Genomic DNA, 57671 nt, shown 5'->3' with positions numbered 1-57671 from the left:
TTAAAGAATGGTGGAACTCCAGCTGCTGCTGATGGGAGTGTTAAGATCAGAAGCGGAGCCATTGAAGGCTCTAACGTGAATGCTATTGATCAGATGGTAGAAATGATTACCTCAGGACGTGAATATGATGCGCATATGAAGGTGATATCCACTGTTGAGGACAATTTCCAAAAGCTGGCACAAGTATTGCAGGAATGATAACCAATTTAATTGAAAAATAAAAATAATTGCGGAGGGAGCTCCATGGAACCAGCATTATGGGTAAGTAAATCAGGCTTGGAAGCACAAGAAAAAAATATCGCTACTATTGCTAATAATTTGGCAAACGTTAATACAACTGGATTTAAAAAAGATAGAGCAATATTTCAGGATTTGCTTTATCAAAATTCAAGCCAGGCTGGTGCCCAATCTTCAGAGAACTCGTTAATTCCAACAGGAATAAATTCAGGTGCAGGCGTCCATTTAGCGGCTACAGAAAAAATATTTGAACAGGGAAGTGTACAAAATACACGTAATCCTTATGATTTGATGATCCAGGGGCAAGGATTTTTTACGATTTTAATGCCTGATGGTACTCAAGCTTATACGCGTGATGGTACTTTTACAGTGGATAACACGGGTCAGCTTGTTGATATTAATGGATATCCATTGCAACCTGCAATAAATGTTCCTACTCAAACAATAGGAGTCACAATTAGTACTGATGGAGTAGTCAGTGCTACTGTGGTTGGAAGCAATACGCCAACGGTACTTGGAACCATCCAACTCGCTAATTTTACTAACCCGACAGGGCTTCAACCTATAGGACAAAACCTTTTTATAGAAACTGCTTCGAGTGGTGCCGCAACACTGAATAATCCAGGAAATTCGGGTGTAGGTACCTTGTTGCAAGGCTCTTTGGAGGCATCGAATGTGAATGTGGTTGAAGAGTTAGTCAATATGATTCAAGCTCAAAGAAGCTATGAAATTACCGCAAAGGGTATCCAGACAGTGGATAACATGTTGCAATACTTGAATCAAACGGTTTAAGAAGATTTCATTAATGAAATTATTTAATTTGCTTGTTGTAAGCTCAGTTGTCATGCTTATGAGTGGATGCGAACTGTTTAATCCTCCCCAGCGTGGGAAGGATCCTGATTACGCACCTACATATCCTACAACACCGGATCCAAAGGAGTTGAGGAAAGAGTCCGGAGCTATTTATAGCGCTGAAACGGCATTGCCTCTTTTCGAAACACCAAGGGCAAGGCACGCTGGCGATATCATTACCGTTTTTTTGGTTGAAAGCACCAATGCATCAAAAAATGCAACACTGCAACAGATGAAAACAGATACTAACGTAGTCAAAAACAATCTCTTTTTGGGGCGGCCAATATCCTTTGGTAGTGGTTACAGTATGGATTTTGACTTGAACAATCGGCGACAGTTCAATGGTTCTGCGCAGGCAGTACAGAATAATAAGTTAGCAGGGAGCATTTCCGTTACTGTGGCTCAAGTGTTGGCAAATGGCAACATGGTAGTTCAGGGGGAAAAGTGGGTTAAAATCGACCAAGGTGAGGAGTATGTACGTGTATCCGGTATTATTCGTCCTCAAGATGTTCGGGCTGATAATTCCATTACCTCAGATCGTCTGGCTAACGCTCGTATTGCCTATGGTGGCACAGGACAAGTGAATAATACGAATGCTCAGGGATGGTTAGCACGAATTATGTGGGGGCCCTTATTCCCAACCTAACCCTAATCTGTAATTTAAATAAAGGTAAATATAAATGGAGTATCTACTTGACTACAGCTTCGGTTTATCATGAGAAAGGGATTTGTATTTATAAGGTGCTTAATTAAGGAATTGTAATGCGGCGATTGCTGATAATTACATGGATGTTTGCGATAAACTTGATATCAAATCATGTTTATGCCGAACGCATTAAAGACATTGCTACTTTGGCTGGTGTGCGCACGAACCAGTTGGTTGGTTATGGTTTGGTTGTTGGCTTAAATGGTACCGGAGATAAAACAGGTACTCGATATACTGAAGATACCTTTGCAAACATGCTTACTCAATTAGGTGTTAACATACAACCAGGAACCAAGCTTAATTCAAAAAATATGGCTGCAGTTATGGTGACAGCAAGTCTGTCTTCTTTTATGAAAAAGGGACAGGCCCTGGATGTCAATATTTCGTCGATTGGTGACTCAAAAAGCTTATTAGGCGGTACCTTGTTAATGACCCCATTGAAAGGAGCGGATGGACGAGTTTATGCTATAGCTCAGGGAAATGTGATTGTATCAGGTGTAAGTGCTGCAGGAAGTGATGGTACAAGTGTTACGGTAAACGTTCCTAGCGGAGGGCGAATCCCGAACGGTGCAACTATTGAAGCAGATATACCTAATCCTTTTTATTTTACAAAAAATTTGACCTTTAATTTACATACTCCGGATTTTACAACCGCGAAACGTATGAGTGATGCCATTAATGAAATGATGGGACCGGGAACTGCCAGAGCGTTAGACGCCGCTTCAGTAGTTGTTACAGCGCCTAAAAAAATGGCACAACGTGTGGATTATGTTTCCGTGTTGGAAAATATAGAATTTAAACCCGCTGAGGCAATGGCTAAAATTATTATTAATGCACGTACGGGAACAGTGGTTATATCTTCTAATGTCATTGTTAAATCTGCTGCGGTTTCGCATGGTAATTTGGTGGTTAGCGTGACTGAGACCCCCGTGATAAGCCAACCTAATGCCTTTGCAAATGGACGAACAGTTTCAACACAGCAGTCACAAGTGTCGATTGATCAAAAAAATAACCATGCTTTTGTCTTGCCACGTGGTGTGACCTTAAAAGATATTGTTCGAGGTATTAATGCTGTTGGCGCAACTCCAGCAGATGTGATTGCGATCCTTGAAGCATTACAGCAAGCAGGTGCATTAAATGCCACATTAATTGTGATATAGGTGTGTAGTCTGATGAAAAATATGAAGCATCATCGATTAAGATAAAGGATTAATATGACCGTACATGGAATTGCAACGAGTGATTTTAATGCATTAAACGAACTAAAAGTTCAAGCTCAAAATAATGCAAAAGAAGCGCTGCCTGATGCAGCCAAGCAATTTGAAGGAATATTCTTACAATCCATGTTGAAAAGCATGCGTATGGGGCAGCACTTTCTTGATGAATCTAGCCCATTTAGAGGCAAAGATCGGGAAACTTTTCAGGATATGCTAGATGCTCAATATGCGAGTACTATTGCAAATTCCAAGAGTATTGGTTTGGCCGACATGCTTGCAAAACAAATGGAACATAATCTGCCTACCGCAGAACAACCAGCAAAGAGTATACCTGCTAAGACGGAGCTTCCTTCTTCTTTACCTGCTATTCCAGTTAAGGCTGCAGAACAGGAGATACCAGCAACTACTACAATTGATGAGTTCGTCAAGTCAATTTGGCCCCAGGCAAAACACGCTGCGTCACTTATTGGTTTGGATCCTAAAATTTTAATGGCACAGGCAGCTTTGGAAACAGGATGGGGAAAATTTGTCACTAAGGATATTGATGGGACCAGCAGCAATAATTTGTTCAATATCAAGTCGACTAGTGGTAACGAGTTTGACTCAGTAAATGTTAAAACTACAGAGTATATTGCCGATACACCAATTAAAGTCAATGCATCGTTCAGAAAATATTCGTCAATTGAGCATAGCTTTAATGATTATATTTCTTTAATCAAAGGCAGTGAGCGTTATCAAAATGCTTTGGCCAGTACCGGAAACCCAGAGCTTTATGTCAATGAGTTACATAAGGCAGGATATGCGACTGATCCTGAGTATGGTACAAAAATTTTATCAATTTATCATGGCGATGAATTAAATCAGGCAATTCAACGCTGTGAGTTATTAGAACACGTTTGATGGACATTTGAATATTAGGTCAGGGAGTGAGTCACTATGTCAATACTAAGTATTGCTTATTCGGGGATGAATGCTTTTCAAAACGCTTTGAGTGTTACTGGAAATAATATTGCAAATATTAAAACTCGAGGTTATTCAAGACAAAGCATTCAATTTACTGCAACTCCCACGCGTAAGTTTGCGGGCTCGTTTATTGGTACTGGAGTAGCGGTTAATAATGTTTCCCGTAACGTGGATCAATTTGCTAATGCACAAGTGAGAAGTACCCAAAGCATTAAATCTCAATACGATACTTTTTACCAACAAGCCTTACAAATTAATAAGTTACTTTCTCAGGATGGCAGCAGCCTTTCCTCGTCTTTGCAATCCTTTTTTGATTCGTTAGGCCAACTAAATAATGCGCCAGACAGCGTTGCGTCGCGAAATGTTGTTATGAGCCAAAGTCAATTATTAGCGAGCCAATTTTTGTTCTTACAACAAAATCTCGATCAATATCAAGAAAACTCCACAGCCCAGATAAAGGAAATAGCAAATAAAATCAATCAAATAACATCAGATCTTGCCGCTGTGAACGGACAAATAATGAACTCGCCTAATTCACCTGAGTTGTTGGATCAACGGGATGAATTACTCAAGCAACTGTCCGAATACTCTGATTTAACTGTTGTGGAGCAGAATAATGGGATGGTCAATGTGGGTATTGGCAGTGGTCAAATGCTGGTGATTGGAGCAACACAGCGTGCTTTGTCTGTGAGTTATGATCAATTAACAGCACAAGGGACTCATATTTCATTGGATACAGGTGCAGGACAAACAGATATTACAAATCAACTGGCAAGTGGAACATTAGGTGGTTTACTGGATTATGAACGAAATATTTTATCTAAAACCAGTCAAATAATAGGTCAAATGGCGATTGGTTTAGCACAGACATTCAATGCTCAAAATCGTTTGGGTATGGATTTGAACAATCAATTAGGGCAGAACATTTTTACTGATTATAACAGTCAAGCTTTGCAACTGAAACGCTCGATTGAGGCAGCAACAAATGCAGGGTCTGGAGTATTGTCCGTGAATATTTCTGATATTTCACAAACCCAAATAAGTGATTACCAATTAGTTGTTACCAATGCAGGAGCAAATCAGGTAACACTCATTCGTGATTCTGATGGTTCTGCTGTCACTTTAAATTGGACTAGCAATCCACCAACTCCTCCTGCAGGTCAAATTGTAGTTGATGGGATGACTATTACTGTAGATAACATAGCTAATTTGGTAAATAATGATTCTTTTACACTTATGCCTACCCGTGGAGCTGCTGTAAATTTTGCTCTATTGATGAGTGATCCTCGTCAATTAGCACTTGCATCACCTGTGCAAACCAGCGCTTCCTTAAACAATACAGGGCAGGGAAAAATCGACTTGGGCTCTGTAATAAATACGACAGAGGTTACAAAACAATATACTGTTGATTTTATTTCTCCAACTCAATTCAATTTGATTAACGTTACTGATGGTATTACAACTGGCCCAATTACATTTGTTCCCAATACAGATAATGTGATTGAGATTCCGGACAATATCAATCCGTCTTACTCTATTACTCTATCCGGAGCCCCAAATACTGGTGATCAGTTTACAGCCCAGTACAACCAGGGGGGATATGGTGATAACCGTAATGGGTTACTTTTAGCCGGAATTCAGCAACAAGATATTTTTTCTAACGGTACAGAAACACTTTTTGACGTTTATTCTGATTTACTTTCTGATTCAGGAAGTCTAACGAATGAGGCTAAAAATCGCAGTGATGCATTTCAAGTTTTATATAAACAATCTGTAGATTATCAGGAAAGTATTAGTGGAGTTAATCTGGATGAGGAAGCGGAAAATTTATTGCAATTCAAGCAAGCATATGAAGCTGCAGGGAAGCTGATGGAAATAGCCAATCAAATGATGGAAATTCTTTTTCAAATAATGAGGTGATAAATGCGTATTTCAACAAATCAAATTTATCAGAACAGTTTGAGCAGTTTATTACTCAAGCAAGAACGAGTAGCGAAACTGCAAGAGCAACTAAGCGAAAATTTTTTAAAGGTACGTTATTCATCTGATGATCCCATCGCTTTTGCGCAAATCGAACTAATGAACCAGCGTATAAGCATCACCGAGCTCCTGCAAAAAAATCGTGAAAGCGCTGATAGTGCGCTGAGTATGGAAGAATCCATTTTGAATGATTGCACAACCAGCTTACAGCGTTTGCGGGAAATTCAGGTTAAGGCAGGTAATGCAACATTATCTGAACAGGATCGTAAGGCATTAGCAATCGAAGCGAATATCATTTTGAACGAATTGCTTGATTATGCAAATACAAAAGATATTCATGGTGATTATATGTTTAGTGGTGCTCAAACTACAACCTTGCCTTTTTCAATTAATTCATCAGGGCAATATGTATATAATGGAGACAGTACACAGCGTTTTCAGCTTGTTGCCAGTAGTTTACAAATGGCTGTCAATGATCCAGGTGATGCTCTTTTCATGCGTATACCCAATGGGAATGGCAGTTTTACGATTAAACAAACAGGTACTCCTAATACAGGAACTGCATCATTAAATACGGGTTCGGTAACTACTCCCTCAGCTTATGTGCCTGATAATTACACCATGAGTTTTGCACTAAATTCACAGGGACAGCTAGTCGTCATGGTTAGTGGACTAGTAAGCGGGAATGTAATTCCTCCCACAGGTTTGCCTGATGATGCCCCTTTATACGAGGAGGGGATGAGTGTTAGTTTTAATGGTATGGAAATGAAAGTCTCAGGAGTGCCAAATCCAGGTGATGCTTTTTTAATTAGCCCTTCTCAAAATGAGTCAGTTTTTGCAACGATCCAGAATATGATTAATAATTTGAATCAACCCTATTCCAGTGCTACGGAAAAGGCAGCTGCAACAACGGTAAACAATCAAATATTGGCACAAATAGATAGTTCATTAACCACTATTTTGGATGCTCGGGCCAACCTGGGAGCTCGCCTAAATCAGTTAGAACATGCTGAAACAGCAAACTCTGATTTAATTGAACAAAGCAAAATTATTTTAAAACGGTTACAAGAGGTTGACCCATTAGCTGCCGCAACTGAATTCAAACAGGAATTGTATAATTTAGAAGTTGCACAACAAAGTTTTGTACTGATTCAGGGATTATCTGTTTTTAATTTCATTTAATTTGTAGTTTGTAGCCAGGGTGAAACGAAGTGAAACCCGGGTTTCGCTGCGCTGCACCCAGGCTACATTTTTAGCTATAGAAAGGCTGGGCTAAACATAGCAAGGTGGTTGTGTCTATTTTGAAAAAAACAAAGCATCAGTTCGTTATTCAGGGGGTGATTTTTCCAACCAAAATTGAGCTATATCAATTCGTCTTGCTATCCAAACATCCTGATATTGTGTTACATGCTCTAAAAAGTGTTTTAACATAAGACAACGTTCTGGCTTTCCACTCAGGCGTGGGTGCAAGCCTATAGTCATTAGTGCGAGACGTTTTTCTTGATAAAGATAATGAAACGTATTCATTAATCGTTCATAAAATGCCTTGGCGTCGGTAAAACCTGGTGTCGTTGTAAATCTGAAATCATTGCAGTCAAGAGAGTAGGGGATTATTAAATGCTTTTCACTATAATATGGCAATTCATCCGCATAGCTGTCTGAATCATAGAGAACCCCCCCGATTTCAAGCAATAATTTTCGTGTGCTTTCACTTCGTCGTCCTGTGTACCATCCTCTGGGTTTATGTCCGGTTAATTTTTCCAGAGTTTCCATACATAAAAGAATATGTTTCTTTTCAACTTTTCGTGGGATGTTGGCGTAATTTATCCAGCGCCATCCATGTCCTGCTATTTCATGGCTTTGTTGTGCCAGATAATCGGCTAACAAAGGATTCAATATCAATGCTTGTCCGGTAACAAAAAATGTAAGCGGTATTTTATAATGGTCAAATAAGCGCAATAGCCGCCATATGCCTACGCGGCTCCCATATTCATAAAACGATTCCATGCTCAGATTTCGTTGTCCTTTGGCTTTGGGTATAAAAGGAAAATCTGCACCACTAGTTTCCGCATGTGAATCACCATGGATGGGGCTTAATTCTGCCCCTTCTTCATAATTAATCACGAAATTAATGGCAATTTTTGCTTTATTGGGCCAAAAAAAATTGTTCCCTTCTGATCCATAACCCACTAAATCACGCATGCTTATCCTAGTTCAAAGGTGGTAATACCATAAATGCCTTCAATAGATAGTTTAGGTGTTCCTTTTAAATACATTCGTGCAGTTGCAAATACTTTAGACATCTTATATTTGTTTATTAGATTAACTGCTAAGGGATTATTTTCAGGAATATCGAGATAAACAGTTTCACCTTGAGCATATTCGACCAATTGCTCAAACAGTTTTTCAGCGATGAAAGGGGTATCAGCGAATAAGGGGCCTATTTTATATCCTTCAAAACATTTCCTGATTACTCCATAACCTTTTAATTGTTTTTCCTGCACATAACCAAGAGCCAAAGCAGTATTTTGTTTTATCCACTCGGAGAGAAATTTCGGTCTTGGGGCAGGAAAATGGTGACGATCGTATTGAGTTAATTGGTCAAAAGGAACAGTCTTTAATTCAACCAAATTTGGATCAGGCTTTGGAGTCAGTTGGACATGTTCTAAAGCATAGCGTGCATTACTGTGTGCAAACTGATAACCAATATGCGCATAGTTATCGACCATATCGAGTACTCCATCAATACCCGCGTTTCGATCACCAACATACAGCAGCCGAGCACGTGTTAATTGCATCCCATAGCCTTGGGCTCGATATTTTTTATCTACCATATAAAAACCACAAAAAGCAAAATGTTGGTCATAAACTACAGCAGAACCGACAGCAATAATTTGACCATTTAATTTGCCAGCGAAGAAACCTTGCGGATCAGTATGATAAAAACATTCTGCATCATTTAATCCTGGATTCCAACCTTCTTTCCGTGCCCATTCTACAGCAATTGAAACTTCTTCCTGCGTCATACGTTCGATATGATATTGGGACATGATATTCACTTTTTAGAGTGTGTATACAATAAATTAAATATTAAAGTAGTAACTAAAGCAAATAGATACTCGTTTTATTAGAAGGATAAACAGCATCATTTCTTGTTTTTACTTTTCGCTTTTATCCGTTAATTAAAAGGATACTAAATAAAAAAAATTCCTGTATTATGATCTTCTTGAGTCTTTTAAAAATGTAAGGAAGCATTTATGAATTTCAATATTAGGAATACCTTAGGCCCCTTATTTCTTATCCTTTCATGCCCTATTTTTGTCATGTTAATGTGGTACACCAATACCCAACTTCAAGGGTCTTTGTCTGCTCTGTGGGATTTAATGCTCCAAAACGGTTTTTTGCAAACAATAGTTTCAGTCTGGACGCCTTATTTTTGGGGATCTTTTATTGCTTGGAAAATTATTTTAATTTTTGCTGTATTTGAACTGGCTTTAATGCGTATTCTGCCAGGAAAATCATTTAATGGTCCGATTACGCCTAAAGGGAATGTCCCGGTTTATAAAGATAATGGTGTTTTGGCGTTTATTGTCACGATGACAACCTTTTGTATTGCATCGTTTGGCTTCAATTTATTCTCAGCCTCTATTCTTTATGACAATCTCGGAGCTCTTTTCGGAGCATTGAATTTGTTGAGCCTTATCTTTTGCATATTTTTGTATCTCAAAGGACGTTTTTTTCCTTCTACAACCGATTCGGGAATAACCAAGAATATATTATTTGATTACTATTGGGGAACAGAACTCTATCCTCAAGTTCTGGGGTGGAGTATTAAAAAATTTATTACATGCCGTTTTGGCATGATGAGCTGGGGGCTTTTTCTTATTTCTTATTGTGCCAAACAAGCAGAATTAGGTGGTTTATCGAACTCAATGTTAATTTCCGTTTTCTTGCAATTTGTCTATCTGAGTAAATTTTATATGTGGGAAAAGGGTTATTTACGTTCTCTGGACATCATGCATGATCGCGCAGGTTTTTATATTTGCTGGGGGTGCATGGTATGGGTTCCGTGCGTTTATACCTCGCCAAGTATGTATCTTGTACTCCATCCGATTCATTTATCTTTTGTATGGGCAACCCTCATTTTGGTCTTAGGTTTTGCCAGCATTATTATTAATTATCTTGCAGATAAACAAAGACTTGTTGCACGAGCGACTCAAGGCGAATGTAAAATCTGGGGCAAAAAACCCGTCATGGTGTTGGCTCGTTACGAGACTACGGAAGGAGATAAAAAACAAACCATATTACTTGCTTCTGGGTGGTGGGGAATCGCTAGGCATTTTCACTATATTCCAGAGCTTGCAGGCACATTTTTTTGGTCTGTCCCAGCTTTATTTGATAATTTTGCACCGTATTTTTACCTTTGCTTTTTAACGGTTTTGCTCTTTGACAGAGCATTTCGTGATGATAAACGTTGCTCTGCTAAGTATGGTTATGATTGGAAAAAATATTGTGAACTGGTGCCCTATAAAATTGTTCCTCTTGTAGTGTGACATGAATTAACATTCATTTCTTTTTCTAATCTATAAACCCTGGGTGAGAGCAGGGCGAGTATAGTAGCCTGGGTGCAGCGTAGCGAAACCCAGGTTCCGTTGCGCTGCACCCAGGCTACACGCTCGTTAAAAATTAGGAATTGACGCATAACACGCAAATAAAATACCCAATAGATGAATGTAATCCCCAACTAATATATTTTTAAGATACCATTTGGGTAAGCGTTCATTTCGAATGTCGCTTTGCAAGTATTTGATTATGGGTACAAATGCGACAACAAAAAAAACTATAAACACATGATAAAGAAACACCAGTTCTTGGGTATTACTGTATAAATATGTTTTATATCGCATTTGCCAAAGCGTAATACAGATAACGATGAATGAAAAGAAAAATACTTTAATAATACTGTTTAAATCAGTCATAAAAGGAAGTTTTTTGCGATTCGATACAATTTCTTGTTCTGATAGGTCGAGTGCATTAAATGACATCGATTCAATCAAGGCACATATTAAAAAAAATACACAATAAATGTAAATGCTGATTGTTGTTAACGAGGACATGTGTAAGTATTATTAATATCATCTAAAAGCCAAAAGTGTATATAATTTTACCACAATACGTCTTGGGTCGTCGATAAAGCCCTTTGCAATTTTGTCTCGAACGTTATCTGTACCAATAGTTATTTTTAGTGTAAAAATTTGACCATTAAAATCTAAATAAAATGAAAATTATGTGAGTCAAGACTGTTTTTTTATTCTTTATTTGTTAAGATAGCTACGTCTAATTCTTTTTTTAATTATCCAGTATCTGTGGATATTTATTTCACTTCGTGTCAAATCATCATCTATTGGTTATGAGAAAGTCTTTACGTACTTATCCTCTTTTCTTTTAAAAACAAAATAATCCTTTTAAGTTACTCACATTTTCTGTGGATAAGTCTGTTTATAGTCTGTCAAACCCTTGTAAACTTTTGCAATAAAAGCGATGACGTCATTTTATTCAATGTACTTTTTTGTGTTTTTAATAAGGATACAACAAGCATGCCCCTAAAGTGACAAGTAGTGCCCCAGACCATTGTAGGGGAGAAATTTTTTCTCCAATCCAATAGGCGAATATTTGTGCAAATACTACTGATGTATTCCGTAAGGTAATTGCCAGACCTGCTTCTGAATAACGCAATCCCAATAAAAACAATAAAAAAGATAAGGCACTTAAAGCCCCACCAAATGACATGCCTTTCCAGCTAATTTTGATTTTCTCACCAAGTATTTGACGTTGCTTTTTATTCATTAACAAAAATATGCCAGGTAGCGCAATCCACATCGCCGCTGCAAATAAAGCTGCTGGATTAGCGCCATGAGCTAAAGAGCGTCCATAGCATAGGTGATATCCCGCAATACAGATCCCACATATAAACGGAAAGAGTATTTGTCTTGAATGGCCTGCTTCAAAGGTTTTTCCAGTCAATGCTAGCCCAAAAAAGACAGCAAATATTCCAAAAATATTGAATAAGCTAATCTGCTCGCCTAAAAACTCTATGGAAATAAACCAAACTATGATCATAGCGATTCCACGCATAACAATGTAGGCCTTACCTAGAGATGATTGCGTTAAACTAATGGCTAATGTGATCACATAGCCAGCCTCAAATAACCCAGAAACTAATGACCATAAAAATGAGTTTACATTGGGAAATAAAGGGGCATTAAAAAAAGGAATAAAGAGTAAGGAAAAAACTGTGGCAAAACTCATTATCCCTAATATTTCAAAATAAGGTTCTGATGTTTTCTTTGCAAATGAATTCCAGGCAGCATGAACAATTGCAGATAAAATAATAAGGGCACCTGATCCCATAGTGTTTTTTCCTACTTAATCTAAAAAATGCAGATGCGATTATATCTAAAAATAAATAGAAATTGGTTGCAGGTTATAAAGAAATCATTTTCTTATTTTTATTTAGTAAGTATTCTTATTATTTATAAGCTCCCAACATTTGTTGAAAAGAGACAAGTAAAAACAACAAAATTTAAATCTTCCCCTGTACAGGTAAATAAAACCCCTGTTGGTTCATTCGAATGTTCTGATATTAAGATTTTATGCATTAATTTCATCCCGCCAGCAGAATGACAGACATTTGATAACGTACTAAAAACATTATTTATTGTTTTAATCTGGCCAGAGCTTTCATACGCTTGTTCGCATTGAGGTGATTGTCCGCTTGGTGGAGAAAGTGGTTTTTCAGCATAAGCGCTTTGATAAATTAATGAAAAGAGCAGCAGTAATCCACGAAAAATTTTCATAAGAATCGTCCATGTAATATTAATTCTTTTAGTATAGGTTTGAATTGAAAAAAATGAGAAATATGTTTTTCGGGATGGAGATAGATTTAGAGTATAAGTGAAAGCCCATACTTCGCTATGCAAAATACGGGCTATGTTTCGTTATAGCATCTGACTGCCAAAATAAATACTTGCAGCAGTTAATCCTGTTGTAACAACTACTTTCGTAAAGAAACCACACCATGATCCCGTGGTTTGTTCTTTCTTTAATTCATGATCTTTTTGCTGATGAGGATTTTCAATAGATTTACTTCCTAACTTACCACTAATGAAAGGGCAGACATCCATTGTTTCCAGCTCACTACTTGCCTTTTCTACCTCGGATTTTGTTTGCAATACAGGAGTAGGAGGAGTCCTACCAGAAAGTTCATCATATAGTGAAGGGGCAAGTTTTTGTATTACTAAACTTAATCCCCCATTAATTCCTCTTGAGTTGGCTTTGGCGCCTGAGGTTCCTTCAAGTTGCTGTAGGGTTACACCAATGGTAAATAAGTTATTAAGAGCGGTTATTGCATCAGGATTAATATCCATTGACTCTCCACTCTCTAATTGGCGAACGACCTCAATAAGGTGATTCGTACCAAGTTTTTCTCTGAGTTGAGTAATGATTCCTTCGCAGTAAGTAAATTGTAATCCTAAAATTGGCCCATTTTCATTAGTGGGTAAATTTGATGCGTCTTCTCTTAATTTTAAAAACAACTCATCATCATTTAATATGGCTTTAAGTGCTCGTGCATTAGGATGTTCTTCTCCATAATGAACTGTATCTCGCAGCAATTGTTCCATGAGCATTTGCTCTGAAACAAGAACTGCAATGGATAACAATCCAGCTGTATGCTTAGGGTTTGTTAAATCAGGATTCGCCAACTGTCCGTTAATTCGCACATCAATTAATCCTTCATCCGTTGAAATGGGCATCTTCCCATCTAAATAGAGAGCGGGACTATCATCTTTTTTCTGCAAATCAAAAGCATAGATAATTGCTTTAAGCGTGTTTTGATTTACTGCATAGGAGTTAGTCAAATGCTTTAATAAAGGGTGTCTTACACTTTTTGCTAAGGTTGCCTTTAAAGGCTGAACCATTTCAAATGCAAGATTCAATGTTAAGAGATCTTCTACGATATCTTTTTCTTGTACATTGCTTTGCATTTGTTTATATACATTTTTTATGATGGTAGAATCCATTAATTGTGACGGATCAAAGCCATATTCCTTTTCTAAAATTTCAAGAAGAATATCCATCGCATTGAATGAGCGGTTTTGTGTATGCAGAATATGTTCGTTACCTTTCATTAAACCAAGCATTAATAATTTTCCTTGGTCTTCCGGTAAGCGGCGAAAACCACTTTTTGAAATTCGTATTACTCGAATTATATCTTCTGCATGCTCTGGCTTGACTAATTTTTTATTACTTTCTTTAATAATCCAACCCATAGGCGCAAGCCGATCATTTACATTAACTACAAAACCATTATCTTGATATGTTTGAGTATGCTCAGGATCAAGATCGATTTTAGTATTCGATGGGATGCTTGATGTTTCTAATACCATTCCCGAATGTGTTTTAACAATTTTTTTGTCATGTTCTGTGATAATTTCAAATTTGCCTTTATCTAACTCTTCAGTAATAAGTTGATATTGCTGGGAGTCAACTCCTTTTGGATGACAAAGATATAGAAATCCTTGTTTTGAAAGTTTGCTACTGAGACTGATTCCTGTTTGCCAGACCGAAAAATGAATGGTATCCCAAATTGATTCGCCGCCATGCAGATTTTCTGTGTTTGGATATTTAAGCGCTTGATTGCGCTCATTTAATATTTTCCCTTTTCCAATACTATAATGGCTGGATTTTTCCAACAATTTCGTATTTTGTGACACTGTAGAGCCTCCCTTGGAAAGACCAAACACATCAGATTGATTTTTCCCTTCGGCGGTATGTTCAATAGAGTTTTCCTCATAGTTCTCTTCGCATACTGGCTCAATCAAAGCAGAAAACTGGGCTAAACTCAATTGGAATCGTATGGCTAAGGCGCCCATTTCGGAGAAATTTTTTCGCAATGCTTCCATTCCATGAACAGAAACATCTTCCTCTTTAAATTTTACTCCCGTATATTTAAGTGTGAAACCTTTTATTGAGTCTTGCTTTTGGAACATTCTGCACCTGAATTCAATTTGAACTAAAAGTCCTTGAATTATACGTATCGATTATTAACAAATTATTAAGGGTTTATTAAGTACATGAATTTCCCTTATGCAGAAAATATTTAAAGATTTCGAAGTTTTTTTAGAAGAATATAAAAAATTAGGTGTTTAAGAGTGGTTGGTTCTATCTTCATTGGAGCAGGCGATTACATTCGCAATTCTTCTGATTTTTTTTGGGAGACGTTTGTAGATTCTAGAGATTGTGTTGATTCTATAGAAGGTGGTTCTGATATTATTGTTAAATCATTTGCTGCTTTATGTTGAGGTTTACTAGGAGTTGTTGTTTGTGAATGGAGGATGGGACCCATTGCGTTTGAGTAACTGCATCCATGGTCATACTCATCTAATGCTTCTTCAAGTATTATCCCTTCATTCTCTTTTTCAAGTTTCCGCATGAATTTCTCGTCTTGTCTCGTCGCATAAAGTTCTATTCCCCACTTAACTACCCCAAATATAGCCAGCCCAATACCAAATCCGAATAAAATGGGTCCCATTATAGGAGGCGCTGCTACGGCACTTAGAAAAATCATTAAACCAATCGTTGATAAAATCACCCCCGCTCCACCTAAAGCAAAATTGGTAAAGGATTTGAGTATGGCTTCATTGGTTAAGAGATCATTTCGTTTCAATTCATGCAATGGCTCCGTTATGAGTTCAATGTCTTTATCAATTTGGGCAATTTGATGTTGAAGCTTGCTTACTAGATCAATAAGTGTTGAATCACTTGTCTGGTCTTTTTTATCAATTTGTTCTGTGTTCCATGCCAAATAAGTGATTAGATCTTTACGATCTTGATATAATTTTGAAAGTTTGGTTACCGGAGGATCATCAGGGGGTAATTCAGGCCATCCTATTTTACTGCGAATCGCATTGATAAACCGCAAAAGAATGCTATCCATTTGGGGAGCTACATAGGCTTTTTTACTGCGAATCGCATTGATAAATTCCAATTCTTCTTTCAGTGACTCATCGGTTGATTTTTCAAGCATGTGCTTTAGTTCTAAGGCTCGAATTTCCAATCGCTCACGATACTTATCATTCTCTAAAGCATCAGAATCACGCGAATCTAATAAATGATTAAATTCCTTTTTTTCTTTATAAGCACTCCGCGTTTGATATTTATTAATAAGCGAGATTGTAAATGATATTACTTCTATAAACGTAGCAAGAGAAGCCAAAGCCAACCCAATTTTCGCAGCGATTAGTCCCCCTAGAACAAAAGCAGTAATGGCTAAGGCTGTTATGCCTAAAAGAAAACCTAATGCCAAAATTTTAGCCGGTATCGAACTTTTCTTGTCCGTTATCATGGCAATCGAAGCAGGAATAATGGAGGCAATTTGAAACACAAATCCAATGTAAGGGAGTTCTTTTGCGGACGAAAAAGCAGAGGCAATCAGACCAAAAAATTTTTGTCCACCTTCAAGTAGACGTTGGAATAACTTCCCCTTTTTATGGGCAATTTCACTATATGACTTCTGTTCTTTCTTCCTTTTGTTTATTGTTTTTTTTAAATCATCCATTTCTTCTGACAGAATGACATGTTTTTTGTGGGAATACGTCATAGTTGCTTTTCAAAATGGTATATATTAAGTATAGGGTAGCATTTATTATGTACATATTAAGTACATTGCGTTATTAATTATCCATGTTGTTCTCATTAAAAACAATAGGGTGGGGTGAAAATTACCAGGTGAGACATTGATGGTAAAAATAAGAAATTTAGTTATAGTGCTCCTTTTCGGGTTCCATGCTTCACTTTTTGCATCTGCGATTGAGCAACCTTGGCTTGATAATAAAGTTCGATCATTTATAAAAGGCAAGCCTGTAAAAGCTATGGTTTATGGCCTATGGATCAATGGAAAACCAATTAGTATTCAGGCTATTGGAAATTCCATGACGGCTGTGCCCGCAACAAAAGACATGCATTTTCGTATCGGCGGAGTAACGGAAACATTGTTAACAACGGCTTTGATGCTGTTAGTAGAAAAAAAGGATTTAAGTCTTGAGGATAAAGTGGGGCGCTGGTATCCCAATTTGCCCAATGCAGGTCAGGTTGATTTAAAAATGCTTGCTAATGGTACCAGTGGTTTTCCCGATTATGTTTATAATGAGGAATTCATTAAAGTAGTCATTGACCAACCATTTAAGCAGTGGTCTGATAAAGAGTTAATTGATTATGCGTTTATGAAAGAACCTTTATTTAAGCCAGGCACCAGTCAACACTATTCTCATACTGACTACGTTATATTAGGGAGTATTTTAACTCAGGTAAGTCATCAACCGCTTAATCAATTATTTCATTCCTTAATTTTTAAACAATTGGGGATGGAAAAGACTCAATTTGATCGTACAGCAACGATACCTTGCCCTGTATTGCATTCATTTAGTCAAGACAGAGGTGTTTATGAAGATGCAACTTTTTGGGATCCTTCCTGGACTGCAAGCTCGGGTGCAACGACTTCTACCATAGAAGATTTAGGAAAATGGGCGAATGCTTGGATGAATGGTAATTTACTAACAGACAAATCGACACAGCAATTAAGAGCCCCAGATACTGTAGGAAAAGGGAAAAATACAAATAAGCTTTATTTTGCAATGGGATTTGGCATAGCCAATCATTGGCTCATACAAAATCCTAGATTTGGTGGTTATAGTGGGGTTTTTGCTGTTTTACCGGAAAAGCAAATTGTGTTTGTTGCATTTAATACCTTAAAGCCCACAATAAAAGAAACCAATAATTTAAGCGTGGACTTATGGAAAGAACTCGCATCTATTTTAGCGCCAGATTATCCTGTTCCCGATTTCAATTAGGGCTTTATCCACGAGTACAAGAGTGATACTCGAATTATTGATGGTATGCGCTATGCTAATTAAAGAACCTAATCAATTGTGAGTTACCATATGGATTTTTACACACCTTCAGGATTATTACCTTTGATCAAGGAGCTTAAGCAATTAAATATTTTAGAGCATAATAATCATGACAATATGGAAAAGGTTTCATTAATTTTAAGAAATTGGGTTAAAAAAACAGATTGGCTTGAGGCGCATTTTTATGCAGTTGATCCAGTGAACGGATTTACTTCCTGGTTAATTTTTGAAGAGCCGGATCATTCCTTGGCGGTTAATTTAGTTGCTTGGGAGCCGGGACGAGAAATTACGCCACACGATCATAAAACCTGGGGTGTAGTAGGTTGTGTTGTTGGTATAGAAAAAAATTTTCTTTGGATTCGAAGAGATGATGGCTCCCAACCTGGATATGCGGATATCAAAAAACAAAATAACCCCATTACCTGTTTTCCCGGAGATGTTATTGCTTTTAATCCTGATGACATTCATAGCGTAGTAAATGTATCCGACTCAGTAGCTATTTCGTTGCATGTGTATGGTAAAAATTTAAATTATACCAATCGCTTTCAATATAATCCCCTGACCAACACTGCCGAACCTTTTATTGTTGATTTCAATTAATGCTCAATGAGTTGTGTGGGTACGTATTAAGAATTCTTTATGTATCTAATTGTGGTGTAGTTTTCATGAATTTGACTATATTTTCTTATTTTTTATAATAAAACTTATCTTGCCAGTTCGTTCTAGGTAGGCTTCTTTTATTTGATCTAAATCATCAGTCTTTAGCTTATCTCGTATGATTTCTAACAAATCCTCTTTAGATATCTGATTTTCTTCCAGCACATCCCAAATAATTTTCCCATCTTTAATTAGAATTCTTGGTCTGCCTTTTATTAATTTACCAAATTCATGGTATTTAAAAGAAAGTTGAGCAAATGTCCAATGTAAAAAAATAAGTAAAGCACTACCCGCCATTGCTTGTATCAATGTTGAAGGACCGTTAATTGTTCTGCTTAGTACTGCTCCAATAATAATGATCAGAACGAAATCGATGGTCGTATCAAAATGAAATCGCTTGTTGCCTACTCGGATTAAAAAAATAGCGTAAATATAAATTATAAGCGTTCTTATAAGAATATAAGAAAGGTCCATACTTGAATTAATTTTCTCGAGATAATAAAGCCACACTTATATCTCCCTAAATACTCATTTCTAATCAAGTATTGATCGCTTCTTAATTAAAATTTAGAAGCGATCTTAGTTCCGACCATTTAAGCTGGTGGAGGAGGACCTCTGCGGCCAAGAACAATAAAAACAATAAATAGGACCAAGAATATAAAAAATAGTATTTGTGCAATACTCGCTGCGGCTCCAGCAATTCCTCCGAAACCAAAAGCTGCTGCAATTATCGCAATGATAAAGAAAAGAATAGCCCAACCCAACATACATCCTCCTTAGGAATAGTTCCACTGGACTCATGATGAGTGTGTTTTGAGTATAGATAGCATAAATTTAAATTCAAGTTTATATCAGAAAAATCCCCTATGAGTTCTTGTTGGAAAAGATTTGTTGTCTTCTTTTGCTTTGGCAAAATAAGGGAAATAGGGGGGGGGTATAACAATCTACATGATAAAACTAAAGGAAAGCCTTAGATTGCGATGTTAAAAAGAAGACTATAATTGATCCATCGTGTCTAATATTTTGATATGAGCGAGACAAGAGGTTCTCATAGAGGCACGACATCATTAAAAAGAGGTCTATGATTATTTGTTCATTTTTGTTCTTTAAAAGGGCTTATCTAAAACAAGGAGAAAATCATGAAAGGAATAATGAAAATGATTGTTTTAAGCAGTATGTTTGTGATATCAAGTTATGTAATCGCTGATAACTCAGCAAGCACTTCGACTACCACTCAGCCAGCAGCAAATACGCATCCAGGCATGTGGATATGTACTACCAATGCGAGTAGTCCAACCTCAGGTTCACCTGATGAACAGGCGGATCAGAACATGTCTAAAAATGCGGCCAATGGAAATTCTGCATTTGATTTTGCCTTAAAAAATTGCCGTGACTGCACAAAAATTACCTGTGAACTGCAAACAAAACCTGCAGAATAAGAAAAAGTTTTCTTGTTAAAAAAATCCGGTGCTTTTTATGCACTGGTTTTTTCTCATTAACTAACATATAGGTACAGGAGGTTGCTATGCCATGGAATAAATCAAATTATCCGGCTTAAGGGAATTATTACTTTATCTTATTTTCAATTCGTTTATCAGGAATAAACCAGATTATTGCAACAATTACATAAAGTATTTGAGCAATCCATGTGTAAACATAAGCCAGAGGAATTGCTAGGGCATATAATACGATGGAAATGTTTCCTTTAAAGTCCTTTCCAATTGCTTTTGATACTAATGACTCTTTTCCTTCATGTGAAATAAGCGTATGCACGAGTATAGAATAGGAAATAGCAGCTATTAAAAGTACTATCCCATAAAATGAAGTCGGTGTGGCAGTATAGTGATTTTCTCCCATCCATCCTGTTGCAAAAGGGAATAGGGAAATCCAAAATAAAAGATTTAGATTTGCCCAAAGTACCTTACCGGAAATACTCTCCGCAGCGGTAAATAAATGGTGATGATTATTCCAATAAATACCAATATAAATAAAGCTTAATAGATAACTCGAGAAAATGGGGACAAGAGGGGCAAGATTGGCGAAGGTATCTCCGTGTGGGATTTTAATCTCTAAAACCATAATTGTAATAATGATTGCGAGCACACCATCGCTAAATGCTTCTAATCGCGTCGTTTTCATTTTTTCTTCCTAATTGAACCCATAAATCCATTTTTTATCACAAATATTAGTTTAATTGATGATGAATCATTTAGATACAAGCAATTGTCCTTGAATAGAGGTAAGTCTAATAAAAACAATAAGTTATTTGCTTCAAGAAGGTGCATATTTCTTTCTATTTTGGGGAGCAACTTGTTCTCACTATTTTTTTAGATAGATTTTGTATTTGGACCTATTGACGTTGACTGAAAAATATGCAAAATTTATATTTTGTTTTCACTTATTGTGAGATGTGTCTTTATTAAGGTAATTGATTATGGGTTCAAGATCTAAGCATGCCAAAATTTCATTATTTAGCGCAACAGCACTATCCGCTACTGCTATGGTGGGTTCCGGATGGCTCTTTAGTGCTCAGTTAAACGCTAAAATTGCAGGAAATTACTCTTTCCTAGCATGGGTTCTGGCAGCATTACTGGTAATGGCGGTGGGATTATGTCTTGCGCAAGTTGCATCAATTTACCCGGTGCGTGGCGCAACTGCTCGGTCCAGCGCGCTGTCACACAATAGCATTTTTGGTATGCCTTTTGCCTTTGCCAATTGGTTTGGATTAATGGTAACGATTGGTACTGAAGCTCAAGCGACGACACAATATTTAGCTGCTGCAATTAAAAGTGATGTTTTAATAGCGGACAATGTCTTGACGGTTTACGGCAAACTATTTGCATTGAGTATCTTGGTCATTTATTTATTTATTAATTATTTCGGTATTAAGTTATTAGCCAAAATTAATAATACAGTGACGGTAATAAAAATTCTTAGTCCGATTTTTACTATTGTTATTTTCTTGATTATGCGTTTTGACACCAGCAATTTTACCTTGGGTACAAATTCTCAATATGGAGTTGGCTCAGCAATTACTGCAATCATTTCCGCTGGATTAATCTATTCTTATAATGGATTTCAATTAGCAGTAGCCTTTGCCAGCGAGATTGAAAATCCAAAACGAAATATTCCTCTATCAATCATTCTTTCAATAGTCATTGTGATGTTTGTTTACATGCTGTTGCAATTATCCTTTATGGGCTCAGTGCCCCATAGTATGTTATCAGGTGGTTGGAGTAGCCTTAATTTTCATTCACCTTTAATTAACTTAGCCATGTTGCTTGGAGTAAATTTCTTAGCAATGATCTTGATTGCTGATAGTATCGTTAGCCCATCAGGTACAGGGTACTCTTATTTAGGCGGTGCTTCACGAATGTTCTACGCTATGGCTAAAGAAGGTCAAATGCCAAAGAAAACCATTGGTGAATTACATCCTGAATATAATCTGTGTCGCCGCTCCTTACTCATTAACTTCACGCTCACCGCAATATTTCTCTGGAATTCCGATAGTTGGGCCTCATTAATGGTCATTGTCACCGGGTATCATTTAATTGGATATATGGCAGCTCCGATTAGTATGGGGGCGATTAAACCAAAGACTAAATTATTTGGATTAATCATCTTTTGTATCCTTGGCCTCATGATGAGTACATTGCCTGCCAATGATTTTCTAAAGATGAATTTGTCGATTTCTATTTTGATGGTAATTTATGGAGCAATACAGATCGCACGGCGAATGAAAGTAACCACATTATTAGTATTATCAACGCCTTTTCTAACTTATTTGTGGTTAATTTATTTCTATCAAAATATGTATTACATCTTGCTTGTGTCCGCTCTTTTCTATGCATTAATTACACATAAAGAATACGTTAAACTATGTAAAGAAACTCAATTCATTGCTGATGATGCTGCTGATATTGCAGTAAATGTCAATCAAGCTCAGAGTGCATAATATACACCGTCCGTATTAACTGGTTTAATACGGACACCCCCGTATGGGTTAACATTTTTCGGCTACAACAAAGTACTTATGCCAATGTTTCATAGAGTAACCTAATGCATCTGCTTCATCACGCTCTTCTTCTTCAAGCAATTCGATTTTAAATGAAAGAAATAACTGATGTAATTCTTTGTAACTCAAAAATGTCATATCGGGTCTTTTATTTTTACACCAATCATCATTTATTCCAAAAAAGGTTCCAGCAAAGAGTCCGCCGGGTTGTAGTGTTTTTATAATCAACTTCCAAAATTTATAAAAAAGCTCGGGTTTTAAAAAGGGGAGACTATAACTTGCGTTAATTAATTGGGAAATTGGAAGGGAAGTTAATGTCTCAAACGAAGCGACTTCTGTCTTTAATTTCTTTTTTAATGGTTGAGGGCAGGAAGAGAGTAAAATAGATATTGCTTCAGCTTGAGAATCAATCGCTAGAACGGACCAGTCATTTTTTAAAAGTTCAAGAGAGTCCGAACCGGAGCCGCACCCAAGATCAATCGCTAATTTGGGAAGGTCAAATTGATTCCTACAATGAAACAACTCAATTGCTTTCATTAAAGTTTTTCTAGGAAGAGTCTTTTGCTTCGTAATTTTGTAATAATTTACCCAATTTTCATTATTCATATTATGTTCCCTAGCTAGTTACCAATTGGTAACTAATTGACTGATTCATAATGCTTTTATACTCTCAATAATGATTTGGAGCTAACAAGGAGAATCATTATGAAAGAAAAAATTATCAAAAAAATCGTTCGTAAAAAAGTATTAAAGAAAAGTAAGGGATGGTGTGGCCCTGGTACCTGCATTGGATAATTAAACAGCATGCATCATATTGAACATGAGTATGATGCATTGATTAAACTTTATCGGGCTAAATTATGTACTGTCCTAACCTTAATGACTTAATACATTATAAAAACAGCAAAATTATTTATCGCTACAATAAGGATTATCCTCATGCGACAATGCATGCGGAAGATGCTTTAAGAGAATTAATGAAATTTATTTGGCTCTGTCTAAAGCACAAGTCCGATAAGGAAAATAATCCAGAGAATGAATTACTCGACTTTCCTTGTGCCATCCATCCGGAAATGGGTGATATTGATAATATGTGGCATACATTTCTTTTATTCACGAAAGATTATCATGAATTTTGTAGTAATTATCTTGGTGGAGTTTTCTTTCATCATGAGCCAATTGTGGATAGGAATGACAATCGCTTGGATGAGCGCTATGAACAAGAATTGACCTTATATTTATCCTATATATATGATAATTTGGGTGAAGAGACATTGATGAAATGGTTTGACCAATAATTTACACATCGCGCATTTCTACAAACTCATTTTCGGCAAGCATGATTGCATCCATATTTTTCTCAGTCCATGTTGTTAGTGAATTAAGAATAATACCTAATTCATTCCCTAATGGAGTTAATGAGTACTCTACTTTCATGGGTAATACTGGAAATGAATGTCTCACTATAAAACCGAAACGTTCTAATTTCATTAATGTTTGTGTGAGCATTTTGGGAGAAATTCCTCCAACTTCACGCTTTAATTCTCCGAACCGAGAGGTTTTATTTAATAAGATATTAATGATTAAAATGGACCATTTATCACTAATTTTTTCTAGCACATTATGAGAGGGACATCGTTCATTATATACAGAGAAATTTTTTTTAGGCATGAAGAAAAACCATTAAAATAGAGTAAATAGTCAAGCATAACTCGTATCGCAAAAAAGATACACGTTATGCCTACTGTGGTGTTTGAGACTTAAGGAGTATGACTCCCATTATCAGTTTGAAGCTGAGAACTGTTATGATCTGTTTTTCCTAAAATAACTGGCTTATCAAAAAATCCATCCTTTCCTCGTTGTTTTGGGCTTAAACTAAGACTCTCCACTTTTTTTTGTTCCAGTAACAGATTTACAACATGCGTGAGGCGAGAAACCATATTATGAATATCATTAAATTGCGTATACCCATAATGTGCAGTAACACGAATATTGTTAGGAGGACGTACATCGATTTCGAATAGTCCTAACTCACTTGCTTGTTTCAACACAGTTTCTATCTGCCTGACATCACTGATTCCTTTAATACGAAAAACCAGCATAGCGCCTCGTCGCTTAGGATCGTCAGGAGTAATCCACTCAATTTTATCACCCAAAGACTGCTGCAGAAGCACGTGCATATAACGAGTGAGACATTCTGATTTGGCAATTAACTTATCCCAGCCAATTTGGCTCATTGTTTTCATATAGGTTTTTACTGGAGCAAGAGCAACAGGGGAGGGATTGCTGCATCTGAATGCCCAAGCACCTTTATACATCATAATTTTGGCATCATAATCATCGATTACTTCGAAGACTTTCTCTGATGCTGCTGCTTTCCATCCTTGAATTGGTGGGTATTTTTCCAAATCTGTATTCTTATTAACATAAATACCGAATCCACTGCCTGCAGAGCCACAAATATGTTTATAACCACAGCCTACAGCATAGGTAACGGGTAATTCCTGTAGATTTAAAGTCCTATTTCCTACTGTATGAGCTAAATCGAGGCCAACAATAATATGATGCTGCGTGATTACATCCTTTAATTTATTTAAAATATAGGTGATATCAAGTCGTTGTCCTGTACTAAACACCAGATCAGATAGGTGTAAAATCTGAATTTGGCCTGCATTTTTTTTGACAAAAGCAATAATTGCCTCTTCGCTATAGAGTCCTTTTTCATCCGGAAGAATTTTTAGGGTAAGCGATGCGGGATTAGGGATAAGACTGGAGTTGTTAAAAACGCCAAATTGCTTTGCAGTTTGTATTCCTCTTTTTAAGACGGAATTAATGACTGCTTGATCGGAGAAAAATTCTTTTCCTAAATGACAAATACCTGTTTTTCCTGATTGCCAATCAGTATGAGAGGGGCGATAAAAAGTATCAATCAGTCTCCCTAGATTAGAAGATAAACCTTCCTGAGTATAGAGAAATTCACACGGCTCAGAAAAGCCTAACATTGCCTGCATCGCCTTAATTGCGTCCTCCTCAATATCGCAATCAAACCAGTTGCCGCCTCGTTCACGAGTTTCAGAAAAATGTCCTTCATGTAAATGAGTTGACTGTAACTTATTAATTCGCTTTATTTCTTTCACAGCAGGTTTGAATACTGGTCCTAAAGAATGGCCGGCAAAAGGGGTTAAAGCACCATATTCGAATAAATCATGTAATTTTAAAGGGTCAATAGAATCCAAATAAGCAGCATCTTTTGGGGAAAATATATCTAAGTTCGCAGAAATTAAACGAATAAATTCATCTGGGTTAGATACCATAGCGTCTATGAGTTCTTTCATAAATACCTCTAAAATAGATTTTTTAGGCACCCATATTAATCCTTTCTTTTATGTGATTCTATGGTCTGAGTTAAAAATAGACCCTCGTTCAAAAAGCCAATTTCCTATGATTTAAATAAGTATTTTTATAGTAATTAATTAAATATGATTCCAATATTTCAATGCACGCTCAATTCTTACGTCAAGTTGAGGTTAGATAAGTTATCATTCAGTAAATGAGGGTATTGTTGTGCTATATATAAACAATAAGCTTATTAAATTACGGTATCAACATGCCATCACTACCACAAGAGGTATTAATAGAAAAAGCGAGCAAATGGCAAGGACGTTTTAGGGGAGATACTGCTAGCTTTAATAAAGAGGTCACTAACGAAGGGGTTTGTTTAGGGTTAGGAATCTGGCGTTTGTATTGCACATTAACAGGAAAATACAAGGAATATGAAAAGATATTAAAGCTCATTTATGATTCTGACCCTCTTGCAGAAAATATTAGCCCTGAAGTCCATCAGGCATATGAGACCTTTATTCAAAATACTCTGTGGCTGCATCGAACGTTACGTGTTGAAGCTGGAACGCAGCAAGATCGAATGGAAGGGGCCTTAGAAGCTCTATTTGAACGGGAAGGAGAGCCATTTCCCCTAACTTATCATCAGCAATTTGCAGGCATTATTACCGTTGCAGAACTCAAAGAAACTCTTGCAACTTATTTAACACTCGATCCGAGCAAACAACAAGGCGTAGGATTTACTCTAAGTTGTAACAAACATTCTATATCGATAACACGTGTTGGCGACCAAATTGAAGTGATTGATCCCGCTTATGGGGAGTCCTGGATCATTAAAATACCTCAAAAAGAAACCGCAGAGGAAAATGCAGCGGCACTTAAATCGGCTGTAAGTAAAATGTTTGATGAGGCAATTCATAGCGCTTTGCATTTTGATGAAGCAAAGTTTCAAGGTACATACACGGGCGTACGCATGCATGTGTATTCACGATTGCATGATCCGAATCCTGAAGTATTGCCAACTATTTATCCGTCTGCTACGGAATTAGTAACATCCATTTATGAAAAAAGAAAAGACACGCTGGACCAGCAGGATAATTTTACAAAGCTCGATGCATTAGCTTATGCAGTACAAAACGGAGATAAAAAGCTAGTAGAATATCTGGAACGAACGTTAGGACCGGTGAAACTTGAAGCGTGTAAAAAACAAGCATTTAAAAGCGCTGTATCCTATGGACAGCTTGAATTTGTAAATCGTTATTATAAAAAAGAATATGTGGATCAAAACGTACTGATTCATGCGTTCTCCAGCGGTGACAAACAAGTAATTAATTTTCTCCTCGAAAAAGGACACCGTTTTGAGAAGAAGGCATTTGAACACGCGCTTGCTGATGCTGTACGTCAGGACCAAGGATATACTTTTAATTTACTTTTAGAATACTATGATCAATTCCGTAAAGAGAAATCCGATATAGTTAATCCTACAGAATTAATCTATTCCGGTTCATTATATAAAACACCCACTCCATTATTGAATATCGCTGCGCAAAATAATAGTGTCGAAGTGATGCGTATGTTATTAGCCAGAAAGGTCAATTTATTATTAACTGATGAAGCAGGGCGAAATTGTTTGCATTATCTTACTCTTCATCAACCAGAACTTTTTGCTGACATTGCATCACGCAATCCTGCTTTATTATTCGCCAAAGACAAACAAGGTGAGCGTCCTATCCATCGCTTGTATCAGGCAGGCGGGTCGTTAAGCGAAAAGATTTATCCCATACTCATAAAAGAGGGACAATGGTATGAAGCATATATCTTAGCGCTAAAAAATAATAACCAGAGCATGATTAAGCGGTGCCAAGAAAATATTACTTTTGCCGCAATGCTTCAGCATGAAGCGGGTGCAGCAAAAAATCGGTTTGTTGAACTGTGTGAAACAGGAACATTTGATGACGGACGAACGCTTCCGTTCATTCAAGCATTAGCGGGTATAAATTATACGGAACAAACTCAAGACACACTCCATAGCATTTATTTACTGGCACTCAAACAGGGCAATGTAGAAATTATAAATCCAGTGTTGCAAGTTGCTGCACGTACTCCCAATATGCTCTTTAAAACAGGTTCAGTGGTTGCCTTATCTCCCTGGAAAGTTCTGACTCAAAAACCCGAATTATTTGAGCTTGTTGCGAACAAAGTGGATATTAAAAAGCTAGATAAAGAGCAGTTAATTGAATATTATCTCGTTGCGTTACATCATAAAAAAATCGATCTGTGCAAAGAGATTAGTGTTCATATTCTCGATAAAAAGGATCTATTACTCAAGAGTCCACGGAGCCAAACTGATCCCTTTATGTTTTTTGAAAAAGATGAAACTGCATTTAATCAATTAATAAGTCCCATCGCTTTAGATGGTTTAAAATCTGAAGCGTTAAACCAAATGTATCTATTAGGACTATTACATAACAACGAAGAGGTATACATAAAGTGCATTAAAAAATTGAAAGAAGACCCTGTTTTTCTTGCACGCACAGATGATCTTGAATTGTATTATAAAAGAAATAATAACGTTTTATTTAAAGAGTTATTTTCAATAAAAAATGTCAGTGAAGAATGGTGCAAAAAAATCTTTATCAAATCACTGCATGATAAGAATTACGAGATAGCAGATGCGGTTTTAAAAAAATTTCCTCAATTGGTCAATGCAGAAATCGATAACATTAATGGCGGGCGTCAATATCCTTTGTGGGTTGCAATTCACCAGAGAAGTATGGACCGATGCCAGTTTTTATTGGCGCATAATGCAAATCCTTACGTCATAAGAACCGGGATGCTTAGTGGTACATTAATGAAAGAGGCGCAAAGATGTGGTGATCCGCTAAAAAAATTGTTCGAATCCTATGATACAAATATTAAGATCATGCAGAGTCAATTTTCAGAAGTATTTGAACAATTAATAGAACATAAGAAATGGAAACTCACTAAAAAATATGGGCTTTTCGGTGATTATACGGATACGACTGTCTTAAAGATTGGCGATAAATCAGTACATTTTCCCAAAGAATTAAAAGCAATTTTTGATATCATACAAAAAGCAATTAAAGAAAACAGTATTCCTGTATTGAAAGAACAGATTCATAAATTGACTGAAGGAATTCATTCAATACCTGATAAGGTTTTACCTCCGTCATTAAAACTAAAGCTCACTGAAACAATAAACTCTGCCAAGCCCAAATTAGTGGCAATCGAACCTTTGCAATTTGCTCCTAATCCTTTTCTTTTAGAAGCTCCTGCTTATGCTTATAAGGAGAATCTACAGCAAATAAAGTTGAGTAGTGACAAACAGGGCGCTGTGGTGCATTCGCCAAGATAATGGAGCGTATCAACGGAGTGGGGAGATATTAATTTATTTGAGGGAATGACTATTCATAATGAATCAACTTATGATCCTCCTGTTTTTTCCCCTAAATAACATAACAATTGTATTTTTAATTAAAAATCAATGGAATCTGCTTTAGTGAGATTCCATTGATTTTTTATAAAGTGAATTTATACTGGAGCTAACTATTTATAATAGACTTTTTCCAGTTATGGGTTGAGTATAAACCCCGCTTTTATATTCTTGCCAGTTATCGGCGGGCTTGATGTCACATTTTTTTGAAACCATGTGCCATCCTGGTTCATTTTTATAACATGCTGCATGGATTGGTCCAACTGCTGCCATGAAGGTAGTTGCGAGTATTAATCCAGCTGCTGATTTGATCTTCATTTAGATCTCCTTATAACAATGTTACAACGCTGTGACTTAAAATACATCAATATGATTATATATTGAGCACGCAGGATGTGCAAATTTATTTGTAATAATTAATTGAAAAATAAGTAAATTTAAATTTTAATCTCATTAAAAACTGTGTGTCATTGCAGCAATCTGAAGGCATTGAGTCATTTTATGCTTTTCTAAACGATTTTCTTCATAGAATTCGACGTGCAACTGACCAAATCTGTATCCAGCTCCTTGGACGGCACAATCCTTTTAACTTTAAAAGGCTTAGAGGCACCATGTTTAATGTGTTCTACTGGTTCACTGAATACAGCATCCTTTATGAAAACTGGAGCTGGTTCTGGCGGCGTTACTTTTATTTCAGGTAAATTCAAAGTTTTTTTCAAAATGGTTTTTTTACGCAATATTAAGTTAGATAATTGTTCTAAATATAATTTTTTATTATCCATTGATAGTAGTTCTAAATATTCATCGCGGATAATAATTTTTTTAATGTATGCATCATCTAAACTTACAAATTTTGCTAACTCATATTTAAGTTTTTCTTTATCAATGTCATGAAAAAACTCACTAAAATGTAAATTGCCCAGTATGCTGTTAGGATTATTGCATACTTTGCTGAAAGAAAAGAGGGAATATATTAAAGGATTGTCACAGGATAAATTCGATTCAAACTTAGCCAAGGTGGCATCAATCTTATCTGATGGGGTATCAAATATAGAATCACTGGGATCTATTTTTATAATCTGGTGTTTACCCAAAAACTTAATAAGGCCTATATTACGTAGTCCTGCCCCTAAAACATCCAGATCCTCTAAGATAATCGCTGCGGCAAGTAAACTTTCTTTTCCTTTAATTGATAAATCACGTTCAAATTTTTTGTAGGCGTCGACACATTCATCAACTTTATTATATTGCTCAATTTCTTCTAATGCATTTTTGTTGTTAAGCCATTCAATAAGATCTTTGTAACCAGGTAAGACTTTTGAGATTAAAGCAAGCATTTTTTGATAGTATCCAATATATAAATTTGCTGTACGTACCCCAAATACTTGATAAATAGAGTTGGAAATATGGTCGTGTATTGCATTTATCTCTGTGAGTTCTTCAGCTCCTTTTTTTAGCTTCACTACAAAATACTCTTCATCTGCTGCATCAGACCAAAATGAAAATTTTGTTCTTGCCATCTTGTGCCTTAAAAAAAGTAATGTCGATACAATCCAATGGTGAGCAATATTCTATAAAATGGCAACTATTAATCCCTAAACCTGCCTGTGCAGGGATGACAGAGCTTGGACGTATCTGCTCTCCCTGTTATTCACCCCCATATTCTGTCATCTCTGCGAAGGCACCCTACTGTCCGGTAAAAGCAAAAGGAATAGTTGCACGTCCTTGATAAAACACCAAGGATGGCATCCTAAATCCCTATTTAGATCAAAGATGTACTGTGAAAGATATCGTTTTTCAAGAACCATTAAAATTTAGGGACATTACCTATTGCAGGAGAGCAAAATTTTTACCGGACAGTAGTGTGCGAAGGCAGAGGATCCATTCATCACAATAGTTCATAACTCAAATTAATCCACTCATCGATTTTATGAGGATCTATCAGATACAAATGTGGGGTACGTAGATAATTGGAAAATCAGATGGGGTTTATCCTGGTGTTATGAGGTCAAGGATGATGCCTTAATAAAACCTTAATGTTATATGTATAAAATATATGCTATAAATTCAACATTTGAACATTTTATTAATGTCATTAAGGATGCAACGTGAATAAAATTTTAACTTTATCTCTTTTTATGATCATTGGATTATTCTGTTCCCACGCAAATGCACAGAAAACAATTAAACTGAGTCCCAATGAAACGAAGGTGCTCGCAAATAATACGTTATGGACGTTAAATGCCACCTGTGTTGTTCAAAGTACGCATCCCAATAAGAGCAAAATCAAAATTAACGTGGTAAAAAATAGTGGTACCATAAATGGGAAAAAACTATCCACTGGCCACGGAACTCTAATCAACGTCAAAAATAACAGCAGTGTATCTGTGAGTGCAGAATCAGGTACGCAAATTAATCTTATTAATTTAGGTTCAGATGACTTGCAAGCTGTTTGCTCTTCTTAATTACAAAAGTAAATACCCCATAGTGAACATAACTATGGGGTTCTTCTAAAGGCTCATCTAACTCAATAACACATGATTATCTCGAATTTATGGATTATAATTATAGTAGCAGTTGGCTCTTAAGTTGATGTAATTATGACCAAGACAAAACTAAACGATAAGGTATCCCGCCGAGAACAGTTTCATCAAAAAATTGCCAAGCTTTTAGAAGAAAAACCCCAGACGACCATAAGCGATAAGTGGACTGCGAATGCCAAAGGGGTTTTCTGTGAAGTAGATTGGATGGATTATAGAGCAGCAAAAGCTTCATTTGATAAACAGTATAAAGAAGCTCCACCAAATAGTTCAAATTTAATTCATGATCACTCTTTGCCAGTTCCTTATATAGCTCACTACACCGAGCCTTCAAACCTCATCCAATTATTAAAGCTATTAGGCGAAGATAAGATGGCAAAAGAATATGAAGAAATGATAAAGGAAGAAAATTTACAAATTGCCGCTAAATTAAATCAGTTAATGCAAAAAGATGGAATTGAGTGGAAAGCTGATGAGAGAGGAGTTTTTTGCACTCATAGTCTAGAAATACCTTCATCTGAACACCCAGGAGAGAAAGGACAATGGGCTTTTATAGAGAAACTTGAATCGTATGGAATTACTGCACTACCCTCATCACTAAGGGGATCGCCGGTAATAAACGGAGAAGAACAACCACGTAAAGTTAAAATAGAGGCGAACTATTCTGACGGTGAAAGTCTTGAAGATTTAAATGGACGACTAGATATAGAATTAGCTAAGAAAGCTAATGCAGATAAGTCTTTTTCGATGAAAAGCAGGTTGATTGAAATGAGGGAGGATGTGCAAAGCTATCCTCCTGTTTTTGGTAAAATAATTGAATTTTGTAATAACCATCCTAAAGTTGATGGCTTACAGACAATTCAAAGCATGCTAAAACAAGCCCCCTTATCTAAGAGCTACGATACCGCATTCAACGAAGTCATCGAATTAGCTCAATGGAAAAAATCAGATACGGAGTTGAGCAAAGGATTTCATCAAAAATTTCGTGGTAGAGACCCTGAGGTTGAAGATTTTTATCAAAAACTTGCAGCACTTAATCCTAGAGATAAGGAGTCCGTATCTCAATTTGAGGCCTATATGGAAGAACACACTCCAAAAGAAAGTTATGGATACGGATCTTGATTTGATTTTTTTTCGCTCTTTATGTTAAGCTGATGAAATGAGCAAATACCGTTCGCTGATCCTGATATTCCTTATGAGTGCTCTATTTCTAGCGCCACTCAAGCTACCTACTTGCCCAAAACAAAATACCACGGGTGCTCTTTCTTTTGCAGTAACGCCTTGTTCTGTGCAGCAAGTGATGAACAGTAGTTGCACGTCTGCTTCTTATTGGCTGCAAGATGAATTTCACTTTGGATTCCAATGGATGGCTCAATGCCTTATTGGATTACTTGGTTTCTTACTTATTTTCTCAAAATATAACTCTCCTCTGGATGAAATTTATCGCCCTCCTATTTGATTTCTTTTTTATTTTTAAAATTTAAAAAATAATTAATGAGGAATCAAAATGAAAAAACTATTTTTGTCATTATTAATGACATTCATTTCTTTTTCTGTTTTTGCCTCGGGTTTTAGCAATGCTAATCCTGCCGATGCAATGATGTTTATTCAAAACCATAGCCCGATTTTTTATCTGGCTGCTTTCTTTGGCCTCGGCGTTTTGTTGGCATTTACGCCTTGTGTTTTACCCATGGTACCGATCCTATCTGGCATTATTACAGGACAAGGAGCCAATACTGGACGTCAAGCTTTTAAATTATCTTTAGGCTATGTGTTGGGGATGGCAGTCACTTATGCCATTGCAGGAATGTTGGCGGCCTGGTTTGGTTCTACCGTACAAACCCTAATGCAGCAGCCGATGATTATTGGGAGTTTCAGTATTTTATTTACGTTCATGGCCTTGTGGCTTCTGGGTGTTTTTGAATTACGGTTGCCGGGTTTTATACAGTTTGCCCCTAAACGAGCTCGTCAATATGGAGTTATCTCAGCAACTTTGATGGGCGCATTATCTACCTTGGTGGTCTCTCCATGTGTTACGGCTCCTTTAATTGGTATTCTAACGTATATTGCTCAAAGCAAGCATGTTGTTCAAGGTGGTTTGTTGCTTTTTGTTTTGGCTTTGGGAATGGGGTTACCTTTGCTGCTTGTCGGAGCAGGGTATGGTCGTTTTTTACCAAACTCTGGACCCTGGATGGTTCGTATCAAACAAGTCTTTGCTATCATGATGTTTGCTATGGCTGTTTGGTTATTAAGCCGCGTTGCACCACCATTTTGGATTGATTTGCTGTGGGTTCTTGTCTTACTTATCGCTGCATGGGTTTTTGGTGCATTTCGTCAGGAACATCGTCTGGGCGGACAGTTGCTGCAAGGTGTGGCTTTGTTATCCATGATGGGAGCAGGGGCTTTAGCTTATCAGGCATTTCAGCCGTCACCTGTTGTTCAGTCAGTGAAACATGCTCCATTCCTAATGGTGCATACTCTTGAAGAGGTCAATGCTCAATTAGCTGAAGCAAAGGCAAACAACAAGCGTGTTTTTATCGAATTTTTTGCTGGGTGGTGTAGTGATTGTCAGGCTATGGATAAGCATGTATTTAACCAGGCCGCAGTCATTGATGCTATGCAGGACTCAGTAAATCTTAGGGTTGATATCAGCGAAAAAACAGATGCGGTAGCCAAAATACGTCAAGCGTTTCACATTTATGGCATCCCCACGATGCTATTTTATGATAAACAAGGACAACAACAGACTAATTTAAGCTCTGTTGGACAGATATCTAAAGAAAAGACCTTGCAATTACTTGGGCAATTCCGGAAATAACATGCTGTAAAACGTGCAACTCCCAGGTTCTTTTCTTGGGAGTTGCATCCCGTATGATACTCGGCTGCTTTTTGTTCTATGTCCTTTTATTTCAAAGTAATAAATTTCTTCGCGAAAAGATTCCAGGATGATGAATTATCAACTTCGACTATATTGGAAGCCATATAATCCAAATTCGCAAATACATTTACGATAACTTGAATTGCTTCTTTATCACGGGCAAGAAGATGTTCAAGAAGCTCTTTCAAACCGAGTTGGTTGTCCTGAAATCCCCAATATTCTGGATTACTTATGATAAAGGCATCAACAGCGATTCCAGTCTTTAGATTTAAGGTGATTGAGAAAAAAGCATCGGTGACCATAACCTCATCGCGTGATAGGTTCTCAGGAAGTTTATTAAGATCAATCTTTGTTGAGATCAATGCGGTTAAGCCAGTGTAATTACCATCATTATCTTTGGTGGTTGACGTAACAACTCCTTTGATAAAAATTGCATCACCATATTCTTCGGTATAGCTTTTTACAGTTGCTTCTAAAAGCTCAATCGCACTGGGAATCATTTCATTGCTTTCTTCACGAGTCAAAAACTTGGTAAGATCCAGAGCAAGAGATCCTTTTAGGACCGTAGTAGGGGATGTACCATCACCATAATCATAGCTAAGGTTGTCGACTTTTATTTCCAAACTATTTTTTGAGCCGATTTTGCGATAAAGCCCATTAAAAGCGACTTTGGCTGCATGTTCATTGTTGATTTCTACTGCATCAAATTTGAGATTTGCAACAGTGGCTTGATCTTGAAATGGAGCAAGAATATTTGCAATCTCTGAGTTTAATAAATCAAGAGTACTGCTTGCAAACACACTGGAAAAAAGGCTGAAACCTAAGCCAATGGAACAAAAGAATTTTTTCATTATAAACATCCTGTTTTTATTAAAGTTTATTTGGGTTTATCAGTTTCATATTTTTATTACAACATGAAGTAAGCGCTTCAAGATTGCTTTTGTAAAACTGAGGGAGGCTATTATGACATTCTTTTTTAGCAAAAAAAATCTTTGCTAAATCGCTTTAGAGGCTCTGCTTTATGCGCGGGTACGTAGACCCCGGACATCTAAAATTTCCAAGAAAAATTATTTAAGTAAACTCGAATCTCTTACTCCATTGAACGCAGCTCCTTATAGTTTGAATCAAAAACCAGCAATAAAGAGATTTATTTTTACTCATCCTAATTGATAATGATTATCATTATCAATTAGGATGTATGTCGCTTTTAATAATTTTTATTAATCATGATTAAAATAATTGCAATTTTTACTGCAATTTTGCTGATGCCATTTAATATTTTTGCAAAAAACGCAGTATTAGAATGGCGTCCTAAACGATTCTCCTATGAAGGGCATGTATTTTTTAATGCGACCAATTCAGCAGCTCAAGGAGAAAAGTATTTGCTTAACCAGCAATTATCAAACGTTAAATTAGGTTCTGAATTGCAAATTAATGATTGGAATAAAACGAAAGGATTGTTGATATACAATACATTACCTACTCCCATTAACCCGCAATTTTATTTTGATCAACTTTATCATGAGCTTAAAAATCCCAATTCACACTGGTACCTTGAGGGAGGGAAAAAATGGTTGGCTTTTGGCAACTATAAGAGTGATCTTATTTACAAACCTCTGACAAAAGCTTTGGGTCAAACGAATGAATTAACTGCAGTAATTGGGTATGACGCAGATTATTATATGAATGTGTCTTTATTTTCTCCCTATTCACGTATCAGCTCTTCTTCCCTCCCTTATTACAATTTAAACGTAGGTACTCATAAAAAGAACTATGATATTGGTGGCAGCTATCTATACTCTTTAGCTGATAGTCAGCTTTTTCAATACAATAAAGGGTTTGGCGGTTTTTTGGAGAGAGCCATTCACAGCAAAGTTCCCGGTTTTGCTGCTTATGCAAATTTAAATTATAAAAAAGCAGGTATCAATTTAACTTATGTTACCGCGCTTCATCCATTCCAACTTTCGGAGCTCAGCTATAATAGAAAGGGGGCTAAACCCCAAGCTTTTAGCCTTCAAAGCAGTTATGAGTTAATGATAAAAAAAACTCCAGTGAAATTGATTGGATTTTATGAATATTCTTATGAAGCTCTAGCATTAAGAATACCAAAGAAGCGACTTGGTGTAGGTCTTGCTGCATATCCCAAACGCTATCTTACGGCGCAGTTTCAATATTTCAAAGATTATGAATACAGTTCCAATGATGAAGCCTCGGGCTTAACTAAGACTATTGTAGGGTCGTCTGCGAAAGTAAATACGTTTGCTTTGCAGCTCATATTGAATTTTTAAATTCTTACAGAAACATTCTTTATAAAAATTCGTTGCAACTTATTGCAAATGAGAATCATTATCGTTTATATTGCAAATGATAATGATTCTCATTTTGATTGTCTTGAATGATTTGGGCATGGGCAATCAGAAAGTTGTCTCAATAAATAACAACTTTAGCTATAAGACAATAAAGAGGGTGGTGTGTATGATTTTATCGAATTCTCACGTTAATGAGCTGAACGTTCAATTGCGTTCATTATTATTGGATACTGATTTTCCTGTGTCATCCAAACAAATGGAAGGTTTTCTTTTTACCTCCTATCAGCAGTGTTTCAATCGGTTAAAAAGAGCGGCTTTTTCAGAAGGGTTAATTGATAAAAAAGTAACGAGCCAATCCATTGCTACCTATCTTGATCTCCTGAAGATTTATTCAAAAAAAAGGAAGATTCAATTGAAACACTGGCATTCATTAAATGAGGAGTTAAATGAAAGCATTGCGAATCAAGCTCTAGCTCTTGCATATCAATATCAATGGCATAAAAAAATAAAACAACAGGCCAAGGGGTACTCAAATTTATGGTCTTGGTTAATCGAGCAATTTGATCAGCAGCAAGTACTTAATTTCTTAGAACAATGGGGTTGCATGGGGCATCCATCTCATCCTAATTTTCGCGCCAAAATAGGGTTTAACCGGAGAGAGGTTATACAATATTCTCCTGAATTTAATTCAGAAGTCACTATTTGTTGGGCTGCAATTCATCATTCTCTCGCATTTACCTCAACATCAAAGTCAGTATTTCATTGGTTATTTAGTAATCACTTTCCCAAAGAATACAGTGCGTGGAGTGAATCGCTACGATTAAAAAAGTTGAAATCTGAAGATTATTACCCGCTTCCTATTCATCCTTGGCAGTGGGCTAACAAATTACAAACACTCACAAAACCTTTATTTGAAGGAAACCAATTTATCGTCAATCCAGTATATCAACAAACAAAACCTTCAATGTCATTTCGTACGATGATGCCACTCGCAAAACATGGCCCACATCTTAAATTGGCTGTTGGCGTACATACTACATCCTCATTGCGTACGGTTTCTCCAGCATCAGTAAGTAATTCGTCCGCATTGTCACAATGGATCAATGAATTGCTTGCGCAAAATCAATATTATAGAGGGCAATTATTTTTGGCACGTGATTTAGCGGGCATCAATGCGTTACATCCATTTATTCCTGATAATGAAAAGAAACATTTGGGACTCATAGTTCGTGAAAACCCTTTGCAATGGATAAGATTAAACCAAAAACTTGTTCCTGTGGCATCTCTCTTTAAACGATCACCGATGAGTCAACGATCTTTATTGAGCGAACTCATTGAACTTAGCCAAAGTAATCCAGTAAATTACTTTACTGATTATTGCCGCTACGTTTTGGCAAGTCAGTTACATCTGTTATTACGTTATGGGATTGCATTGGAAGCCCACCAACAAAATACGTTAATTATTTTTCAAGCAAATCGTCCTTCGGGGCTTGTAATACGTGATCTAGGAGGCATAAAAATTTGCAGTCATCCACTTTATGAGAAAGTTATTAAACCCGCACTACATCCAGATTCAACCATAACCTGTACTGGGTTAAGTGAACTGAGCAATAAATTTATACATGGTAATTTGCTGAGCAATTTAGCTTATGCGATTGATTGTTTGAGTGTCGATTATAAGCTATCTAAGCCTATCCTTTGGCAAAGGGTAAGGCAAATTCTAGATCATATTTTAGAAGAACTAAGAACGGAAACTGAACCCCAAATTTATCATTGGCATCGAACGAAATTACTTGTTGAACCTTGGCAACAAAAATGTTTGCTGGCTATGCGACTTCATGAAAATCAAAACCAAGATTTATTTTCTATGATCAGAAATCCATTGAGCAGAAATTATGCCTAAATCACTTCAGCCGCTCATTTTAATCAGTCAATTTTTTATGATCTTGGCTTTAGAAATGACGAATCCTTTTTTGTCTTTGCTCCTTGCCTCCCAAAGTGAAGTGGCACTTCAGGATGTGGTATTTTATAGTATGCTCAGTTTCGTATTGCCTATGCTTGCCAACATCATCATGGCGCCAATTTGGGGGATTGCGGCTGATCGTTATGGTTATAAATCGATGTTAATGCGTGCAGCCTGGGCATTGGTGCTTACCCAACTGGCTATGATGTTTGCTCATTCTCTTGTCTGGATTTTAATCATTCGTGTTTTTCAGGGGGCTTTCGCTGGCTTTATTGTATCCATGCAAACTTATTCATTAAGTCTTTGTGAATGGCAGCATAAAAGTCGACAGCTGGCGCGTTTACAATCTGCAAAGGCGATTGCTACTACTCTGGCTGGTTTCATAGGGGGAATCATTTTAGCCGTTACCAATTACCAAGGATTATATGGGATAGCTACAGCTATTTGCTTGGCTATAACACTTATTATGCACTATTACCTGCCGGCAACACAAAAAAAAATGGATAAAAATCAGGATCAAAAATCCAATAGATTGTTTGTTGACTCGAAGCCTATATACTTTCTATGTTTTTTAATTACCTTAACCCAAATCATTAAGTTTTTACCTGATCCGGGATTGTCTTTATTTATAAACGATTCTTTTTCTCATAATTTAATTCTTATCGGTCTGCTTTATTCTCTTCCTGCAGCTGGAATGTTAGCGAGTTCTGAATGGTGTGGGCGTCAGTTTGATCAATGTCGAGGCGACATTTTTTTAGTACATCGCTATTTAATACGTTACAGTGTACTCGGTGTAATTCTTATGTTATGTCAAGCAACTGCAAACAATCTCTTTCTCTTTGCCTGTTTCCGTATCTTATGGGGAATAGTTTTAGCTGCTCTATTACCTGCACTATGTGCTCTTTTAAGTGATCGTTATTCTTTACCAGGCTACGCACTCGGTTTAGCAAATTCTTTTGCCAAACTGGGAAATCTCATTGGACTATTGCTCGGAGGCATGCTGATGAGTTGGCTGTCTTATTCGACACTGTTTATAATTCTTGCAAGTTTCTATGGTTTATTTGCTCTTTTTGTGGCGGGGTTTCATGGATTTTTTATCAATCCAGTACCTCAGATTTCCAATACGTATTCTGATAGAACATCATGACCAATAAAGCACTTCTACTCATATTATTTACTTGGTTTTTTGGAAATTTGGATATTCATTTTATTACCCCAGCTTTACCTAAATTAGCCAGTTCCTTTTCAGTGCAACCGAATATCGCGCAACTAACTATTAGTCTTTTTTTACTTGGCAAGGCATTGAGTATGATCGTGTGGGGAATTCTTTCTGAACGTTATGGCAGAAAACCTATATTTATTTGGGGATTGTTATTGTATCTGACCTCTAATTTTCTCGCTGCATTGAGTCCTTCTATTGAGGCTTTATTACTTTGTCGTTTTTTTCAGGGAATAGCTGTAGGAGCAACGTTGCTTATGGGTAGGGCAATGATTAACGATACTCATGACGAACAACATGCAACCCAATACTTTGCTTGGTTTTTTACTCTGGGAGGTCTTTTTATATGCTTTTTACCTTTTTTGGGCGGCTTAATTAATAGTCATTGGAGTTGGCAGACTGCATCGATAATCATCGCATTATATGCGCTACTTCTATTTCCTTTGAGTATAGGAATACAAGAAACAAAACCAAATCATCGAACTTCTCTCTCTGTAGCGAGTTTCCGAAGAAGTCTATTGAGTTTTAAAGAAATCATCACCACTGTTTTTCGACATCCTATTTTTGTTGGTTATTTATTGATTTCCGCATTGATGATGGCTGGTGAATCTGCTTTTAATACTTCTGCATCATTTATTTTGATTAAAGGTGCTCAATGGACTTCTACGCAGTATGGTCTTGCTAAAACAGTTATGGCAATAATGCATTTATTGGGAACCGCGTGCTGCGGTATCTTAGTTAAATATTACTCGAGCAGGCAACTCACCGCCTTTGGGGTTTATTTTTTTGCTTTTTCTGCAGTTTTAATGTGGCTGTTTAGTCTACTTTCCGACACGATTTATCTTATCTTTATTATCCCAATGGTTGTCTATTATTTTGGCACCGGATTTATTGTGGCGAGTGCAACTTCCGCAGTCGTACGTCCTTTCCCGAAACAAATGGCATTGGCTTTAGCTTTAACCCTCTTTTGTCAATTCAACTGCTCCGCCTTATTTAGTTTCATCACAAGCGTCATTGGTATTAAGGATGTAAGTTCTTTTATGTGCTTACTGTGCTTGATTGGTTTTTTCAGCTTAATTACTTTAAATCGGCTTAAGTTGAATGAGGAAAAATTATCTAAAAACAGTGTTGTTGCACAATAAAAATGGTTGCCTTTAACTATCCTAGATAGATCGACACATCTTCATCTTCAGCACATCAGTATGGATTAAGGACGGTTCTTCATCGATTAAAAGCGCTTGTAATGTGTCAATTTGGCCCAACTTATTTTGCAAGCGATTGGCAGATTCTGATGCTTATCAATCTATTTCGACACTTTTAGAATGACTTTCAATTAGCCTACTTCTCCAATTCGTTTTTTTTCTAATGACAAGCCCTGAAGCATACAAAACAACTCCAGTAAGGATAAGCGATAATGTCCGAATAATTGTTGGGCTTGATGATGCATCATAAAGTAAAGCCTTTCCTGCAGCAAAAAATAAAACAAGGAGAACTGACTTTGCAATAAGTACATCATTGCGCAGTGTTGAAACGCGCAGGATGATAAGAACATACATAAGCCAGGAAGCAGAAACAGCCAAGGTGCTGTATTCAGCGGTCATTTGATAAAGACTCATGATCGCCAGGAGATGTGCGGCTGCCAATACCGCATAATAATATTCTTCTCGATAAACTATTTCCTGGCGATTTTGTATTAATAAATACCAAATGCTGGCAAAAGAAACCCAAGCCACTAAAGTCCAAGACAATCCACTGTCATTCACTAAGTGGCCCAATATACTTAGGTATTCAATACCCAAAATAGCAGAGAGCGCTATAAATGGGATTAAGAATGGAATACTCCATTGAATCAATTTAATTTTTTCATGGAAGAGGGTGTAAGCAACAACAATTATTGCAAAAAGCCATGGCCTTAAACTTAACGGCAAAAGGCCAAGATAAATAGAATGGAAACAGACAAGTGTTACAAAGGTAAGCAGTACATTACGGCTGTTAAAACGACGATCAGGAAACCATCTTTTAGCTGAGCAATAGAGTCCGACTAAAAGAGCTGCTGATGCTAAGGAAACACAGGAAGCTAGGGTATGATCAATACGACTGAGATAATAATACTCCATTGCATAGAAAACTAATAAGACAGGGAAAAGGCTCCATGACTCTCTTTCTGTGAGCGATTTTTTGGTCAATTGAGTAAAAAATAGAGTACCAATTGAATAAATAAGAAAATTGAGAGCAAGTACTGTAGCGATTAACACATCTTGATTAAGTTCTAGCCCAACGATTGCTGTGATTGATATTGCTAAGTAAGCTGAAATCATAGTTAAAGTTCGTGACTCCACCCAAATAGCAAGTGTTGCAAAATTCAAAGAACAAATAGTGAAATAATACAAAGAAAAAATAGCATTATTTTCAACACCGGCAATAATAGGGGCAAGGTATGCACCTAATGCAGCAACAATTGCATAAATATCATGTTTAAACCGTAAATAAAACCAAATAGAAATCCCTGAGATAATGGTCGATATGGCAATGACTGTTTGAAATGAAATCAGCAAATAATATTGATATGCTGCATAACAGGTAAAATAAAGTACTATTGCTCCAGCAGCTGGTAAAAAGCAGGCATATATTCTATCTGCATTGGAAATAGCAATTCCTGCGGTAAATAAAGCCATTCCAAATAATGTTGCTACGCCAAGTTGCTTTTCATGAGTTAACCACCCAGATTCAATTGATAATTTAACAATGAAGCATGCGGCTAGAATAAAACAAACAGATGCAACAAAACCTAACCAATTACCTGACATAGGCTTGGGTATTGCTTTGTCAGTATTTTTTTTGTTTTTAATTGATTTAGATTGTTGTTGTGCGGTCGGTGATACGATGCCATTAATCTTTTCAACTCGAGACATTCGTTCTTCTAGTGCGTGTATGTTTTTTTCAATATCAATCGATTTCAAGAAAGTACCCTATATATCAAAATATGGCTAATTTTACATCATTTTGAGTATTTATTGCGAGTGTTCTTGTAAAATAATTATAAAATTTTTCATTTCAAGGGGGGGATGACCTTGAAAGGGGGCTGGGTACAGTAAGGTCGCACCTCTGAGATAATCTGCTTGGATTTCTTGAGTTAATCGATTTGCGGAGCAAAAATTGCACTATTTCCTGATAATTAATTAAGATACTCCTATGATTTTCCACCCTTTAGTTGGGGTAAAAGTAGGTTTAATTGTAAAAACATAGATACAACCCTTGGGATCAATTGCAAATAAAGGGACGCTACGTATATTTAGATACTGCTCGTAGGAAAAGTGCCCTGTTATTAAAGTGGTTTTTATTTTGCAGCCTAGATTCAATAAATTTTCTATGCATTGATAGGTAACATCTTGTTTGAAAATATCTCTACCACTGTGTTTAAAACTAAATTTTTCCTCCCTTTGTCCTTCTTGAGGAAGTACTGTTTGAATGGCAAAAATTTCTCGTTCTGGAAAAAAATAGCGGTAATGTTTTGCTGCAAGAATATTTAACTGCAAATAGGGTGTAAGAATTAGTAAGTGCTTGATTTTGAGTAAATTAAGGTTGTCTTCAACATGTTGAGAAATTGGGTTTCCCCAAATCGTTGCGAACCCTTTCATTTTGGCGTTGCTAAGAGCAGACCAATCTTCATCAATAAGGCATACATAAAAATTGTTTTCATGCAGCTGCTTTGCGATTGCCAGAGCAACTTTATTCGCACCTATGATCAAAAAACCTTGAGGTTCAGGTTCTGCAACCTTCAATTTTAGAGCAATTTTTTTCGCCGTAAGACTTTGTAAAACAATGGTACCAATGATCATAAGAAATGTTAAAGGAACCAGCTTTGATGCTTCAGAAAAACCTAAGCTGCCTAATCGCATGGCAAATAAAGCAGATATCGCTGCAGCAATAATTCCTCGAGGTGCAATCCATGCAATCATATGGCGTTCAGGCATAGTTAATGTAGAGCCTAAAGAGGATAAATAAACATTTAGAGGTCGAATTATAAATTGTATTACCAAAAACAATAAAAGTGCAGGGTACCCTAAATCAATAAATGAGGATAAATCAATGCGTGCAGCTAAGATGATGAATAAGAGAGATAAAAGGACTAAACTCAAACTTTCCTTGAAATTCAAGATATCGTCTAACTCAATGCCTTTAATATTAGCTAGCGTAAGTCCCATTACGGTTACAGCAAGTAAACCCGATTCGGAAATAATAGTAGAAGTTGCAAAAATAAGGCTGATGGCGCTTAATACAGCAAAGTTTTGCAGGTATTGAGGAATCCAGTATTTTTTAAATGCTACCCCTATAGACAGAGCGCCAATAATACCTAAAGAGATACCACTTAAAATTATTTTTCCAAAAAAAAATGCCCCAGAGATAAAGCCGTCGGTTAATGTATTTGAAACAATGAATTCAAATACTAAAACTGCAAGAATAGCACCAATAGGATCAATTAAAATTCCTTCCCACCGTAAAACATTAGCTACATGTGCATTCGGTCGCAAAATTCGTAACATGGGTGCAATCACTGTGGGACCACTCACTACCATGAGTGAAGCAAATAAGAAAGAAATTTCCCATGAGAATTTAATTAAAAAATGGGTTGCCACAGCCACGCATAAGAATGTAATGAGCGCTCCCACACTAATTAAATTACGGATTACAGAACCAATACCCCCGATTTTAGAAAACTTTAAAGTCATGCTGCCTTCAAACAGAATGACTGCAACTGAAAAAGAGACAAAAGGAGAAAGTATTCCACCTAATTGCTCATCAGGTCTGAGCCAATGCATTATTGGACCGAAAAAAATTCCACTAAGAAGTAAAAAAATTATTGCAGGCAATTTTAGGTGCGAAGCAAGCCATTGACATACAAAGCCCGCGAGCAAAATTAAAGAAAATATAAAAAAAATTTTTTCGGGCATGATTTTCTATTCCAGTCTCATTTTGCATGACAAAATTGTCGACGAAAATTAAATAGTTACTCTTCTATTATTAAGTATACTACTAATGCAAATAACTAAGGTTTACATTATTTTTTGTTGAAAATAAAATAAATTTTGAATTATTGAGCATGCTCCTCAATAATTGAATTGATTATTATTAGAGCATCAATGCGGTCCACTTAGTACATAGAGACGTTTAGACTGAGTCTTCTTGAGGAAAATGCTGAGGAATGACTGTGAAATTACAAATTGATAAGGAAAGAAACTCCTTCAGTAGAGAGTGTCGTTCAGCAATTGGTTCGATTTTTAAGTTCCATAACTTTATGCGTGGTCTCAATTCCATATACAGGCAAATTATCAGAGTGAATCAATCCTAATTGAACTAAAACAGAGGCTTGATCCCAATAAATATGTTCGCTAGCAATTTTCTCATCTTGGAAGGCAACTATCGCTACTAGAGGAATTTCTACTCGTTTTCCTGTGGGTTCAATGCCTTTTAACATCCAATCCATGCGAATTGAATGAGTAAATTTAAAAATGAGTTCATCAACAATCTGATTCGGTCCTATAGTCCTTGATACAAGTGTTGTTTCCGTATCTTGAGGCATTTGCGGAATAAAAGACGTGCTGTAAAATTGTTCTACCTCTTTTTTCCCAAATCCTCCCATCATTGTAGGCACATGATTTACATAGGGATTATCAATCATTGTTTCCATAGTTTGGTTAACATTTTTCGCTTCAAATTCATATCGAGTATGATTTTCCCAAATTTGAAGTAATTTTTGTTGTTGTCGAGTCAATTCATTCTGATTATTCATAGCATTCCTTATCTATGCTTCAGTTTTTATTCATTAATTTAAAATATAGAAATAAAAGTGATGATATTCAAATGAGTTAATTTCATCTTGATGGGAATGGAATAAAATCGAATAGTTGGTTCAATAATAGAATGAGCTCAGCAAAATCCTCCACAACAAACCGAATTGATTAATAATTTAACATTAATTGGTCGGGTTGTGATATGATTGCCCGTCTTGGTTATTTTTGAGTCGATATGGTGTATTATGAGAAAAATTTTCAATTTAAAACAATCTTCTAAAACCAAATTGGGGGCTTGTTATGGATACAGCTTCTTTTGGGCTAAAGGAAATTTAGCGCTTCCTGAAAATGCTGAGGAAACTGAAAAGGAGATTCCACTAACTGAAGATATTGTATACGCCCAATGGTCTCAATTTATACCCTCTGCAAAGAGCGGATGGATTCCTGGTATGTATTTGGATTGGAATGAGGATGAAATAACAAAAGATATAAAGACGATGTTGGTCAATAATGGTGACGCTGTAATCTTGAAGTATTTTGGACTTATTTGTGGACATGCGCTCTCGATAAAAAAAATCGATGAGGGTATTTATCACTACTTCGATTGCAATGATGGTATTTATGAGTTTAAAGATGAAGAATTTCCTGAAATCATTCAGAAAATTACACGCGGTAAGTACAGTAAATTCTTTTACGGATTAGGATTGGAAAAAGTCTCGGCTCATGCGGATTTTGAACCAAGCATTATAAAAAATATATTCGCGGCAGCACTCCTTTTGTGCGGAAAATTGTTTACTACTCCAGCCGGAGTGAGTAGATTGCTGTTTACAATGTTTGAGTTTTTGTCGGAGCAATGCGATAAACTAGTTAAAAGCATGTCAGATTTTATCTCAACCAAGCACGACAACGATACTAGAGAAACTGTTGCCCCATAGATTTAAGAGAATTCTCCATATGCCTAGTAATTTAGCATCAATTAAGTGTTACTTAATTGTGATAAGTTTACGTAGGCGTTGTAGTTAGCGCATGGTTAGAAGGAGGTTTACCCCTGCACTAATGTGTGTGTATTTTTATATATTAGTATGGTTGATCTATTATTAAAATAGAGAAGGTTTTGGATATTGATCATGCATTCTAAGTTTGTAGAGGCAGTTGAGTCTAACGACTCCGCTCTATTGGCAGAACTTAATGATTCTGAGCTTTTATTCGAGAAAAACACCAAAGGAGAGAATCTAGTCCATATTGCTGCACGAAAAAAAAATTATTCATGGTTACGGGAATTAATTAAAAAAAATCTTTTAAGCTACGAACTCATTCTAACCCCAGATTTTGAAGGTGATACTTTACTTCATAAAATTTCTCGAACAAGGGAGGAAGACCTCATTGATTTCTGTGTTAAAAGTTGTATGGCTCATGATGTAACCAATGATTTTTTATTTTTGAGAAATAGCTTTGGTGAAACTCCTTGGAATCAAAAAACCAAAGTTGTAGATAAGGTATTGATTAAATATGAAAAAATGTCTACCAAATATCATGATGAACCAGTGCCTCTGTATAAGGCTATTGAAAGAGGGGATTTAAACTTCATTCGCGAAATCAGTGATAGCGGTTATTTGAAGGGTGAAATGCTTTACAAAACAAGTCGTCTTATTGGAGGCGATGATACTCCATTATCCCTCGCGGCGCGAAATGGTTTTTTTGATATCTTAATAATTTTACTGCGGAAAAATACACTAGATTTCATTGGATTAGCCAATTGGGGCAATAAAAATACTTGGCTTCACGAGCTGGTTCATAGAGTTGATAGTGTTCCTTTTCTAGAAATGATTCTTAAAGAAAAAGAAATTTTACCTGTTATTACTGCAAGTTTAGAAAGTCAGGATGGCAATGATGATAGTGCTTTACATCTTGCAGCACGATCTGGAAATATTGAGCTTTTAAAAATACTTTTACCGGCTTTAGATCCTACTGGAGCCCCAGTTATTAATCAAAATGGAAACAGTTGGATTCATGAACTTTCTCAATATCATCCAGATCAACTTCGTTTACTTGCAAACGACGGATTGATTCCCAATAATTTTTTTACAGTAAAAGATATAGAAGGAAATACCTGTCTGCATTTACTTGCTAAGCAAGGCCAAGCAGATGTATTGGCTGCTTTGATCGATAAAGGAGCTGATGTAGGTCAAGTCAATAAGAAAGGAGAAACCTTTCTGCATCTTTGCCCTGCTGCTGTTATTGAAAAACTAATTGAAAGAAAATTAGTAAATGCATCACTTATTAACAAGCAGGACAATTTAGGTAGAAGTATTATGCATTATTTGCTTCGCGATAAAAATATTACTACTGCTCAAAAATTATATGAGTTAGGAGGGCGTTTAGATCTTAAAAATATTTTTGGTCGTACTCCGATAAGAGATATGGAAACAATTTACTATGGTTTACCAAAAGTAACAAATCAAGAAGTTGTTGAATTTAATAAAAAAGTTAACCATAGAAAATTCGAAATAGATGAAAAATCATTAAGAAGTTTTTTTGCAAAACAGCAGTTATATTTTGTATTTGGTGTTCAAAAGCTTTCCCAAGAACCAGAAAAAAATGAATTTATTCAGTGTGGTAATTACCCCAAAAATATTATTCCTTTTTTGAAAGAATCACTCATTCAATTTGCAGATAAACAAGAATCAATAAAACAAAAACATTATAAAAAAATTATCAATCTATTCGATAATTTTCTTTCAATTGATGAGGTCTTCGGAAATATAGATAAAGTCGCTGATAATATACTTTCTGGCCAACCTTTATTAACTCATACGGGTTGGATTTCTCATGTAGTTGGGGTTAGCATTGAAAAACAGGGTGAGAATATTGTGTTAAGTTTAGTTGAACGAGGACCATGGCATGAAAAAAAGGATGAGAACACAGCATGGCCAGTTAAAACGATACGATTTAAAAAAGATAAAAATGTTATTCAAGACATTCTCTATTTACTTCACCAGGCGCAATATGCTGATGAAGAAACTGCAAAAGGTTTAATCTTTAATAAAATTCCTGAAAAAGCTCAAGCTGATTTTCACGTGGAAAATAATCCGTCCACAGCACTTGCGTGTAAAATGTTCAAGGCTGGAATTTGTTATTATGCCAATTTCAAAACTATTATTCATGATTGGTTTGTAAAAGAATTCAGCTTGAGTGAAGGACAAAAAGACTATAAAAATTTTGAGGTTTTTTTAAGAAAACAAGCGGTCGAAGAGTATCTCAAATATGTACCATCAGAAGAATATGATCGTACCCTTTTGCAAAGCTGCAAGCAAATTATTAAAGAAAAAGAAGAACAAGTGAAAAAACTGACTCCGACTCCTGCTTATAATGAGGAGGAAGCAAAAACTGATATGAGACATCGTACCTAATATTCAATTATCTTATAAATATAACATTGAAATTTCTATCTTTGCGGTATCCTGAAAATAGTTGCTACAAATAAAAACAAATCAATCGCATAATAAAATTGATAACAAAATGCCCAGGAGAGGTAATGGTTGTTAATGTTGCCTTAATTTAGATCATTTAGAATGCTGCCTCCAAAAATATAAATCCAATAATTTTTAGAGGGTAGTAGTATGCAGTCGAAATATATGCCGGATATGGGGTTTGAGTTAGATGATGCCATAGAAGATAAAAAGGATTCCAGTATTAGCATTAGTGAACAATCTTTAAGTAACTCAAGTCAAACACAAGCCGAACCAAGCGAGCCTTCTATTACTACTACTGTTACTCTCTCATTGAGTGAAGAAAGTTTCGAAACCTCCTCTGTTAGCTCTTATGACACGGAATATAATGAACCAGAAATACATGATGAAGGTGATGAGAGCACTTCATCAAATCCGAACAAAAGTTCTGAGAAGAGTAGCGATTTCTGGGCGGGAACAAAGTTTTTACTAAGCCCCATCACTTTTCTAACCGATGTGATTACAACCCAATTTAGTGGGAAGAATACAGTGTCTAGTACTGAATCTGATGAGGTGAGTTCAAAACAGGTAGTAGATACGAGCATGGATGAAGTGGACTATCTGGAGCACCAGAAAAGTGTTGGTTCAACAAATAAAATTTTAGAAGCTGTGGTTGATACGGTTCATGGTGCTGCAACGACAAGTCGTGAAGAATGTGAACAGCATACATTTCACTGCAAGGAACGAGAGAAACTGGATAAAAAGACAGGAAATACAAAGAATGAAGAAATGGTAAGTGTTAATGTATTTCTTGATAAAAAGCAGAAGCCGTTATTACCTGGAGCCCGCAAAGTATTAAAGAAACACGCGGAAGCAAAACAACAGGCGAAAAAAGACTATGGAGCTGATCTGCCTCCACCCAGCGAAGCGGTTACCAATGCAAAGACTGAATTTGAAATTGCTCACGAGTTTGCACAAGGTGAGGATGATTATGACAAAGCGGGCAGCGTAATTCACACAGCAAAAGGAATTGTTGAAATAAGCGCTCTTGATTTAGAAACGTTTACTGGAGGTGTTACTTCTCAACCTGGTTTTGTCACTCCTCAATCATCTAACAACTTTTTATACAATCTAATGATTGAAAACTCTAAAAAGGCAGTTGAACAAAAATTTCAGAAGAAAACTACTAGTGATGAGAATAGTGAAGGCGTAACTAAGCCTTCATCAATAAAGCAATAAGAATGTATTAAAGAAAGGTCTACTTAAATCGTTTTTTAAGTTTCTTAACACACTTCAATGCAGGGAAATTGTACTATTCAATTTTCCTTGCATTTTCCTGACTGTAACGAGTTGGGAAAATTCTTTTTTGGCGATAAATTTTACATTATGTTAATATTATGTTTTTTTTAATGTATGAATCTTCAGGAGGAATTTGATAATGGATGATGCATTTGGAGATCCTAATATTATTGATGATATTCAAGGCTCTCTTTCAGTGGATAAGGCTGTCTTGCCTGCAGAATCTGATAGTCAGCACGGTATTTCCTGGGAGGATTATTGTGATACGGATTACAATCAAATAGATAAAGAATTTCAGGAATATGAAAATATCCCTGAGTTTTATGAAGCGAATCATGATGAAAAAGAGAGTTCATCAAACGCCAGAAATAGGGATATTGAACCAGTAGATTCTTGGGCTGGTGCCAAATTTTTGCTCACACCTGTTACATTCATTGCCAATTTTGCTGCAACTCAGTTTACTGCTTTGAAAAATGCTGTTTCAAGTCGTTCGGATACCGAACACTCTCGCCAAGCAGAAGACATTTCTGAATTAGACAAGCTGGCTTCACCAAAAAAAATAATGGCATCATTGTCCCGAGAAGGACGTACAGGTTCTGAAAAACCATTTACAACTCAAGATGAACTCTTTGATGAAGTTGGTGTGTCTCCTGGTGAGGAAGGTATCTGTTCTCCAATGGTTAACTTATATTTTGAGGAGCAATTAGGCTATCGAGATAGCAGTTATAGAGAGGGGGACCCCAAACATATTTATGAAGAAGCAATAAAAGAAAAACAACACCAAATTGATCTCATCCATAAAGGAAAAGACGGTGTACATGCCGTATTTGTAGATCATAATATTCCCTATGATAGAAAAACAGTGAAAGCAAGTGAAAGTGAAAGTGAGAAAAAAGTAGAAGCTTTGCTTAAAGATTATGATCAAATGCTGGTTACTTATCCCGTTGTTCGGGAAGATGGAGAAATGGATAGGCACCAAATTTATGTCGAAAAAGTCGATGACGCTCGTTGTGTTCGTTTTGATGTCAACAAACAGGGTGGTGTCGATGAAATGTCGTGTAAAATGTTTTACCAAAAGCTTGCCAAGAAAATTGCAAAAGCTCATGATGATAATACTGATAACGAAGAAGAAGTGGTTGTTGCTGGAATAAAAAAGAAATAGGCAGCTAAATTTATCAGTTTTCACCCAAATAAAATGGACTTACAGCGAACACACTAAAATGTACCCTCTCCGTATTCGGTATAGGACTTAATTCCGGGAGAGGGAATTTATAAAATTATTCTCTTAAGCGTGTTAATAGGTTCTGTGGTTCCGGAGCTTCAATATTTTGCTTGGATTTATACTTGTTGAATAAAGTTGCTCTGTTGCCACTAACCACATGGATTTTTCTCTGGACACTCTCTACAGGCGATTCGATATCTTTAATCATCGAGAAACAGGCTCCTGCATAATGCATGACGGAATCATCGCTGCTGACTTTAGGGGGAATCCCCGCATGAACTTCATTTCCAGGAAAAGACAATGAATCGCCACAAATATGTGTCGCCAAACGTTCTTCGGGTTGTGCTGCTAAGGGAGCACCAAGACAGGTATTTATCTCAATGGTTCTTCCATGCACATTGATCGTTTTAGTTTTACTTCTATGGCCTATTAATAAAGCGTACTCGCGATCATCAGGATCACGAAACACATCAAGCGCAGAAGGAAAATTCATAAGCTTAATTTTTTTAATTTGCGGCAAATCAAGAGTAGCCAGCGTTTCTTCCAGCGCCTCATGAAAAATACATTCCATGGGATATAATAATTCCTGAATTGCGAATGCGCCCAAACTCATCCCTTTAATCGTAAGAACTCCTTCTTTACTTAAACTGAGGTCAGCAAGGAGTAATAATTGATAGAGATTCTGCTTTAAACGGTTTTTATACGCATCGACATAAAAAACACCTTTGCCAAATACAGGGCTATTAAAGGGTATCGTTTTGGATTGGGAATTATTTAAACGCGATAATGCATTGTCCTCGCCATAAATAGAAGAAAGAACAGAGGCAAATCCAGGTTGTTGAACTGCTAAAGCCTGACGCTCCTCAAAATGAATTGCCTCGCTGTTTGAGTTTTCAAAGCGAACGCAAGCTAATACATCATATTGTAAGCTCAGGCAATTACGGAACTCTGGTGCTGCAAGATAACTTACTGATACAGGATAGGGGTGTGCATTATTCCATTCATCAAACAGATTTCCTCCTTGTAATTTAAGCGCATGAAGGACAGGTGAGAATTCGGTTCGTCTTGCATCTGAAAGAGGTAAAAAATAGGCTTGCGGTACAATTAAAGGACTTACAGCGCCTTCTTCCAGGGATAAATACTCTTTATAGAGTACATCATCCTTAGCCGTACCAATTATTTCCAACAATTTACGGGATGAATTGTATTTTTCTTTTCTTTGTTGAAATGCTTTAGCAAATTCAGCAGTATGGTCACGTGGCATTACTAATCGACCATCAGAATAAATAGCCTTAAATTTTTTAGTAATTAATCGAGATAAAAAACCAGAGTAATCCATTTCTTTATACAAATTACCAAGAGGTGTATTTTCTTTTTGTTTCGCTAAAAAAAATTGAGTTAAAACTTTATTATGATCTTCAAGGATATAAAACTTGTTTGACTCGCGCAGTTGTTGAACTAATTTTAATTCTTCTCCATCAATATGCATCGCGTGCAGTTCCTTGTTGGTTAAGGAGTTTTGCATGATTGGAGCTAAAGGATGACTCATCAGAGAAAAAGGAAATATTTTTTGTATACTTCTAGGAATCGCTGTTGTCATCGTAAGATTTTCCGACATTCTAGTTCTTAGCGATAAAGCTGTGTCTAATTTAGTGAACATGAATCTCATCCTTGTATTGTGTATTAAGACCTATTTCGCGAATTACTTTAACACAAAGTGGCTATATTTTATTGTGTAAATAAAAAATAAAAGCCTTGAAAAGGACTCAAGGCTTTGAGTAAAAATTGGATTATTTAAACCAGTGCGAGTTTTTGATTTTCTTCGTGTTCAACACATTGCTCTAAACCAGTTTGACAAATTAAATCTTGATTTTTTCTAATTACTGATTCAGTTAAATAATTCAAAGCACAGGGAAGCTCACCATTTTTTATTTGATCTAATGTTAATGTGGGATCCTTTTCAAATAATGGAGCGAGACAGATTATTGCTTCAATATTCGAAATCGTTATCGTAAGTGCCCCACCACTTTTTGCTGGCAATTCAATAGTAAAACCATCTGTATGAGCAGAAATACACGTATAAGTGTTGGGTGCTACTGTACTGGCTACATTAATCCATAGATCGCGTTCGCAAAGTGGTAAATTCACTAATGCAGCTTGTGCTTTCAAGATACCTTTATAATTCGCATATAATTCCGCTGCTTTTGCATTCTTTATATCCTTGGGATCTTTGCTTTCGATGACGTAGGTAGCAAAATCATCATAAGCAATTACTTTATCAATTTCTAATTGCTGATACTTTTTCATTTTCTCTATTGGTATAATGCTTAACTCGAGTATCGATGATTCTGAGACATCAAAACGTTTCGCTTGTCTTAAATCATCAAGCTGAATCATGCCGGATGTTTTTTGGTTGATAACAATGCATTGATTTATAGGCAAATGAAGATGAGGAACTATAGTCTCGCATTGATACGAAAATATAGAAGTACCGAACTCTTCTCCTTCTATAGTAAGTGGATCATATTCCACATCCCATGCCTGTATGCCAAGGGCTTTTGCTGCTACGCCGATTAGTGAAATGTTTGGGAAGTTTGATTTTTTTGCCGCATCAAGTCCGAAACCAAAAGCGACACTAGGACAATGGGTAAATGAGTGCGCTAATTTTGTGTTTCCTTTAACTAGGGAGAAGCCTTTGACATGCTTCTCGATAAGTTCTTTTTTCTCGGAAGGACTTAAATCTTCCGAACAGGTATATCCTTTAGATTTCAGATAGCGGGCAAAGTTAGGACGCATTGCTGATATCCCTAATCCAGGGCGATCTAAACAGCCAAGATAATGTTCAACAGAAACCCCTCTATATATTGATGGAACAGTTACCTCAACCAAATTAATATTATGTTTTTTCTTAAAAAGTTCCAAAGCCACGATATTGTGAGAGTCATAAGCGGCTCCAGTAATTCGAACAGCACTTAGAGCAGCACGACGACCAAAGAAGGAAGCACCAAATTCATATAAACCATACATCTTAAAAATACCTCTTGAATAATAATTTGCAGTCCTTTCTTATAGTTCCAAATAATGTTCAAATAGCGCTTTAAACATTTAGTTCGCTTAGTGTATAAAATGGGTATTAAAGAAAAATTAAATTAATCCATTAATTTTTTTATGTAAGGTATAAATAATTTTATGTGCCGAGTAAGGTTTATTTAAGATTCAAACTGTCTGAATATCCTATTGATTATCTTTAGAATAGGATTGTGCGAATTAGGGTAATACATTAACTAATAACTTCTGATACAACGCAGCCTGCGGATAACAAAAATAAAAAGCCTTGAAAGAACCCAAGACTTTTAGCATAAATTAGACATGAGTCAAGTTATTTAACTTAGGTTAATCGTTGGATTTTGTTCTTCTTCAATACATTTTTCTAAACCAGTTTGACAAACGAGATCTTTATTTTTTCTAATTACTGATTCAGTTAAATAATTCAAAGCACAAGGAACTTCGCCATGTTTCACCTGCTCTAATGTAAGGCGGGGATCTGCTTCAAATAATGGAGCAAGATACATTACTGCTTCAATATTAGAGATATTAGCAACAAATACTCCTCCATTTTTTGTTGGCAATTCAATAGTAAAACCATTTGTATGAGCAGAAATACACGTATAAGTTTTAGGAGCTACTGCACTTGCTACATTAACCCATTGATCTCGTTCACAAAGCGATACATCGATTAATGCAGTTTGTTCTTTCAAGATGCTTTTATACTTTTCATATAATTCAATTGCTTTGGGATCCTTTTGATTGTTGTTTTCGCACACATAGGTAACAAAATCATCATAAGCAATTACTTTATCAATTTCTAAGTGCTGATATTTTTTTATTTTCTCCGCTGGGATAATACTTAATTCCAGTATTGACGATTCTGAGACATCAAAACGTTTCGCTTGTTTTAAATCATCAAGATGAATCATATCAGGTTGCTTTTGGTTAACAACGATACAATGATGTATGGGAGAAAAAAGATAAGGAACTATAGCTTCGCATTGATATGAAAATATAGAGGTGCCTTGCTCTTCTCCATGTATACTAAGTGGATCATATTCCACATTCCATGCTGTTTTGCTGCAGAATTTTCTAGCGATACCGATTATTGAAGTTTCTGGGAAATTAGATTTTCTTGCTGCATCAATTCCAAAGCAAAGTGCTACACTCGCAGAATAGGAATATGAATGAGCTACTTTTGTGCTGTTTCCCTTAGTGAGAGAGTATCCATGAACATGCGCTTCCATAATTGCTTTTTTCTCGGCAGGACTCAAATCATCCAAACATGTATATCCTTTAGATTTCAGAAAACGAGCAAAGCTAGGACGCATTGTTGTCATCCCTAATCCAGAATGCTCTAAAGAGCCAAGATAATGCTCAACTGAGACGCCTCTGAATATTTTTGGATCGGTTACATCAATAAATTTAAAGTTATTTTTTAACTTAAATCGATACAAATCGGTAACCGTTTGTGCGTCATATCCTACAATTCGAACACTATTTTGAGGAGCGCGACGGGCAAATAAGGAAACCCCTTTTTCAAATAAACTATACATTTTAAAACCTCTTGAGTAAAAATTTGCAATCCTTTCTCACATTTCCAAAAATGTTCAAATAAAACTCATGTGGCGAAGGATTTGGAGCGTTTAGTTTATAAAATGGGCATTAAAGAAAAATTAAAGTAAGGCGTTAAATTTTTTACATAGTGTGTAAATAAATTTATAGATAAACACGTAAGGCGCGTATGTGTATTCTGTTGATTTTCTTTAGAATGGGACTAATTGTTTGGCTAAGATCAGATCTATGCATGCTATCAGATGATATAAAAAATTATTGTTTTAAATCAAATGAATAGTTCTGAAAATTAAGATGGTTTTCAGCTAAGAAAATGTATGGATTTTTAAGGTTCCTAAAGAAGTGCTTCTACAGCAGTATAAAAATGATTGCAGCACTTGGAGTTGCAGCAATTTAATCATTAATGAAGCGGTGCGAGAAACTATTAATAATCCGAACATAGGAGTTGAGAAAAACGGTGACTTAGCAGGGGTTATGTTTATAAGTTCAAAATTCACATTAACAATTCCTCGCACTACCCTAGTTAAAAGGAAGTCTTTAGCTATACGACGTATCGGTCATCAGTCGATATGAGTCACATCAAGGGATAAAAGTCAGATTTTTTCAAGAGCTATATGGATACGTGCTGGTGTTATTAGTATTGCAAGTTAAAAAATTTGTATGATGGCAATCAAGAGAGTGTCCCCTTATAAAAAATAAGGGGCAGTAGCGTGAGCGAGCGTGCATGGATGCTGTCGATAACTACGGCACCGCAGCACTCCCGGATGATTGTCGATAAAGCCTACTTGAATTCAGGTGTTTTCCCTTCCTTGAATTCGACTGGCTCAGGATATTGGCGCCCCCCCAGGAGTGTTTTTGGATAGCTAGCCGTTAAGGTAGTTACCGGGGTGCTTTGGCTTGTTGCCGGCCTTGTTGTTTGCTGTTGGATTACTTGCTTTGTAATGGCAGGGATGTCAATGGAAACACCGTATTGCTTCATCATCTGCAG

Annotated in this window: 49 protein-coding genes and 1 pseudogene (1 of these 50 running past the window's edge); 27 read left to right on the top strand and 23 right to left on the bottom strand. The window is 36.4% G+C overall.

Annotated elements, in window-relative coordinates; all coding sequences use genetic code 11:
• From flgF to flgL, 7 genes are all read left to right on the top strand, one after another.
• Positions 1-198, top strand: the 3' portion of a protein-coding gene (gene flgF, locus Lani_RS01750; RefSeq protein WP_019232059.1) for a flagellar basal-body rod protein FlgF. The gene continues 543 nt to the left of window position 1, outside the view; only the last 198 of its 741 coding nucleotides appear in the window; the start codon falls outside the window, past its left edge; its stop codon occupies positions 196-198.
• A gap of 45 nt (positions 199-243) precedes the next feature.
• Positions 244-1029 carry a flagellar basal-body rod protein FlgG gene (gene flgG, locus Lani_RS01745; protein WP_019232060.1) on the top strand — a complete coding sequence of 262 codons (786 nt, stop codon included), beginning with the start codon at positions 244-246 and terminating at the stop codon, positions 1027-1029.
• A 13-nt stretch (positions 1030-1042) separates the two neighbouring features.
• Positions 1043-1735 (top strand): flagellar basal body L-ring protein FlgH, encoded by a 693-nt coding sequence (locus Lani_RS01740; RefSeq protein ID WP_019232061.1) that lies wholly within the window; start codon positions 1043-1045, stop codon positions 1733-1735.
• Positions 1736-1851: 116 nt separating this feature from the next.
• A complete protein-coding gene (locus tag Lani_RS01735) occupies positions 1852-2955 on the top strand; it encodes a flagellar basal body P-ring protein FlgI (RefSeq protein WP_019232062.1) in 1104 nt (367 codons plus the stop codon).
• Between the two features lie 54 nt (positions 2956-3009).
• Positions 3010-3912 (top strand): flagellar assembly peptidoglycan hydrolase FlgJ, encoded by a 903-nt coding sequence (gene flgJ, locus Lani_RS01730; protein ID WP_019232063.1) that lies wholly within the window; start codon positions 3010-3012, stop codon positions 3910-3912.
• 36 nt (positions 3913-3948) lie between these two features.
• Positions 3949-5895: a flagellar hook-associated protein FlgK gene (flgK, locus tag Lani_RS01725; protein ID WP_019232064.1), complete on the top strand. Its 1947-nt coding sequence runs from the start codon at positions 3949-3951 to the stop codon at positions 5893-5895.
• A 3-nt stretch (positions 5896-5898) separates the two neighbouring features.
• Positions 5899-7137 carry a flagellar hook-associated protein FlgL gene (gene flgL, locus Lani_RS01720; RefSeq protein WP_019232065.1) on the top strand — a complete coding sequence of 413 codons (1239 nt, stop codon included), beginning with the start codon at positions 5899-5901 and terminating at the stop codon, positions 7135-7137.
• A gap of 144 nt (positions 7138-7281) precedes the next feature.
• Here flgL and Lani_RS01715 read toward each other — a convergent pair whose 3' ends face one another.
• Positions 7282-8157 (bottom strand): polysaccharide deacetylase family protein, encoded by an 876-nt coding sequence (locus tag Lani_RS01715; RefSeq protein WP_019232066.1) that lies wholly within the window; start codon positions 8155-8157, stop codon positions 7282-7284.
• A 2-nt stretch (positions 8158-8159) separates the two neighbouring features.
• Positions 8160-9005, bottom strand: a complete 846-nt coding sequence (locus Lani_RS01710; protein WP_019232067.1) for a GNAT family N-acetyltransferase — start codon at positions 9003-9005, stop codon at positions 8160-8162.
• 207 nt (positions 9006-9212) lie between these two features.
• On the opposite strand from Lani_RS01710, the gene Lani_RS01705 reads away from it, so the two are divergent.
• A complete protein-coding gene (locus tag Lani_RS01705; RefSeq protein WP_019232068.1) occupies positions 9213-10508 on the top strand; it encodes a phosphatidylethanolamine N-methyltransferase family domain-containing protein in 1296 nt (431 codons plus the stop codon).
• A gap of 126 nt (positions 10509-10634) precedes the next feature.
• On the opposite strand, the gene Lani_RS01700 is transcribed toward Lani_RS01705, so the two are convergent.
• From Lani_RS01700 to Lani_RS01680, 5 genes are all read right to left on the bottom strand, one after another.
• Positions 10635-11000, bottom strand: coding sequence for a hypothetical protein (locus Lani_RS01700; protein WP_019232069.1), 366 nt, complete (start codon positions 10998-11000; stop codon positions 10635-10637).
• A gap of 532 nt (positions 11001-11532) precedes the next feature.
• Entirely contained in the window at positions 11533-12366 is an 834-nt protein-coding gene (locus Lani_RS01695; protein WP_019232070.1) for an EamA family transporter, read from the bottom strand.
• Positions 12367-12488: 122 nt separating this feature from the next.
• Complete coding sequence (locus Lani_RS01690) at positions 12489-12812, bottom strand: hypothetical protein (protein ID WP_019232071.1); 324 nt, start codon at positions 12810-12812, stop codon at positions 12489-12491.
• Positions 12813-12953: 141 nt separating this feature from the next.
• Complete coding sequence (gene ceg17, locus Lani_RS01685; protein WP_019232072.1) at positions 12954-15005, bottom strand: Dot/Icm T4SS effector Ceg17; 2052 nt, start codon at positions 15003-15005, stop codon at positions 12954-12956.
• Between the two features lie 194 nt (positions 15006-15199).
• On the bottom strand, positions 15200-16615 hold the full coding sequence (locus tag Lani_RS01680) for a T4SS effector SidA family protein (RefSeq protein WP_019232073.1): 1416 nt from the start codon (positions 16613-16615) through the stop codon (positions 15200-15202).
• A gap of 139 nt (positions 16616-16754) precedes the next feature.
• Between Lani_RS01680 and Lani_RS01675 the strand changes: the two genes are divergently transcribed.
• Both Lani_RS01675 and Lani_RS01670 read left to right on the top strand, forming a co-directional pair.
• Positions 16755-17864: a serine hydrolase domain-containing protein gene (locus tag Lani_RS01675; protein WP_019232074.1), complete on the top strand. Its 1110-nt coding sequence runs from the start codon at positions 16755-16757 to the stop codon at positions 17862-17864.
• A gap of 90 nt (positions 17865-17954) precedes the next feature.
• A complete protein-coding gene (locus Lani_RS01670; protein ID WP_019232075.1) occupies positions 17955-18524 on the top strand; it encodes a cysteine dioxygenase family protein in 570 nt (189 codons plus the stop codon).
• Positions 18525-18599: 75 nt separating this feature from the next.
• Here the strand turns inward: Lani_RS01670 and Lani_RS01665 are convergent, their stop codons facing one another.
• Together Lani_RS01665 and Lani_RS19505 are read right to left on the bottom strand one after the other, a co-directional pair.
• A complete protein-coding gene (locus Lani_RS01665; protein ID WP_019232076.1) occupies positions 18600-19091 on the bottom strand; it encodes a DUF421 domain-containing protein in 492 nt (163 codons plus the stop codon).
• A gap of 83 nt (positions 19092-19174) precedes the next feature.
• Positions 19175-19348: a DUF1328 family protein gene (locus tag Lani_RS19505; RefSeq protein ID WP_065233470.1), complete on the bottom strand. Its 174-nt coding sequence runs from the start codon at positions 19346-19348 to the stop codon at positions 19175-19177.
• A gap of 372 nt (positions 19349-19720) precedes the next feature.
• Here Lani_RS19505 and Lani_RS01660 point away from each other — a divergent pair, with 372 nt between their 5' ends.
• Positions 19721-20020, top strand: a complete 300-nt coding sequence (locus Lani_RS01660; RefSeq protein ID WP_019232078.1) for a hypothetical protein — start codon at positions 19721-19723, stop codon at positions 20018-20020.
• A 127-nt stretch (positions 20021-20147) separates the two neighbouring features.
• On the opposite strand, the gene Lani_RS01655 is transcribed toward Lani_RS01660, so the two are convergent.
• Positions 20148-20720 carry a TMEM175 family protein gene (locus Lani_RS01655; RefSeq protein WP_019232079.1) on the bottom strand — a complete coding sequence of 191 codons (573 nt, stop codon included), beginning with the start codon at positions 20718-20720 and terminating at the stop codon, positions 20148-20150.
• A 295-nt stretch (positions 20721-21015) separates the two neighbouring features.
• Between Lani_RS01655 and Lani_RS01650 the strand changes: the two genes are divergently transcribed.
• Positions 21016-22536: an APC family permease gene (locus Lani_RS01650; protein WP_019232080.1), complete on the top strand. Its 1521-nt coding sequence runs from the start codon at positions 21016-21018 to the stop codon at positions 22534-22536.
• A 48-nt stretch (positions 22537-22584) separates the two neighbouring features.
• On the opposite strand, the gene Lani_RS01645 is transcribed toward Lani_RS01650, so the two are convergent.
• Positions 22585-23202, bottom strand: coding sequence for a class I SAM-dependent methyltransferase (locus Lani_RS01645; RefSeq protein WP_019232081.1), 618 nt, complete (start codon positions 23200-23202; stop codon positions 22585-22587).
• 254 nt (positions 23203-23456) lie between these two features.
• Here Lani_RS01645 and Lani_RS01640 point away from each other — a divergent pair, with 254 nt between their 5' ends.
• Positions 23457-23894, top strand: coding sequence for a glycine-rich domain-containing protein (locus Lani_RS01640; RefSeq protein ID WP_019232083.1), 438 nt, complete (start codon positions 23457-23459; stop codon positions 23892-23894).
• Between the two features lies 1 nt (position 23895).
• On the opposite strand, the gene Lani_RS01635 is transcribed toward Lani_RS01640, so the two are convergent.
• Both Lani_RS01635 and Lani_RS01630 read right to left on the bottom strand, forming a co-directional pair.
• Positions 23896-24267: a winged helix-turn-helix transcriptional regulator gene (locus Lani_RS01635; protein ID WP_019232084.1), complete on the bottom strand. Its 372-nt coding sequence runs from the start codon at positions 24265-24267 to the stop codon at positions 23896-23898.
• Positions 24268-24356: 89 nt separating this feature from the next.
• Positions 24357-25961 (bottom strand): aminotransferase class V-fold PLP-dependent enzyme, encoded by a 1605-nt coding sequence (locus Lani_RS01630; RefSeq protein WP_019232085.1) that lies wholly within the window; start codon positions 25959-25961, stop codon positions 24357-24359.
• A 242-nt stretch (positions 25962-26203) separates the two neighbouring features.
• On the opposite strand from Lani_RS01630, the gene Lani_RS01625 reads away from it, so the two are divergent.
• Positions 26204-29311, top strand: a complete 3108-nt coding sequence (locus tag Lani_RS01625; protein WP_019232086.1) for a hypothetical protein — start codon at positions 26204-26206, stop codon at positions 29309-29311.
• Between the two features lie 195 nt (positions 29312-29506).
• Here the strand turns inward: Lani_RS01625 and Lani_RS01620 are convergent, their stop codons facing one another.
• Both Lani_RS01620 and Lani_RS01615 read right to left on the bottom strand, forming a co-directional pair.
• Positions 29507-29707: a hypothetical protein gene (locus Lani_RS01620; protein WP_019232087.1), complete on the bottom strand. Its 201-nt coding sequence runs from the start codon at positions 29705-29707 to the stop codon at positions 29507-29509.
• Positions 29708-29898: 191 nt separating this feature from the next.
• Positions 29899-30852 (bottom strand): hypothetical protein, encoded by a 954-nt coding sequence (locus tag Lani_RS01615; RefSeq protein WP_131774857.1) that lies wholly within the window; start codon positions 30850-30852, stop codon positions 29899-29901.
• Positions 30853-30887: 35 nt separating this feature from the next.
• Between Lani_RS01615 and Lani_RS01610 the strand changes: the two genes are divergently transcribed.
• The 5 genes from Lani_RS01610 to dsbD all read left to right on the top strand — a co-directional run bounded on the left by Lani_RS01610 (position 30888) and on the right by dsbD (position 34747).
• Positions 30888-31118: a hypothetical protein gene (locus tag Lani_RS01610; RefSeq protein ID WP_131774858.1), complete on the top strand. Its 231-nt coding sequence runs from the start codon at positions 30888-30890 to the stop codon at positions 31116-31118.
• Between the two features lie 379 nt (positions 31119-31497).
• A complete protein-coding gene (locus Lani_RS01605) occupies positions 31498-31854 on the top strand; it encodes a hypothetical protein (protein ID WP_019232089.1) in 357 nt (118 codons plus the stop codon).
• Positions 31855-31989: 135 nt separating this feature from the next.
• Positions 31990-33051: a hypothetical protein gene (locus tag Lani_RS01600; protein WP_019232090.1), complete on the top strand. Its 1062-nt coding sequence runs from the start codon at positions 31990-31992 to the stop codon at positions 33049-33051.
• A 73-nt stretch (positions 33052-33124) separates the two neighbouring features.
• Positions 33125-33388 carry a hypothetical protein gene (locus Lani_RS01595; RefSeq protein ID WP_019232091.1) on the top strand — a complete coding sequence of 88 codons (264 nt, stop codon included), beginning with the start codon at positions 33125-33127 and terminating at the stop codon, positions 33386-33388.
• Between the two features lie 48 nt (positions 33389-33436).
• The gene (gene dsbD, locus Lani_RS01590) at positions 33437-34747 is read left to right on the top strand and encodes a protein-disulfide reductase DsbD (protein ID WP_019232092.1); all 1311 of its coding nucleotides are present in this window, start codon (positions 33437-33439) and stop codon (positions 34745-34747) included.
• Positions 34748-34833: 86 nt separating this feature from the next.
• Here the strand turns inward: dsbD and Lani_RS01585 are convergent, their stop codons facing one another.
• Positions 34834-35658: a hypothetical protein gene (locus tag Lani_RS01585; RefSeq protein ID WP_019232093.1), complete on the bottom strand. Its 825-nt coding sequence runs from the start codon at positions 35656-35658 to the stop codon at positions 34834-34836.
• A 375-nt stretch (positions 35659-36033) separates the two neighbouring features.
• On the opposite strand from Lani_RS01585, the gene Lani_RS01580 reads away from it, so the two are divergent.
• The 4 genes from Lani_RS01580 to Lani_RS01565 all read left to right on the top strand — a co-directional run bounded on the left by Lani_RS01580 (position 36034) and on the right by Lani_RS01565 (position 41440).
• Positions 36034-37095 (top strand): LbtU family siderophore porin, encoded by a 1062-nt coding sequence (locus tag Lani_RS01580; RefSeq protein WP_019232094.1) that lies wholly within the window; start codon positions 36034-36036, stop codon positions 37093-37095.
• Between the two features lie 187 nt (positions 37096-37282).
• Positions 37283-39019: an IucA/IucC family protein gene (locus tag Lani_RS01575; RefSeq protein WP_019232095.1), complete on the top strand. Its 1737-nt coding sequence runs from the start codon at positions 37283-37285 to the stop codon at positions 39017-39019.
• Positions 39012-40226 carry an MFS transporter gene (locus tag Lani_RS01570; protein WP_019232096.1) on the top strand — a complete coding sequence of 405 codons (1215 nt, stop codon included), beginning with the start codon at positions 39012-39014 and terminating at the stop codon, positions 40224-40226. Before Lani_RS01575 ends, Lani_RS01570 begins: the two co-directional genes overlap by 8 nt.
• Complete coding sequence (locus Lani_RS01565) at positions 40223-41440, top strand: MFS transporter (RefSeq protein WP_019232097.1); 1218 nt, start codon at positions 40223-40225, stop codon at positions 41438-41440. The genes Lani_RS01570 and Lani_RS01565 overlap by 4 nt, the downstream gene beginning before the upstream one ends.
• Positions 41441-41596: 156 nt before the next feature.
• Here Lani_RS01565 and Lani_RS01560 read toward each other — a convergent pair whose 3' ends face one another.
• From Lani_RS01560 to Lani_RS01550, 3 genes are all read right to left on the bottom strand, one after another.
• Positions 41597-43258: a DUF2339 domain-containing protein gene (locus Lani_RS01560; RefSeq protein WP_019232098.1), complete on the bottom strand. Its 1662-nt coding sequence runs from the start codon at positions 43256-43258 to the stop codon at positions 41597-41599.
• Positions 43259-43477: 219 nt separating this feature from the next.
• Positions 43478-45250, bottom strand: coding sequence for a cation:proton antiporter (locus tag Lani_RS01555; RefSeq protein WP_019232099.1), 1773 nt, complete (start codon positions 45248-45250; stop codon positions 43478-43480).
• A 308-nt stretch (positions 45251-45558) separates the two neighbouring features.
• Positions 45559-46089, bottom strand: a complete 531-nt coding sequence (locus Lani_RS01550; RefSeq protein ID WP_019232100.1) for an ester cyclase — start codon at positions 46087-46089, stop codon at positions 45559-45561.
• 246 nt (positions 46090-46335) lie between these two features.
• Between Lani_RS01550 and Lani_RS01545 the strand changes: the two genes are divergently transcribed.
• The 4 genes from Lani_RS01545 to Lani_RS01530 all read left to right on the top strand — a co-directional run bounded on the left by Lani_RS01545 (position 46336) and on the right by Lani_RS01530 (position 52000).
• Positions 46336-47025, top strand: coding sequence for a hypothetical protein (locus tag Lani_RS01545; protein ID WP_019232101.1), 690 nt, complete (start codon positions 46336-46338; stop codon positions 47023-47025).
• A 471-nt stretch (positions 47026-47496) separates the two neighbouring features.
• On the top strand, positions 47497-49500 hold the full coding sequence (locus Lani_RS01540; RefSeq protein WP_019232103.1) for an ankyrin repeat domain-containing protein: 2004 nt from the start codon (positions 47497-47499) through the stop codon (positions 49498-49500).
• A gap of 210 nt (positions 49501-49710) precedes the next feature.
• Entirely contained in the window at positions 49711-50778 is a 1068-nt protein-coding gene (locus tag Lani_RS01535; RefSeq protein ID WP_019232104.1) for a hypothetical protein, read from the top strand.
• Between the two features lie 199 nt (positions 50779-50977).
• Positions 50978-52000, top strand: a complete 1023-nt coding sequence (locus tag Lani_RS01530; protein ID WP_058388358.1) for a hypothetical protein — start codon at positions 50978-50980, stop codon at positions 51998-52000.
• A gap of 115 nt (positions 52001-52115) precedes the next feature.
• Here Lani_RS01530 and Lani_RS01525 read toward each other — a convergent pair whose 3' ends face one another.
• From Lani_RS01525 to Lani_RS20375, 4 genes and pseudogenes are all read right to left on the bottom strand, one after another.
• A complete protein-coding gene (locus Lani_RS01525; protein ID WP_019232107.1) occupies positions 52116-53720 on the bottom strand; it encodes a hypothetical protein in 1605 nt (534 codons plus the stop codon).
• 134 nt (positions 53721-53854) lie between these two features.
• Positions 53855-55087, bottom strand: coding sequence for a hypothetical protein (locus Lani_RS01520; protein ID WP_019232108.1), 1233 nt, complete (start codon positions 55085-55087; stop codon positions 53855-53857).
• A 356-nt stretch (positions 55088-55443) separates the two neighbouring features.
• Positions 55444-56664 (bottom strand): hypothetical protein, encoded by a 1221-nt coding sequence (locus tag Lani_RS01515; RefSeq protein WP_019232109.1) that lies wholly within the window; start codon positions 56662-56664, stop codon positions 55444-55446.
• Between the two features lie 800 nt (positions 56665-57464).
• Positions 57465-57671, bottom strand: a pseudogene (locus tag Lani_RS20375) (tetratricopeptide repeat protein); the annotation flags it as partial.

This window comes from Legionella anisa (assembly GCF_001467525.1).
Classification (GTDB): domain Bacteria; phylum Pseudomonadota; class Gammaproteobacteria; order Legionellales; family Legionellaceae; genus Legionella; species Legionella anisa.
This window is presented reverse-complemented; position numbering and strand designations above follow the sequence as displayed.

Excerpts from the sequence above, each read along its gene's own strand:
- flgG (WP_019232060.1), top strand. The coding sequence starts at position 244 with ATGGAACCAGCATTATGGGTAAGTAAATCAGGCTTGGAAGCACAAGAA.
- Lani_RS01740 (WP_019232061.1), top strand. The coding sequence starts at position 1,043 with ATGAAATTATTTAATTTGCTTGTTGTAAGCTCAGTTGTCATGCTTATG.
- Lani_RS01735 (WP_019232062.1), top strand. The coding sequence starts at position 1,852 with ATGCGGCGATTGCTGATAATTACATGGATGTTTGCGATAAACTTGATA.
- flgJ (WP_019232063.1), top strand. The coding sequence starts at position 3,010 with ATGACCGTACATGGAATTGCAACGAGTGATTTTAATGCATTAAACGAA.
- flgK (WP_019232064.1), top strand. The coding sequence starts at position 3,949 with ATGTCAATACTAAGTATTGCTTATTCGGGGATGAATGCTTTTCAAAAC.
- flgL (WP_019232065.1), top strand. The coding sequence starts at position 5,899 with ATGCGTATTTCAACAAATCAAATTTATCAGAACAGTTTGAGCAGTTTA.
- Lani_RS01715 (WP_019232066.1), bottom strand. The coding sequence starts at position 8,157 with ATGCGTGATTTAGTGGGTTATGGATCAGAAGGGAACAATTTTTTTTGG.
- Lani_RS01710 (WP_019232067.1), bottom strand. The coding sequence starts at position 9,005 with ATGTCCCAATATCATATCGAACGTATGACGCAGGAAGAAGTTTCAATT.
- Lani_RS01705 (WP_019232068.1), top strand. The coding sequence starts at position 9,213 with ATGAATTTCAATATTAGGAATACCTTAGGCCCCTTATTTCTTATCCTT.
- Lani_RS01700 (WP_019232069.1), bottom strand. The coding sequence starts at position 11,000 with ATGTCATTTAATGCACTCGACCTATCAGAACAAGAAATTGTATCGAAT.
- Lani_RS01695 (WP_019232070.1), bottom strand. The coding sequence starts at position 12,366 with ATGGGATCAGGTGCCCTTATTATTTTATCTGCAATTGTTCATGCTGCC.
- Lani_RS01690 (WP_019232071.1), bottom strand. The coding sequence starts at position 12,812 with ATGAAAATTTTTCGTGGATTACTGCTGCTCTTTTCATTAATTTATCAA.
- ceg17 (WP_019232072.1), bottom strand. The coding sequence starts at position 15,005 with ATGTTCCAAAAGCAAGACTCAATAAAAGGTTTCACACTTAAATATACG.
- Lani_RS01680 (WP_019232073.1), bottom strand. The coding sequence starts at position 16,615 with ATGACGTATTCCCACAAAAAACATGTCATTCTGTCAGAAGAAATGGAT.
- Lani_RS01675 (WP_019232074.1), top strand. The coding sequence starts at position 16,755 with ATGGTAAAAATAAGAAATTTAGTTATAGTGCTCCTTTTCGGGTTCCAT.
- Lani_RS01670 (WP_019232075.1), top strand. The coding sequence starts at position 17,955 with ATGGATTTTTACACACCTTCAGGATTATTACCTTTGATCAAGGAGCTT.
- Lani_RS19505 (WP_065233470.1), bottom strand. The coding sequence starts at position 19,348 with ATGTTGGGTTGGGCTATTCTTTTCTTTATCATTGCGATAATTGCAGCA.
- Lani_RS01660 (WP_019232078.1), top strand. The coding sequence starts at position 19,721 with ATGAAAGGAATAATGAAAATGATTGTTTTAAGCAGTATGTTTGTGATA.
- Lani_RS01655 (WP_019232079.1), bottom strand. The coding sequence starts at position 20,720 with ATGAAAACGACGCGATTAGAAGCATTTAGCGATGGTGTGCTCGCAATC.
- Lani_RS01650 (WP_019232080.1), top strand. The coding sequence starts at position 21,016 with ATGGGTTCAAGATCTAAGCATGCCAAAATTTCATTATTTAGCGCAACA.
- Lani_RS01645 (WP_019232081.1), bottom strand. The coding sequence starts at position 23,202 with ATGAATAATGAAAATTGGGTAAATTATTACAAAATTACGAAGCAAAAG.
- Lani_RS01640 (WP_019232083.1), top strand. The coding sequence starts at position 23,457 with ATGTACTGTCCTAACCTTAATGACTTAATACATTATAAAAACAGCAAA.
- Lani_RS01635 (WP_019232084.1), bottom strand. The coding sequence starts at position 24,267 with ATGCCTAAAAAAAATTTCTCTGTATATAATGAACGATGTCCCTCTCAT.
- Lani_RS01625 (WP_019232086.1), top strand. The coding sequence starts at position 26,204 with ATGCCATCACTACCACAAGAGGTATTAATAGAAAAAGCGAGCAAATGG.
- Lani_RS01620 (WP_019232087.1), bottom strand. The coding sequence starts at position 29,707 with ATGAAGATCAAATCAGCAGCTGGATTAATACTCGCAACTACCTTCATG.
- Lani_RS01610 (WP_131774858.1), top strand. The coding sequence starts at position 30,888 with ATGAAAATTTTGTTCTTGCCATCTTGTGCCTTAAAAAAAGTAATGTCG.
- Lani_RS01600 (WP_019232090.1), top strand. The coding sequence starts at position 31,990 with ATGACCAAGACAAAACTAAACGATAAGGTATCCCGCCGAGAACAGTTT.
- Lani_RS01595 (WP_019232091.1), top strand. The coding sequence starts at position 33,125 with ATGAGTGCTCTATTTCTAGCGCCACTCAAGCTACCTACTTGCCCAAAA.
- dsbD (WP_019232092.1), top strand. The coding sequence starts at position 33,437 with ATGAAAAAACTATTTTTGTCATTATTAATGACATTCATTTCTTTTTCT.
- Lani_RS01585 (WP_019232093.1), bottom strand. The coding sequence starts at position 35,658 with ATGAAAAAATTCTTTTGTTCCATTGGCTTAGGTTTCAGCCTTTTTTCC.
- Lani_RS01580 (WP_019232094.1), top strand. The coding sequence starts at position 36,034 with ATGATTAAAATAATTGCAATTTTTACTGCAATTTTGCTGATGCCATTT.
- Lani_RS01575 (WP_019232095.1), top strand. The coding sequence starts at position 37,283 with ATGATTTTATCGAATTCTCACGTTAATGAGCTGAACGTTCAATTGCGT.
- Lani_RS01570 (WP_019232096.1), top strand. The coding sequence starts at position 39,012 with ATGCCTAAATCACTTCAGCCGCTCATTTTAATCAGTCAATTTTTTATG.
- Lani_RS01565 (WP_019232097.1), top strand. The coding sequence starts at position 40,223 with ATGACCAATAAAGCACTTCTACTCATATTATTTACTTGGTTTTTTGGA.
- Lani_RS01555 (WP_019232099.1), bottom strand. The coding sequence starts at position 45,250 with ATGCCCGAAAAAATTTTTTTTATATTTTCTTTAATTTTGCTCGCGGGC.
- Lani_RS01550 (WP_019232100.1), bottom strand. The coding sequence starts at position 46,089 with ATGAATAATCAGAATGAATTGACTCGACAACAACAAAAATTACTTCAA.
- Lani_RS01545 (WP_019232101.1), top strand. The coding sequence starts at position 46,336 with ATGAGAAAAATTTTCAATTTAAAACAATCTTCTAAAACCAAATTGGGG.
- Lani_RS01540 (WP_019232103.1), top strand. The coding sequence starts at position 47,497 with ATGGCTCATGATGTAACCAATGATTTTTTATTTTTGAGAAATAGCTTT.
- Lani_RS01535 (WP_019232104.1), top strand. The coding sequence starts at position 49,711 with ATGCAGTCGAAATATATGCCGGATATGGGGTTTGAGTTAGATGATGCC.
- Lani_RS01530 (WP_058388358.1), top strand. The coding sequence starts at position 50,978 with ATGGATGATGCATTTGGAGATCCTAATATTATTGATGATATTCAAGGC.
- Lani_RS01525 (WP_019232107.1), bottom strand. The coding sequence starts at position 53,720 with ATGTTCACTAAATTAGACACAGCTTTATCGCTAAGAACTAGAATGTCG.
- Lani_RS01520 (WP_019232108.1), bottom strand. The coding sequence starts at position 55,087 with ATGTATGGTTTATATGAATTTGGTGCTTCCTTCTTTGGTCGTCGTGCT.
- Lani_RS01515 (WP_019232109.1), bottom strand. The coding sequence starts at position 56,664 with ATGTATAGTTTATTTGAAAAAGGGGTTTCCTTATTTGCCCGTCGCGCT.